General features: G+C 68.1%; 65 protein-coding genes and 1 tRNA gene (2 of these 66 only partly in view). 23 read left to right on the top strand and 43 right to left on the bottom strand.

Annotation, left to right across the window (positions count from 1 at the left end; translation table 11 throughout):
• The 4 genes in view from Ga0609869_RS04335 to Ga0609869_RS04320 are tightly spaced (at most 57 nt apart) and all read right to left on the bottom strand, a layout consistent with a single transcriptional unit that may run on beyond the window.
• Nucleotides 1-694, bottom strand: the 5' portion of a protein-coding gene (locus tag Ga0609869_RS04335; protein ID WP_125403116.1) for an OmpA family protein. It extends 242 nt beyond the left edge of the window; only the first 694 of its 936 coding nucleotides appear in the window; the start codon lies at nt 692-694; the stop codon falls past the left edge of the window.
• Nucleotides 691-1,224, bottom strand: a complete 534-nt coding sequence (locus Ga0609869_RS04330) for a peroxidase-related enzyme (RefSeq protein WP_125403142.1) — start codon at nt 1,222-1,224, stop codon at nt 691-693. Before Ga0609869_RS04330 ends, Ga0609869_RS04335 begins: the two co-directional genes overlap by 4 nt.
• Nucleotides 1,225-1,281: 57 nt before the next feature.
• Nucleotides 1,282-1,998, bottom strand: coding sequence for a GNAT family N-acetyltransferase (locus Ga0609869_RS04325; protein ID WP_125403117.1), 717 nt, complete (start codon nt 1,996-1,998; stop codon nt 1,282-1,284).
• A complete protein-coding gene (locus Ga0609869_RS04320) occupies nt 1,995-2,726 on the bottom strand; it encodes a competence/damage-inducible protein A (protein WP_125403118.1) in 732 nt (243 codons plus the stop codon). Before Ga0609869_RS04320 ends, Ga0609869_RS04325 begins: the two co-directional genes overlap by 4 nt.
• Before the next feature lie 45 nt (nt 2,727-2,771).
• Between Ga0609869_RS04320 and sfsA the strand changes: the two genes are divergently transcribed.
• The 3 genes from sfsA to Ga0609869_RS04305 all read left to right on the top strand — a co-directional run bounded on the left by sfsA (nt 2,772) and on the right by Ga0609869_RS04305 (nt 6,027).
• Nucleotides 2,772-3,488, top strand: coding sequence for a DNA/RNA nuclease SfsA (sfsA, locus tag Ga0609869_RS04315; RefSeq protein ID WP_125403119.1), 717 nt, complete (start codon nt 2,772-2,774; stop codon nt 3,486-3,488).
• Between the two features lie 64 nt (nt 3,489-3,552).
• Nucleotides 3,553-4,368, top strand: a complete 816-nt coding sequence (map, locus tag Ga0609869_RS04310) for a type I methionyl aminopeptidase (protein WP_245972076.1) — start codon at nt 3,553-3,555, stop codon at nt 4,366-4,368.
• Nucleotides 4,369-4,473: 105 nt separating this feature from the next.
• On the top strand, nt 4,474-6,027 hold the full coding sequence (locus Ga0609869_RS04305) for a dienelactone hydrolase family protein (RefSeq protein WP_125403121.1): 1,554 nt from the start codon (nt 4,474-4,476) through the stop codon (nt 6,025-6,027).
• Between the two features lie 117 nt (nt 6,028-6,144).
• Here Ga0609869_RS04305 and Ga0609869_RS04300 read toward each other — a convergent pair whose 3' ends face one another.
• Genes Ga0609869_RS04300 through Ga0609869_RS04290 form a run of 3 tightly spaced genes read right to left on the bottom strand, consistent with a single transcriptional unit; the run spans nt 6,145 to nt 8,897 of the window.
• Nucleotides 6,145-7,080: a DUF6635 family protein gene (locus tag Ga0609869_RS04300; protein ID WP_125403122.1), complete on the bottom strand. Its 936-nt coding sequence runs from the start codon at nt 7,078-7,080 to the stop codon at nt 6,145-6,147.
• A 48-nt stretch (nt 7,081-7,128) separates the two neighbouring features.
• A complete protein-coding gene (gene rsmD / locus Ga0609869_RS04295) occupies nt 7,129-7,689 on the bottom strand; it encodes a 16S rRNA (guanine(966)-N(2))-methyltransferase RsmD (protein ID WP_125403123.1) in 561 nt (186 codons plus the stop codon).
• On the bottom strand, nt 7,686-8,897 hold the full coding sequence (locus Ga0609869_RS04290) for an NAD(P)/FAD-dependent oxidoreductase (protein WP_125403124.1): 1,212 nt from the start codon (nt 8,895-8,897) through the stop codon (nt 7,686-7,688). The genes rsmD and Ga0609869_RS04290 overlap by 4 nt, the downstream gene beginning before the upstream one ends.
• A gap of 82 nt (nt 8,898-8,979) precedes the next feature.
• Between Ga0609869_RS04290 and Ga0609869_RS04285 the strand changes: the two genes are divergently transcribed.
• Nucleotides 8,980-9,465 carry a peroxiredoxin gene (locus Ga0609869_RS04285; RefSeq protein ID WP_125403125.1) on the top strand — a complete coding sequence of 162 codons (486 nt, stop codon included), beginning with the start codon at nt 8,980-8,982 and terminating at the stop codon, nt 9,463-9,465.
• Here the strand turns inward: Ga0609869_RS04285 and Ga0609869_RS04280 are convergent.
• Genes Ga0609869_RS04280 through Ga0609869_RS04265 form a run of 4 tightly spaced genes read right to left on the bottom strand, consistent with a single transcriptional unit; the run spans nt 9,462 to nt 12,214 of the window.
• Nucleotides 9,462-9,755 carry a 4a-hydroxytetrahydrobiopterin dehydratase gene (locus tag Ga0609869_RS04280; RefSeq protein WP_125403126.1) on the bottom strand — a complete coding sequence of 98 codons (294 nt, stop codon included), beginning with the start codon at nt 9,753-9,755 and terminating at the stop codon, nt 9,462-9,464. The genes Ga0609869_RS04285 and Ga0609869_RS04280 overlap by 4 nt on opposite strands.
• Entirely contained in the window at nt 9,752-10,939 is a 1,188-nt protein-coding gene (locus Ga0609869_RS04275) for a GNAT family N-acetyltransferase (protein ID WP_125403143.1), read from the bottom strand. The genes Ga0609869_RS04280 and Ga0609869_RS04275 overlap by 4 nt, the downstream gene beginning before the upstream one ends.
• A gap of 49 nt (nt 10,940-10,988) precedes the next feature.
• Nucleotides 10,989-11,753 carry a glycerophosphodiester phosphodiesterase family protein gene (locus Ga0609869_RS04270; RefSeq protein ID WP_125403127.1) on the bottom strand — a complete coding sequence of 255 codons (765 nt, stop codon included), beginning with the start codon at nt 11,751-11,753 and terminating at the stop codon, nt 10,989-10,991.
• Nucleotides 11,750-12,214, bottom strand: coding sequence for a RidA family protein (locus tag Ga0609869_RS04265; protein WP_125403128.1), 465 nt, complete (start codon nt 12,212-12,214; stop codon nt 11,750-11,752). The genes Ga0609869_RS04270 and Ga0609869_RS04265 overlap by 4 nt, the downstream gene beginning before the upstream one ends.
• A gap of 240 nt (nt 12,215-12,454) precedes the next feature.
• Between Ga0609869_RS04265 and Ga0609869_RS04260 the strand changes: the two genes are divergently transcribed.
• Both Ga0609869_RS04260 and Ga0609869_RS04255 read left to right on the top strand, forming a co-directional pair.
• Nucleotides 12,455-13,222 carry an MlaA family lipoprotein gene (locus tag Ga0609869_RS04260; RefSeq protein WP_369022836.1) on the top strand — a complete coding sequence of 256 codons (768 nt, stop codon included), beginning with the start codon at nt 12,455-12,457 and terminating at the stop codon, nt 13,220-13,222.
• On the top strand, nt 13,212-13,817 hold the full coding sequence (locus Ga0609869_RS04255; protein ID WP_125403130.1) for an MlaC/ttg2D family ABC transporter substrate-binding protein: 606 nt from the start codon (nt 13,212-13,214) through the stop codon (nt 13,815-13,817). Before Ga0609869_RS04260 ends, Ga0609869_RS04255 begins: the two co-directional genes overlap by 11 nt.
• Nucleotides 13,818-13,827: 10 nt before the next feature.
• Here Ga0609869_RS04255 and Ga0609869_RS04250 read toward each other — a convergent pair whose 3' ends face one another.
• The gene (locus Ga0609869_RS04250) at nt 13,828-14,532 is read right to left on the bottom strand and encodes an NAD-dependent deacylase (RefSeq protein WP_125403131.1); all 705 of its coding nucleotides are present in this window, start codon (nt 14,530-14,532) and stop codon (nt 13,828-13,830) included.
• A gap of 109 nt (nt 14,533-14,641) precedes the next feature.
• Between Ga0609869_RS04250 and Ga0609869_RS04245 the strand changes: the two genes are divergently transcribed.
• Entirely contained in the window at nt 14,642-15,100 is a 459-nt protein-coding gene (locus tag Ga0609869_RS04245; protein WP_211336766.1) for a low molecular weight protein-tyrosine-phosphatase, read from the top strand.
• Here the strand turns inward: Ga0609869_RS04245 and Ga0609869_RS04240 are convergent.
• From Ga0609869_RS04240 to argB, 5 genes are all read right to left on the bottom strand, one after another.
• Nucleotides 15,097-15,792: a DUF4336 domain-containing protein gene (locus Ga0609869_RS04240; RefSeq protein ID WP_170168734.1), complete on the bottom strand. Its 696-nt coding sequence runs from the start codon at nt 15,790-15,792 to the stop codon at nt 15,097-15,099. The genes Ga0609869_RS04245 and Ga0609869_RS04240 overlap by 4 nt on opposite strands.
• Nucleotides 15,793-15,837: 45 nt before the next feature.
• The gene (locus Ga0609869_RS04235) at nt 15,838-16,137 is read right to left on the bottom strand and encodes a hypothetical protein (protein WP_125403134.1); all 300 of its coding nucleotides are present in this window, start codon (nt 16,135-16,137) and stop codon (nt 15,838-15,840) included.
• Nucleotides 16,138-16,266: 129 nt separating this feature from the next.
• The gene (locus tag Ga0609869_RS04230; RefSeq protein ID WP_125403135.1) at nt 16,267-17,526 is read right to left on the bottom strand and encodes a TAXI family TRAP transporter solute-binding subunit; all 1,260 of its coding nucleotides are present in this window, start codon (nt 17,524-17,526) and stop codon (nt 16,267-16,269) included.
• 64 nt (nt 17,527-17,590) lie between these two features.
• Nucleotides 17,591-18,259 carry a PAQR family membrane homeostasis protein TrhA gene (gene trhA / locus Ga0609869_RS04225; protein ID WP_245972077.1) on the bottom strand — a complete coding sequence of 223 codons (669 nt, stop codon included), beginning with the start codon at nt 18,257-18,259 and terminating at the stop codon, nt 17,591-17,593.
• A gap of 67 nt (nt 18,260-18,326) precedes the next feature.
• Nucleotides 18,327-19,193: an acetylglutamate kinase gene (argB, locus tag Ga0609869_RS04220; RefSeq protein ID WP_125403137.1), complete on the bottom strand. Its 867-nt coding sequence runs from the start codon at nt 19,191-19,193 to the stop codon at nt 18,327-18,329.
• Nucleotides 19,194-19,304: 111 nt separating this feature from the next.
• Here argB and Ga0609869_RS04215 point away from each other — a divergent pair, with 111 nt between their 5' ends.
• Nucleotides 19,305-20,036, top strand: a complete 732-nt coding sequence (locus tag Ga0609869_RS04215; RefSeq protein ID WP_125403138.1) for an SDR family NAD(P)-dependent oxidoreductase — start codon at nt 19,305-19,307, stop codon at nt 20,034-20,036.
• 62 nt (nt 20,037-20,098) lie between these two features.
• Here the strand turns inward: Ga0609869_RS04215 and yihA are convergent, their stop codons facing one another.
• The 8 genes from yihA to rpmH form a co-directional block, all read right to left on the bottom strand.
• Nucleotides 20,099-20,752 (bottom strand): ribosome biogenesis GTP-binding protein YihA/YsxC, encoded by a 654-nt coding sequence (gene yihA, locus Ga0609869_RS04210; RefSeq protein WP_125403139.1) that lies wholly within the window; start codon nt 20,750-20,752, stop codon nt 20,099-20,101.
• Complete coding sequence (locus Ga0609869_RS04205; RefSeq protein WP_125403140.1) at nt 20,749-21,495, bottom strand: MOSC domain-containing protein; 747 nt, start codon at nt 21,493-21,495, stop codon at nt 20,749-20,751. The genes yihA and Ga0609869_RS04205 overlap by 4 nt, the downstream gene beginning before the upstream one ends.
• Nucleotides 21,492-23,318, bottom strand: a complete 1,827-nt coding sequence (gene yidC, locus Ga0609869_RS04200; protein ID WP_125403141.1) for a membrane protein insertase YidC — start codon at nt 23,316-23,318, stop codon at nt 21,492-21,494. Before yidC ends, Ga0609869_RS04205 begins: the two co-directional genes overlap by 4 nt.
• A gap of 62 nt (nt 23,319-23,380) precedes the next feature.
• Nucleotides 23,381-24,940, bottom strand: coding sequence for an EAL domain-containing protein (locus Ga0609869_RS04195; protein ID WP_369022835.1), 1,560 nt, complete (start codon nt 24,938-24,940; stop codon nt 23,381-23,383).
• A 69-nt stretch (nt 24,941-25,009) separates the two neighbouring features.
• Nucleotides 25,010-25,864: a tRNA 2-thiocytidine(32) synthetase TtcA gene (ttcA, locus tag Ga0609869_RS04190; RefSeq protein ID WP_125407391.1), complete on the bottom strand. Its 855-nt coding sequence runs from the start codon at nt 25,862-25,864 to the stop codon at nt 25,010-25,012.
• Between the two features lie 56 nt (nt 25,865-25,920).
• On the bottom strand, nt 25,921-26,175 hold the full coding sequence (yidD, locus tag Ga0609869_RS04185) for a membrane protein insertion efficiency factor YidD (protein WP_125407393.1): 255 nt from the start codon (nt 26,173-26,175) through the stop codon (nt 25,921-25,923).
• Nucleotides 26,172-26,591 (bottom strand): ribonuclease P protein component, encoded by a 420-nt coding sequence (gene rnpA / locus Ga0609869_RS04180; protein ID WP_125407396.1) that lies wholly within the window; start codon nt 26,589-26,591, stop codon nt 26,172-26,174. The genes yidD and rnpA overlap by 4 nt, the downstream gene beginning before the upstream one ends.
• Nucleotides 26,592-26,614: 23 nt before the next feature.
• Entirely contained in the window at nt 26,615-26,749 is a 135-nt protein-coding gene (rpmH, locus tag Ga0609869_RS04175) for a 50S ribosomal protein L34 (protein ID WP_074219990.1), read from the bottom strand.
• A 299-nt stretch (nt 26,750-27,048) separates the two neighbouring features.
• Between rpmH and Ga0609869_RS04170 the strand changes: the two genes are divergently transcribed.
• The 4 genes from Ga0609869_RS04170 to Ga0609869_RS04155 all read left to right on the top strand — a co-directional run bounded on the left by Ga0609869_RS04170 (nt 27,049) and on the right by Ga0609869_RS04155 (nt 30,754).
• Complete coding sequence (locus Ga0609869_RS04170) at nt 27,049-27,777, top strand: TVP38/TMEM64 family protein (protein ID WP_125407399.1); 729 nt, start codon at nt 27,049-27,051, stop codon at nt 27,775-27,777.
• A 1-nt stretch (nt 27,778) separates the two neighbouring features.
• Nucleotides 27,779-29,194, top strand: coding sequence for a dihydrolipoyl dehydrogenase family protein (locus Ga0609869_RS04165; protein ID WP_125407401.1), 1,416 nt, complete (start codon nt 27,779-27,781; stop codon nt 29,192-29,194).
• A gap of 31 nt (nt 29,195-29,225) precedes the next feature.
• Nucleotides 29,226-30,629, top strand: coding sequence for a sensor histidine kinase (locus Ga0609869_RS04160; protein ID WP_125408202.1), 1,404 nt, complete (start codon nt 29,226-29,228; stop codon nt 30,627-30,629).
• Nucleotides 30,630-30,677: 48 nt separating this feature from the next.
• Nucleotides 30,678-30,754 (top strand) — tRNA-Arg (locus Ga0609869_RS04155).
• Between the two features lie 482 nt (nt 30,755-31,236).
• Here the strand turns inward: Ga0609869_RS04155 and Ga0609869_RS04150 are convergent.
• Nucleotides 31,237-31,686: a cupin domain-containing protein gene (locus tag Ga0609869_RS04150; protein ID WP_245972364.1), complete on the bottom strand. Its 450-nt coding sequence runs from the start codon at nt 31,684-31,686 to the stop codon at nt 31,237-31,239.
• 369 nt (nt 31,687-32,055) lie between these two features.
• On the opposite strand from Ga0609869_RS04150, the gene Ga0609869_RS04145 reads away from it, so the two are divergent.
• Together Ga0609869_RS04145 and Ga0609869_RS04140 are read left to right on the top strand one after the other, a co-directional pair.
• On the top strand, nt 32,056-33,510 hold the full coding sequence (locus tag Ga0609869_RS04145; RefSeq protein ID WP_211336837.1) for a cobyric acid synthase: 1,455 nt from the start codon (nt 32,056-32,058) through the stop codon (nt 33,508-33,510).
• A 140-nt stretch (nt 33,511-33,650) separates the two neighbouring features.
• Complete coding sequence (locus Ga0609869_RS04140) at nt 33,651-34,559, top strand: hypothetical protein (RefSeq protein ID WP_211336838.1); 909 nt, start codon at nt 33,651-33,653, stop codon at nt 34,557-34,559.
• 220 nt (nt 34,560-34,779) lie between these two features.
• Here Ga0609869_RS04140 and Ga0609869_RS04135 read toward each other — a convergent pair whose 3' ends face one another.
• The 12 genes from Ga0609869_RS04135 to Ga0609869_RS04080 form a co-directional block, all read right to left on the bottom strand.
• Nucleotides 34,780-35,589 carry a division plane positioning ATPase MipZ gene (locus tag Ga0609869_RS04135; protein ID WP_125407407.1) on the bottom strand — a complete coding sequence of 270 codons (810 nt, stop codon included), beginning with the start codon at nt 35,587-35,589 and terminating at the stop codon, nt 34,780-34,782.
• Between the two features lie 98 nt (nt 35,590-35,687).
• On the bottom strand, nt 35,688-35,909 hold the full coding sequence (gene rpmE, locus Ga0609869_RS04130; protein WP_125407410.1) for a 50S ribosomal protein L31: 222 nt from the start codon (nt 35,907-35,909) through the stop codon (nt 35,688-35,690).
• Between the two features lie 11 nt (nt 35,910-35,920).
• Complete coding sequence (gene rplS, locus Ga0609869_RS04125; RefSeq protein WP_125407413.1) at nt 35,921-36,304, bottom strand: 50S ribosomal protein L19; 384 nt, start codon at nt 36,302-36,304, stop codon at nt 35,921-35,923.
• Between the two features lie 51 nt (nt 36,305-36,355).
• Entirely contained in the window at nt 36,356-37,186 is an 831-nt protein-coding gene (gene trmD / locus Ga0609869_RS04120) for a tRNA (guanosine(37)-N1)-methyltransferase TrmD (RefSeq protein ID WP_125407416.1), read from the bottom strand.
• A gap of 15 nt (nt 37,187-37,201) precedes the next feature.
• Complete coding sequence (locus Ga0609869_RS04115; RefSeq protein WP_125407418.1) at nt 37,202-37,555, bottom strand: hypothetical protein; 354 nt, start codon at nt 37,553-37,555, stop codon at nt 37,202-37,204.
• 19 nt (nt 37,556-37,574) lie between these two features.
• Complete coding sequence (gene rimM / locus Ga0609869_RS04110) at nt 37,575-38,096, bottom strand: ribosome maturation factor RimM (protein WP_125407421.1); 522 nt, start codon at nt 38,094-38,096, stop codon at nt 37,575-37,577.
• Between the two features lie 7 nt (nt 38,097-38,103).
• Complete coding sequence (locus Ga0609869_RS04105; RefSeq protein WP_170168853.1) at nt 38,104-38,247, bottom strand: hypothetical protein; 144 nt, start codon at nt 38,245-38,247, stop codon at nt 38,104-38,106.
• A gap of 15 nt (nt 38,248-38,262) precedes the next feature.
• Entirely contained in the window at nt 38,263-38,649 is a 387-nt protein-coding gene (gene rpsP, locus Ga0609869_RS04100; RefSeq protein WP_125407423.1) for a 30S ribosomal protein S16, read from the bottom strand.
• A 43-nt stretch (nt 38,650-38,692) separates the two neighbouring features.
• Nucleotides 38,693-38,989 carry a chorismate mutase gene (locus tag Ga0609869_RS04095; RefSeq protein ID WP_125407426.1) on the bottom strand — a complete coding sequence of 99 codons (297 nt, stop codon included), beginning with the start codon at nt 38,987-38,989 and terminating at the stop codon, nt 38,693-38,695.
• Nucleotides 38,982-39,578, bottom strand: a complete 597-nt coding sequence (locus Ga0609869_RS04090) for a GNAT family N-acetyltransferase (protein WP_125407428.1) — start codon at nt 39,576-39,578, stop codon at nt 38,982-38,984. Before Ga0609869_RS04090 ends, Ga0609869_RS04095 begins: the two co-directional genes overlap by 8 nt.
• A 97-nt stretch (nt 39,579-39,675) precedes the next feature.
• Nucleotides 39,676-41,178: a signal recognition particle protein gene (gene ffh / locus Ga0609869_RS04085; RefSeq protein ID WP_125407431.1), complete on the bottom strand. Its 1,503-nt coding sequence runs from the start codon at nt 41,176-41,178 to the stop codon at nt 39,676-39,678.
• Nucleotides 41,179-41,441: 263 nt separating this feature from the next.
• Nucleotides 41,442-42,035: an FMN-dependent NADH-azoreductase gene (locus tag Ga0609869_RS04080; protein ID WP_125407434.1), complete on the bottom strand. Its 594-nt coding sequence runs from the start codon at nt 42,033-42,035 to the stop codon at nt 41,442-41,444.
• Between the two features lie 106 nt (nt 42,036-42,141).
• Between Ga0609869_RS04080 and Ga0609869_RS04075 the strand changes: the two genes are divergently transcribed.
• Both Ga0609869_RS04075 and Ga0609869_RS04070 read left to right on the top strand, forming a co-directional pair.
• Nucleotides 42,142-43,017 carry a LysR family transcriptional regulator gene (locus tag Ga0609869_RS04075; protein ID WP_125407437.1) on the top strand — a complete coding sequence of 292 codons (876 nt, stop codon included), beginning with the start codon at nt 42,142-42,144 and terminating at the stop codon, nt 43,015-43,017.
• Between the two features lie 32 nt (nt 43,018-43,049).
• Complete coding sequence (locus Ga0609869_RS04070) at nt 43,050-43,901, top strand: DMT family transporter (RefSeq protein ID WP_125408208.1); 852 nt, start codon at nt 43,050-43,052, stop codon at nt 43,899-43,901.
• A 70-nt stretch (nt 43,902-43,971) separates the two neighbouring features.
• Here the strand turns inward: Ga0609869_RS04070 and Ga0609869_RS04065 are convergent, their stop codons facing one another.
• Nucleotides 43,972-44,295, bottom strand: coding sequence for an ArsR/SmtB family transcription factor (locus tag Ga0609869_RS04065; RefSeq protein WP_125407440.1), 324 nt, complete (start codon nt 44,293-44,295; stop codon nt 43,972-43,974).
• Nucleotides 44,296-44,491: 196 nt separating this feature from the next.
• Between Ga0609869_RS04065 and Ga0609869_RS04060 the strand changes: the two genes are divergently transcribed.
• The 5 genes from Ga0609869_RS04060 to Ga0609869_RS04040 all read left to right on the top strand — a co-directional run bounded on the left by Ga0609869_RS04060 (nt 44,492) and on the right by Ga0609869_RS04040 (nt 47,084).
• Entirely contained in the window at nt 44,492-44,821 is a 330-nt protein-coding gene (locus Ga0609869_RS04060) for an AtpZ/AtpI family protein (RefSeq protein WP_125407442.1), read from the top strand.
• Between the two features lie 4 nt (nt 44,822-44,825).
• Entirely contained in the window at nt 44,826-45,593 is a 768-nt protein-coding gene (locus tag Ga0609869_RS04055; RefSeq protein WP_281273301.1) for a F0F1 ATP synthase subunit A, read from the top strand.
• Between the two features lie 46 nt (nt 45,594-45,639).
• A complete protein-coding gene (locus tag Ga0609869_RS04050) occupies nt 45,640-45,876 on the top strand; it encodes a F0F1 ATP synthase subunit C (protein WP_125407445.1) in 237 nt (78 codons plus the stop codon).
• Between the two features lie 84 nt (nt 45,877-45,960).
• Complete coding sequence (locus tag Ga0609869_RS04045) at nt 45,961-46,524, top strand: F0F1 ATP synthase subunit B' (protein ID WP_125407448.1); 564 nt, start codon at nt 45,961-45,963, stop codon at nt 46,522-46,524.
• Between the two features lie 5 nt (nt 46,525-46,529).
• The gene (locus tag Ga0609869_RS04040; RefSeq protein ID WP_125407451.1) at nt 46,530-47,084 is read left to right on the top strand and encodes a F0F1 ATP synthase subunit B; all 555 of its coding nucleotides are present in this window, start codon (nt 46,530-46,532) and stop codon (nt 47,082-47,084) included.
• A gap of 248 nt (nt 47,085-47,332) precedes the next feature.
• Here the strand turns inward: Ga0609869_RS04040 and Ga0609869_RS04035 are convergent, their stop codons facing one another.
• The 3 genes from Ga0609869_RS04035 to Ga0609869_RS04025 form a co-directional block, all read right to left on the bottom strand.
• A complete protein-coding gene (locus tag Ga0609869_RS04035) occupies nt 47,333-48,103 on the bottom strand; it encodes a FadR/GntR family transcriptional regulator (RefSeq protein ID WP_125407454.1) in 771 nt (256 codons plus the stop codon).
• Between the two features lie 103 nt (nt 48,104-48,206).
• The gene (locus Ga0609869_RS04030; protein ID WP_125407457.1) at nt 48,207-48,872 is read right to left on the bottom strand and encodes a YiaD family glycine zipper/OmpA-like lipoprotein; all 666 of its coding nucleotides are present in this window, start codon (nt 48,870-48,872) and stop codon (nt 48,207-48,209) included.
• A gap of 111 nt (nt 48,873-48,983) precedes the next feature.
• Nucleotides 48,984-49,829, bottom strand: a complete 846-nt coding sequence (locus tag Ga0609869_RS04025) for a bifunctional helix-turn-helix domain-containing protein/methylated-DNA--[protein]-cysteine S-methyltransferase (protein WP_125407459.1) — start codon at nt 49,827-49,829, stop codon at nt 48,984-48,986.
• Nucleotides 49,830-49,957: 128 nt separating this feature from the next.
• On the opposite strand from Ga0609869_RS04025, the gene nth reads away from it, so the two are divergent.
• Both nth and Ga0609869_RS04015 read left to right on the top strand, forming a co-directional pair.
• A complete protein-coding gene (gene nth / locus Ga0609869_RS04020) occupies nt 49,958-50,602 on the top strand; it encodes an endonuclease III (protein WP_125407462.1) in 645 nt (214 codons plus the stop codon).
• Entirely contained in the window at nt 50,599-51,594 is a 996-nt protein-coding gene (locus Ga0609869_RS04015) for an adenosine kinase (protein WP_125407465.1), read from the top strand. The genes nth and Ga0609869_RS04015 overlap by 4 nt, the downstream gene beginning before the upstream one ends.
• A 10-nt stretch (nt 51,595-51,604) precedes the next feature.
• Here the strand turns inward: Ga0609869_RS04015 and Ga0609869_RS04010 are convergent, their stop codons facing one another.
• On the bottom strand, nt 51,605-52,013 hold the final stretch of the coding sequence (locus Ga0609869_RS04010) for a sulfotransferase family protein (protein WP_125407468.1). It continues 410 nt past the right edge of the window; the window shows 409 of its 819 coding nt (coding positions 411-819); its start codon lies beyond the right edge, outside the window; its stop codon occupies nt 51,605-51,607.

Raw genomic sequence — 52,013 nt, 5'->3', positions numbered from 1 at the left:
GATGGTCGCGCAGGTAGGCGGCGAGCGCTTCGAGCGAGGCGAAATCCTCGCCGTCGAGTTGGGAAGAACCGGTGGCAAAGCGCACGTCTTTCAGCACCGTTCGGCCGGCCTGGTCCAGTTGGTCGGACAGCGCGCCGCTTTCGGCGGGCAGGGTGGGCAGCGGCCGCTTGGTCGAGCCGCGGCTATCGGCCGGTGCGGGCTCGGCGGCGCCGATCCGGGTCATCTGGACAAAGCCGCGGGTCGAAGACCGGCTGACCATGAGGCTGACATAGTCGGGCTCGCCCGAGGCGGTGTTGCGCGCCGACAGAAAGCGGAAATCGCCTAGGTCCACATGCATCACCGGTTCGGGCAGCAACTCGACCGAATAGCGGAAATCGAACCCGCCGCATTCGGCGGCGGCGCAGTCGTAGATCACCGCATAGCCGGCCTCGATCAACGCCGCGCGCAGAGGCGCCAGGATTTGCAGGGTGGTCATCCCCTCGCCCGGCACATGCCACACCCGCGTCGTGACCTTGCCCTCGGCGCGCAGCATCGGCACCTCGCCGTCGGCGAAGGGTCCGACGGGCACCGCGTAACTGCCTGCCACGATTTGCCTTTCGGCCACCGGGGCCTCGGCGCCCGGTGGCGTGACGGCCAGTGCCCAGGGCGCGGTGGGAAAGACCACCGCCGCCGCGATCAGTGCCGCGCGTCTCATCGGGCTGCGCCGTGATACTCCGGGTTGGGCTCCATTCCCACGGCCGAGGCCACGCGGTTGGTCATGTTGAAGAACCCCACGACCGCGGCGATGTCCCAGATATCGCGCTCGGAAAAGCCTGCGTCGCGCAGCGTGGCGCGGTCGGCCTCGTCCACCCGGTGGCTGGCCTCGGTCAGCCGGGCCGCGAAATCCAGCATGGCGCGCTGGCGGGCGTCCAGCGGCGCGGCGCGGTAGTTCATCACCATCGCCTCGCCCAGCGCGGGGTCGCCCGACAGTTCGCGTACCGCCGCCCCGTGGGCGACCTGGCAATACCAGCACCGGTTGATCGACGAGACCACGACCGCGATCATCTCGCGCTCCAGCTTCGACAGCCCGCTCTCGCCCAACATCAGGTCGCTATACATCGCCGAAAACGCGTTCAACTTGTCGATGTCGAAGGCATAGGCCTTCAGCACATTGGGCACGAGGCCAAGCTTTTCCTCGCAGATGGCAAAGTATTTCTCCGTGGCCTCGGGCAGGGGCGTGGCCATGTCGAGGTCGAGGGCGGTCGGGGTTTTTCGGTTGGTCGTCACGGGTATTGCACGCTTTCAGGCCGTCAGGATGCGGTAATGGTAGTTTTCCACAACTGCCATGCCGAGGGAAGCATAGAGCGCACGGGCCGCTGCATTCTCCTCGGTCACCAACGCCGCCAGGATGCCGGCCCCGGCGTCGGCCGCCCATAGGGCGGTCGCGCGCATCAGGTTGCCGGCCACCCCCTGGCGGCGGTGGGCGGGCGCGACTTCCAGGGCATGACACAGTGCGACCGGGCCGTGACAGGCGGCAAAGGCCACCCCCGCGGCGCGGTCGTTCTGCCGGCCCAGAAGCGCGGTTTTGGGGCCCACGACCCGGCCCATCACCGCCAGCCGCGCCGGGCCGATGCCGCCCTCGGCCCAGATATCTTCCATGATCCTGAGCGGCGGCCACATGGTGAAGGCGCTGACCGGGGGCGGCGGCGCGGTGGCCAGCATGGCGACCGGTGCAGCCAGCACGACGACCGGATCGATGCGCACATAGCCCCGCGCGGCGAGGGCGTGATCGAGCGGCCGCTGGGCGCCGCGTATCTGGTAAAGCGGCGTCTGGCCCAGCGCGCGCATCGCGTCCTCGGCGCGGGCGAGGTCGGCCTCGGTGACGCGCCCTTGCACCGTTGCGGCCGATACGCGCTTGCCGCCGCCCTGTCCGTCGCGCACGGTGATCGGCCCGACCTCCTGCCGCGCGGCCGGTGGCCAGGTGGCCTCGATCGCGGCGAACCAGTCGGTTTCGGTCACGTGCGTCCCTCGGGGATCAGCGCGCAAAGCCGCCCCATGGCGGCGTCGATCTGGGCGCCGTCCTCGCCGCGGATCACGACATTCGTGCCGTAAACCCCGTCGCGCTGATACGGGTAAGAGCCGATCGAGAGCCCCGGAAACTCGTCGGCCAGCGCGCGCAGGGGGCCGGCGATATCGCCCTCGGCAAGGCCGAGGTTGAGGTTTTGCGACAACAGCGGTGCGCCGCCGGTCAGCGTCGGCAGCACGCTGGCCACCATCGCCTGAAAGACCGACGGCACGCCCGCCATGACATGCACGTTGCCGATGGTGAACCCGGGCGCGGCCGAGATCGGGTTGTCGATCAGCGCAGCGCCTTCGGGGATGCGCGCCATCCTGAGGCGCGCCTCGTTCATCTCGCGCCCCATCCGGTCGTAATACTCCTGCATGACGGCGCGGGCGTCCTCGCGCACGTCGATGGCGGCGCCAAAGGCCGCGGCGACCGCGTCGGCGGTGATGTCGTCATGCGTCGGCCCGATGCCCCCCGAGGTGAACACCAGGTCGTGGCCGGCGCTGAGCGCGCGCAGCGCCTCGACGATGCGCTCGTGAATGTCGGGCACCACGCGCACCTCGGCCAGCCTGATGCCGTGCTTGGTCAACTCGCCGGCGAGGAAGTGCATGTTCGAATCGCGCGTCCGCCCTGACAGGATCTCGTCTCCGATCACCAGCATGGCCGCTTCCGGGTTGCCCATCGTGCCCTCCTTGTCGCCCCTACCGGCCCGGTATAGGACCGCACCATGCGCTTTCAAACCCCTCTCGTTCGGGCGACGCTGGTGCGCCGCTACAAACGCTTTCTCGCCGACGCGCGGCTGGAAGACGGGCGCGAGGTCACGGCCCATTGCCCAAACCCCGGCGCGATGCTGGGGCTCAAGGCGCCCGGCACGCCGATCTGGCTGGAGCCCAACGACGACCCGCGGCGCAAGCTGAACTACGCCTGGCGGCTGGCCGAATTGCCGGGTGGACACTGGGCCGGGATCGACGCGGGCCTGCCCAACCGCGTGGTGGCCGAGGCGCTGGCCGACGGCCGCATCGCCGAGGCGGCAGGTTACGACAGCGTGCGGCCAGAGGTGAAATACGGGCAGAAAAGCCGCGTCGATTTCCTGCTGACCGGCGCAGGCCGGCCCGATTTCTACCTCGAGGTCAAGAACGTGCATCTCAGGCGCGCCGATGACTGGGCCGAGTTTCCCGACAGCGTCACCGCCCGCGGCGCGCGGCACATGGCCGACCTGGCCGCGATGGCGGGCGCGGGGCACCGGGCGGCGGTGCTCTATCTCGTCCAGCGCAGCGATTGCGCGCGCCTGCGCCTGGCCGCCGATCTCGACCCCGCCTATGCAACGGCCGCCCGCGCGGCGCGTGAGGCCGGCGTCGAGATGCTGTGCTATGGCACCGACATCTCGCCCGAGAGGGTCACGCTGGCCGATCACATGCCCGTGGACCTTGCGCCGCAGCCCTAGCCCCCCTCTGGCAAATAACCGCAATGCGCTTTATCTAACGTCAGGAAAAGCCAAGGAGCAGACGTTGGACGACAAGACGCGCGGCCGCCTGACCAAGGATGGCATCCGGATCTATGACAGGGCCGATTTCGCGGGGATGCACCAGGCCGGCCGGCTGGCCGCCGAGATCCTCGACGCGATGGCCCCTCTCGTCGTGCCCGGCCGGAGCACGGGCGAGCTTGACGAGGCGATCACCCGCATGGTCGACGAGGCGGGGGCGACCTCGGCCACGATCGGCTACAAGGGCTACCGCCATGCAAGCTGCATCTCGGTCAACCACGTGGTCTGTCACGGCATTCCCGGCGAAAAGCTTCTCAAGGACGGCGACATCCTGAATATCGACGTCACCGTGATCGTCGATGGCTGGTACGGCGACACCTCGCGGATGTACGTGGCCGGAAAGCTGTCGCGCAAGGCCGAGCGGCTGATCCAGGTCACCCACGACGCGCTGATGAAGGGGATCGAGGCGGTTCGGCCCGGCAACACGTTCGGCGATATCGGCCACGCCATCCAGAGCCATGTCGAGGCCCACCGCATGAGCGTCGTGCGCGATTTCTGCGGCCACGGGCTGGGGCGCGTGTTCCACGCGCCGCCCAACGTGTTGCATTACGGCCGTTCGGGCATGGGCCCCGCGCTGGAGGAAGGCATGTTCTTCACCATCGAGCCGATGGTGAACCTGGGCCGCCCCGAGACCAAGGTCCTGTCCGACGACTGGACGGCGGTGACCCGTGACAAGTCGCTATCGGCGCAGTTCGAACATTCGATCGGGGTGACGGCCGATGGCTGCGAGGTGTTCACCCACTCGCCGGCGGGACTGTTCCACCCGACCTACGCGACCTGACGCCGCGACGCCGCCGGTATTGGCCGCGCCGGGCCTGACCTCTGCGCGCCGCATGCTAGATGTGACGCACACGCGCAGAGGCAGAGCAGAAGGACGCCGCAGGCCATGACTCCCGAGACAGCCAACCCTCACCGCTTCGGCTGGCGTCTGACCCCTGCGCGCTGGGCCGTCGCCATCCTCGCGCTTGCCGCCATCGCGCTGTCGGTCTGGCAGCTCGAGGCCGAGCGCGCCGGTATCACGATAGAGCGCGTGCCGGGCACCGGCACCACGCCGGCCACCGTCTACCGCCTGAAGGACGCGCCGCCCGCGCCGGTCGTGCTGGTGCTGCACGGCTTTGCCGGGTCGCGGCCCTTGATGCAGGCCAGTTCGCTGATGCTGGCGCGCGCGGGTTATGCCGCGGTCGCCTTCGATTTCGAGGGGCACGGGCGCAACCCGGTGCCGATGTCGGGCGACCTTGCCAGCCCCGAGGGCACCGCGCTGTTGCTGATGGCCGAAACCCGGCGCGTCACCGACGCGGCGCTCGCCCAGCCCTGGGCCGACGGGCGGCTGGCGGTCCTCGGGCATTCCATGGGCAGCTACATCGCGGTCCGCCAGGCGCCCGAGGACGACCGCATCGCCGCAACCGTCGGCATCGCGGCGTCCGATGACGGGGTGACGGCGAATGAGCCGCGCAACCTCCTGGTGGTGAATGGCGCGTGGGAGGGGCGGCTGGTCGCCGACGCGCGCTCCGCGCTGCAGATGGCCGACCCCGCGGCGGAGCTGGGCCAGACCGTCGGCGACCCGGCCGAGGGCACGGGGCGGCGCGCCCTGCTGGCCCCGCACGTGGAACATGTGGGCGTGATCTACGCGCCCACCACCCTGCGGGAGGCCCGTGCCTGGCTCGATGCGACCTTCGGCCGGTCGAGCGACGGGCCGGTACCCCAGATGGGCGGCTGGATCGTGCTCTTGCTCGCCGGCATCGTGGCGCTGGGCTGGCCGCTGGCGCGGCTGCGCGACCGCACCCACGCGCCGCGCCCGGTGCCGCTGTCGCGCCGGCGATTCCTGGTCGCGGCCGCGCTGCCCGCGCTGGCGGTGCCGCTGATGCTGGCGCCTTTCGAGACGCGATTCCTGCCAGTGCTGGTGGCCGACTACCTGGCGGTGCATTTCGCGCTTTACGGCGCATTGGTGCTGGCCCTGCTGGCTTGGTGGGGCGAGGTGCGCTGGCCCGGCCGGGCCGAGGCGTGGCGCATCCTCGTGCTCGCGGCGCTGGTGGCCTTTTACGGCATCGGCATCTTCGGCCTGGCGATGGACCGATACGTGACCTCGTTCTACCCGATCCCGGTGCGCGGCCTGATCATCGCGGCGATGGCCGCGGGCACGATCCCCTTCATGCTGTCCGATGCGCTGATGGTCGAGGGTGGCCGCGCGCCCCTGTGGCGCAGCCTGACCGCGCGCGGCGCCTTCCTCGTCTCGCTCGGCCTCGCCGTCGCGCTGGATTTCGAGCGGCTGTTCTTCCTGCTGATCATCCTGCCGATCGTGCTGGTCTTTTTCCTGCTCTTCGGGATGATGGGCGGCTGGGTCGGCCGCGCCACGGCCCGGCCCGCGGGCGCCGGGCTGGGCTTGGGTCTTTTCCTGGCCTGGGCGCTGGGCGTGACCTTTCCGATGTTCCAGGCGGTCTGAGCCCCCGGCGCCGCGCCCCTGGCCGCGGTCCGGCATCTGGGTATTTGGGCCAAGAAGAAGATGCAGGGGCTTCTTCTTGGTGAAAATACCCATCTCTTCCGGACCAGCGGCGCTGCGCTATCCGCCGAACGCCCTGAGCGCGGCGAGCCCGGCATCGCTGAGGTCCAGCAGCCGCGCAAGGTAATGCTCGCGCGCGGCAAAGGCGCGGCGGCCTTCGCCCGTGAAGCTGTCTTCCATGGCATCGATCAGCCGGTGCAGCCGGCGCTGGTGCAGGCCGAGCGCGGTTTGGACCGGGTCGGCGATCACGCCCGCGAAGGCCGCGACAAGGGCGCCGAACGCCACCAGTCCGAGCGTCAGCGCCGCGAGGAGCCAGAGGGGCGTGGCCGTCGGGAACGCCCCGTACCAGAGCGACCCCGCCAGCCCGCCGAGCGGGAAGGCGGCGATGGCGGCCTGATGGGCCAGCACGGCCGCGAGGCCGGGCGCGAAGGAGACGACGCCGGGGGTGAGCGTCTGGAAAGCCACGGCGCCTGCGCCCATGGTGCCCAGCGCCGTGGTCATCTCGGCCACGGCCGAGCGGGTGCCGGCATAATCGTTGAGCGCGCGTGCCGCCTGGCCGGGGGCCCCGGCGTGGCGGCCGACGAGGGCGGCAAGCCGGGGCTCGGCCAGCATCGCCTCGGCCAGGGCGTCGCGCCGGCTGGTCCCGCCGGGGCCCGCCCAGGGAAGTTCCAAGAGGTCCACCACGATGGCGCGCTCGGTCGCCAGGCCGACAGCGGTGGGCAACAGGATGCGCCGGGTGGCGAGCCAGAAGGCCAGCCGGCGCGCGCCCAGGCGCCCGGCGCCCCAGGCGCCGAGGCGCGCGGCGATCAGGACTGGAGACAGCCCGACGTTGAGCGGCGCCTTGACGATGTCCCAGCCCAATGCGTGTCGGTGCAGCGTCAGCGAGCCGCGCAGCCCGAACCGGCGCCGCGAGAATTCGTCCACGCGCGCGCGTCGCGTGGCGAAATAGGCGCGGGCGGCCTCGATCAGGGCGGTATCGGCGGCGGGGTCTGTCATCGGTTCCACAAAGATGGGGTGCGTACGCGCGGGCACAAGCCGCGCGGCTCAGCAGGCGCGCAGCAGCGCGATGGTCGTGTCGCTATAGCGGCGGCTGTCGACGAGGCAGAGACCCTCGGGCGGCACGATCCCGGCGCTTTCCTCCCACACCACCAGGGCGTCCGGCGCGATCCAGCCCCCCGCGATCGCCGCGGCCAGCGCCTTTTCCCCCAGCCCCTTGCCGTAGGGCGGATCGAGGAAGACCAGGTCGAAGGGCGCGCCGGGCGCCGCGGCGAGCCGCGTTGCGTCGCGCCGGACGATCGTTGTCGCGCCCTCGGCGCGGCAGCGGGCGACGTTTTCGCCGATCATCGCGCGCGCCTTGGCCCCGGTATCGACGAAGGTGACATGCGCCGCGCCGCGCGACAGCGCCTCGAGCCCCAGCGCCCCGGTGCCGGCGAAGAGGTCGAGCACGCGCGCACCGGTGACCGGGTCGCCGTAGCGCCCGCCCAAGAGCAGGTTGAACAGGCTTTCGCGCACCCTGTCGGTGGTCGGGCGCAGATGCGCGCCGGCATCGCCCTTGCCCAGCGCGGCGAGGGTCAGGCCCCGGTGACTGCCCGCGATGATCCTCACGCCGCGATCAGCCCCTTGAGGTCGGTTGCCGGGTCGGCGATGCGCGCGGCGTCGGGCGAGCGGCCGGCCTCGATCAGGCGCTTGGCGATCATGTAGGCGCGCGGGTCGTTCATCGCGTCGACGGCCAGCAGGGTGGCGCCGGCGAAATACCAGTGGCTGACGCTGCCCGCGCGCGCGCCGGGGCGTAGGACCACCCGGTCATAGCCCGTGTTCAGCCCCGCGATCTGCAGCTTGACATCGTACTGGTCGGACCAGAACCACGGCTGGGGCAGATAGGGCGTCTCGGCGCCCAGCATGTTGGCGGCAACGGCCTCGGCCTGGTCGATGGCGTTTTGCACGCTCTCCAGCCGGATGCGCGCGCCGCGATAGGGCAGGCTGGTGCAATCGCCCGCCGCCCAGATCAGCGGGTCTGACGTGCGGCCCATGGCATCCACCGCGATACCGTTCTCGACGCGCAGCCCGGCGGTTTCGGCCAGTTCGGTCGCCGGCGTCACGCCGATGCCGACGATGACGAGATCGAGCTCCAGTTCGGTCCCGTCGCCCAGTTCGGCCCCTCTCACCCGGGTGTCGCCCAATAGCCGGGTCAGCCCGGTGCCCTCGCGCAGGTCGACCCCCCGTGCACGGTGCAGATCGCGGAAATAGGCGGCGGTCTCGGGCGCGGCGACGCGGCCGAGGATGCGCGGCGTGGCCTCGGTCAACGTGACCGACAGGCCCCGGCTGGCGGCCACCGCCGCGGCCTCGAGCCCGATATAGCCGCCGCCGACGATCAGCGCCCTTGCGCCGGGCCGAAAGGCCGGCGCCATGGCATCGACATCGGCCAGCGTGCGGACCACGTGTACCCCCGCCAACTCGCCCCCCAGGGCGCCCGACAGGCGGCGCGGCACGGCACCGGTGGTCAGCGCGAGATGGTCATAGCCGATTGCTTCGCCCCCGGCGATGATCCGCCGGTCGGCGCGGTCGATGGCGATGGCGGTGTCCGACAGGCGCAGCTCGATCCCGTTCTCGGCGTAAAAGCTTTCGGGGCGGAGGTAGAGCCGTTCCTCGGCCAGCTCGCCCAGGAGGTATTTCTTGGACAGCGGCGGGCGCTGGTAGGGCGGCACCGACTCTTCGCCGATCAGTGTCACGGTGCCGCCGAACCCCAGCGCCCTGAGTTTCGCGGCCATCGCGGCACCGGCCTGCCCGGCACCGACGATCACGATATGCGACATGCGAGGCCCCTTTGCTCTGGTCTGTCCGGTGGTGAAACCTACATGCGCCTGAGGTGAAATGGCAACGCGAACAGGGAGAGCCATGACGATTTCCAAAGGCGACCGTCTGCCGGATGTGACAATGACCCGGGTGGGGGTCGAGGGCCCCGAGACAGTGCAACTGGCCGAGGTGCTCAAGGGCCGCAAGGTGGTCGTCTTCGGCCTGCCGGGGGCGTTCACGCGGGGCTGCACGTCGGCCCACCTGCCTAGCTTTATCCGCACCGCAGACGCGTTTCGCGGCAAGGGCGTGGACGAGATCGTGTGCATCGCGGTCAACGACCCCTTCGCGCTGAACGCCTGGGCCGAAGCGACCGGGGGAAAGGCCGCGGGGATCAGCTTTCTGGGCGATTCCGAGGGCAAGCTGACCCATGCGCTGGGCATGGAGTTCAGTGCCCCGGCGATCGGCCTGATCGGCCGGTCGAACCGCTATGCCGCGCTCGTCGAGGACGGGGTGGTGACCGTGGCGCAGGTCGACGCGCCCGGCGAATGCAACCTGTCCACGGGCGAAGAGTTGCTGGCGGCGATCTAGGCCAGCGCGTCCATGCGCTTGGCCAGGTCCACGTCCTTCGCTGACAGCCCGTCCGCGTCATGGGTTGTCAGCACGACCTCGACCGTCTTGTAGACGTTCGACCACTCGGGATGGTGGTTCAGCTTTTCCGCGTGCAGCGCCGCGCGTGTCATGAAGCCGAAGGCCTCGACGAAATCCTTGAAAACGAAGGTCTTGGCGATGGCGTCGCGGCCGTCGGCCAGGCTCCAACCATTTTGCAGAAGTGGCGCGAGGTCGGTTTCGCGCTCGGCCTTGGTCAGCTTGTCGGTCATGTGTGATCCTCCATGTCGGTCTTGCGGAACGGGCCGTAGGCGGTCAGCACCTCGATTTCCTCGTCCACCGCCGCACGTTCGGCCCTGAGGTATTGCGCGATGGCCTCGCGGAAGCCGTCGTCGGCGACCCAGTGCAGCGAATGGGTCGGCACCGGCAGGTAGCCGCGGGCGAGCTTGTGGCTGCCTTGCGCGCCGGCCTCGACCGTTTCCAGTCCGTGGTCAATCGCGTAGTCGATGGCCTGATAGTAGCAGCATTCGAAATGCAGGCAGGGGTAATCCTCTGTGCAGCCCCAGTAACGGCCGTAAAGCCGCCTGCGCCCGATCATGTTCAGTGCGCCGGCAACGGGGCTGCCGCCCTGCTCGGCCATCACCAGCAGGATGTCGTCGGCCAGCGTTTCGTGGGCGATGTCGAAAAACGCGCGGGTCAGGTAGGGCGTGCCCCATTTCCGCGCGCCGGTGTCCTGGTAGAAATGCCAGAAGGCATCCCAATGGGCGGGCTCGATCGCGTCGCCGGTCAGTTGCCGGATGGTGCCGCCGAACGCCTGGGCCGTCGCGCGCTCCTTGCGGATGTTCTTGCGCTTGCGCGACGAGAGACTGGCGAGAAAGGCGTCGAAATCTGGATAGCCGGCGTTTTCCCAGTGAAATTGCTGGCTGACGCGATGAAGAAGCCCCATCTCGACGCCCGCCGCGGCCTCGTCCCCGGTGCAGAAGGTGACATGAACCGAGGAGAGCCGGTTCTCGGCGGCCAGCCGCACCGCCGCCTCGACCAGCGCCGCCTGGCCCAGCGCCTCGTGGCCGGGGCGCACCAGAAAGCGCCGCCCGGTGGCGGGGGTGAAGGGCACCGCGATCTGCAGCTTGGGGTAATAGCGCCCGCCCGCGCGCTCGTAGGCGTGGGCCCAGTTGTGGTCGAAGATATACTCGCCCTGGCTGTGGCCCTTGGCGTAAAGCGGCGCGGCGGCGATGGGGGTGCCAGCCTTGCGGGCCAGCAGATAGCGCGGCTCCCAGCCGGTGCCGGGCCCGACCGAACCGCTGTCTTCTAGGGCTTTCAGAAAGCGGTGGGTGGTAAACGGGTCTTCGGGGCGTCCGCCCTCGGCGGCCTCGGGGCAGGCGCAGGCGTCCCATTCTGCCGCCGCGACCTGCGACAGCGAGGACAGCACCTCGATTTCCACCTGTGTCTCGTTCATCCGCGCCGCGTCCGCCATGGGGTTTGAGATGGCGTGGCCCCCGGCTCGGTCAAGGCGCTGACGGCGCGTAGCCCTCGAAGGTGATGTTCTGCGCCACCTCGCGGGCCTGTGCCTCTTCGGCTTCGTCATGCACTGTCCAGCACAGCACAGCCGCGCCCTGCGCTTTCAACTCGGCCACGCGGGGGCGGGCGAGGTCGGACCAGCGGTGGCTGATGAAACAGGCCCCCGCCCGGTCGTAATCGGGAATACCGCGCAGGGTTTCGCGGGTGGCGGCAGGCAGGCCGGGCCAGTTCTCGGCCTCGAAGGCGCAGGTGGTCAGGCCGCGGGGCCGGTCCGGCGCGGCCTCGGCCAAGGCGATGACGGAGTGGGGGTTGAACGACATCAGCGCGACATCGCCATCATAGTCCCCCAGCACCTTCGCCACGGCGCGTTCCAGCGCGCCCACGTCGCGGCCCAACGCGCCGTCCTGGTCCTTTATCTCGATCAGAATGGGCACCCGGCCCGCGACCGTTTCCAACACCGCCTCCAGCGTCGGGATGCCCTCGTCGCCGCCCAAAAGCGGCAGCTCGGAAAGCTCGGCCGCGGGGCGGGCCGAGACTGCGCCCGCTGCGCCCGTCAGCCGCGCCAGGTCGGCGTCGTGAAACACCATCGGCACGCCGTCGGCCGAGGGCTGGATGTCGATCTCGATGCCATAGCCCGCCGCCACCGCCGCGCGGACAGCGGCGAGCGAGTTCTCGGGCCGCCCCGCCGCGCGGTCGTGCAGCGCGCGGTGGGCGATGGGCGCGGCAAGGAAGGCCGGCGGCAGCGCGGTCATGCGATCTCGAAGATCCCCTCGATCTCGACCGCCACACCGAAGGGCAGCGACGCGGCGCTGACCGCCGAGCGCGAATGTCGTCCGGCCTCTCCCAGCGCCTCGACCAGGAAATCGGAGGCGCCGTTGACCACCTTGGGCTGATCGCCGAAATCGGCGGTGGAATTGACGAAGCCCGTCAGCTTGACCACGCGCACCAACCGATCGAGATCGCCGCCGCAGGCCGCCTTGACCTGCGACAGCAGGCCAATGGCGCAGGTCCGCGCCGCCGCGGCGCCGGCCTCGACATCCATGTCCACGCCCAGCTTGCCGGTGATGAAGGCACCATCGGCCATCGAGATCTGGCCCGAGACGAAGACAAGGTTGCCCGTTATCACGTAGGGCACGTAGTTGGCGGCCGGCGCCGGTGCATCGGGCAGGGTGACGCCCAGTTCGGCCAGGCGTGCCTCGAATTGTCCACTCATCGCATTGCTCCTTGGGTCGGGGTTGGGCCAGACGCTACCCTTGCGCGTCCCGCGCTGAAACCGGAAAAATCCATGCTGTGCTCGAAACGCTGCGCGGCGCGGCAATGAGCGGTAGTCGCGCCTCGCCGGTGGCATTTCGCCGGGCAAAGTTGTATTCGGCAGATGACCGTGGCGCAATCTCTGGGGTTCCCGCCCGGACAGCCCTATATTGATACCCGAATGTCCGAGAAGAGCAGTTCATTGGCCCGTTCATATTTCACCCCTTCGTTGCGCCTGGCCGCCGTTGCGGCGCTCGCCCTCCTGGCCGGCTGCGCGGCGACCGACCCCACGTCCGAGTTCACCGACCCCTACGAAGCGAGCAATCGACAGGTGCACCGCTTCAACAAATCCGTCGACCGGAGTGTTCTGCGCCCCACATCGCAGACCTACGGCACGGTTTTGCCCGCGCCGGTGCGCCGGGGCGTGTCGAATTTCGCCGACAACCTCGCGCTGCCCGGCATGGTGGTGAACAACCTCTTGCAGGCCCGTCCGGGAGAGGCGCTGCAGAACTCGGGCCGTTTCCTGTTCAACAGCACCATCGGGCTGGGCGGCGTTCTCGACCCGGCCGACAGCATCCGCCTGTATGAGCGGGAGGCCGATTTCGGGGGAACCTTGCATGTCTGGGGCGTGCGCGAGGGCGCCTATGTCGAGCTGCCGCTTCTCGGCCCCTCGACCGAGCGCGACGTGGTCGGCAAGATCGTCGATTTCGCCCTCGACCCGCTGGGTCGCGCGCTTCCGGCCGGCGAGCGCGGCGTCAAGACGGGCGCGTCCTACGTCAAGCTTTTGGGCGACCGCTACGAATACGCTGACACGATCGATTCGATCCTCTACGACAGCGCCGACAGCTATGCCCAGGCCCGCGCGCTCTACCTGCAGAACCGCCGGTACGAGCTGGGCGGCGACGATGCCCAGCCCGACTATGACCGGCCCGACTACTCCGACCCCTATGAGGACCCCTATGCGCAATAACCCCAGCCGCCGCAGCGTGCTTGCCGGCCTTGCCGCCGGGGGCACCGCCCTGAGCCTTGCCGGGCCGCTCGCTGCCCTGACCACGTCCCAGGCGCGCGACCTGATCGACCAGGTCGTGGCCGATATCAATTCGGTCATAAACTCGCGCCGGTCCGAGGCGCAGATGTTTGCCGATTTCGAACGGATTTTCACCCGTTACGCCGATGTGCAGATCATTGCCCGCAGCGCGCTGGGTGTGGCCGCGCGACAGGCCAGCGCGGCGCAGATGCGCGCCTTTACCGATGCCTTCCGCGGCTATATCTCGCGCAAATACGGCAAGCGCTTCCGCGAGTTCATCGGCGGCAAGCTGGAGGTGAACGACGCGCGCCCGGTCAAGAGCTTTTACGAGGTCAAGACCACCGCCTACCTGCGGGGCGAATCGCCCTTCGACGTCACCTTTCTGGTGTCGGACAAAAGCGGCCGGAACCTGTTTTTCAACCTCTACATCGAAGGCGTCAACATGCTGGCGACCGAGCGCACCGAGATCGGCGCGATGCTCGACCGGCGGCGGGGCGACCTCGACGCGCTGATCCGCGATCTGAAAACCGCGGGCTGAGGCGCGCGCCTCAGGGCCAGCGCCCGGCCAGCATCTCGTCGACCCAGGCGGGCACGATCTCGCTGGCCTTGCCATGGCGCGCCTCGGTGAAATAGCTGCGCGTCTCGGACGGCTCGAGGTTGAGCTCCAGCGTTAGGGCGCCCGCGCGCGCCGCATCCTGCACGAAGGCGGCGGCGGGATAGACGCTGCCCGAGGTCCCGATCGACACGAAAACCTCGGCCCCGCGCAGGGCCTCCCAAATGTCGTCCATGTGGTAGGGAAACTCGCCGAACCAGACGATGTCGGGGCGGGTCGCCGGCGCGCCGCAGCCGGGGCAGGCGTCTTCGGCGTGCATCACAGGGGGCGCATCCCAGCCATGGCCACAGGCGGCGCAGGTCGCCGCGCGCAGCGTGCCATGCATGTGCAGCACGGTGCGGCTGCCGGCGCGCTCGTGCAGGTCGTCGATATTCTGGGTGACGATCAGCACCTCGCCGGGCCGTTCCGCCTCGAGCCGGGCGAGCGCGGCATGCGCCGCGTTCGGGATCGCCTCGGCGGCGTTCTTGCGCCGCGCGTTGTAGAACGTGTGCACCAGCGCGGGGTCGGCGGCAAATCCTTCGGGCGTGGCGACCTCGGCCAGGTCGTACTGGCTCCAGATGCCGCCTTCGTCGCGGAAGGTGCCAAGCCCGCTTTCGGCCGAGATGCCGGCCCCGGTCAGGATCACGATGCGTGCGCTCATGCGCCCGAGGCTAACGCCGTGCCGGGGGGCCTGCCAAGGGCCTGGCTTGCCGTGCGCTGCGCTTTGCGGTTTTCTGGGCCCGGTTCGAAACAACGGGAGACGGCCACGCGTGACCCATCGCATCCTCTTTGTCTGCCTTGGAAATATCTGCCGCTCGCCCACCGCCGAAGGGGTGTTCACGCGCCTTGCGCGCGAGGCCGGGCTCAATGTCGAGATCGAGAGCGCCGGCACCGGCGGCTGGCATCTGGGCGAGCCGCCCGACGCCCGCGCGCAGGCCGAGGCGGCGCGGCGCGGCTATGACATCGGCGCGCTGCGCGCCGCGCAGGTGCGCCCCGCCGATTTCGGCCGCTTCGATCTGATCCTCGCCATGGACCGGTCGAACCTGGCCGCGCTGGAACGGATGCGGCCGGCGGGCGACGAGACGCCGGTACATCTCTTCCTGGATTATGCCGACAGCCTGCGCGACGAGGTGCCCGACCCTTATTACGAAGGCGGGTTCGACCTGGTGTTCGAGCTGATCGAAGATGCCGCGCGCGGGCTGGTCGCCCATCTTGAGGCGCGTGGCTAGGACAGCCAGGCGAAGGCGCGCTCAAGCTCGCCGACCGCGTCTTCCTCGATGATCTTGCCATGGGCCATGATCACGCGCTCGGGGCCCCAGCCGATTACCTCGCCAATCGCCGCCGCCGCGGCGGGCTTGTCGCGCCAGGTCAGCTTGGCGTCGCGCGGTGTGCCGCCATGGGGCGCCTGAACGCCGCCGATCCAGGTGGCGAGCTTCATGAAGCGGCCCAGCTTGCCGGGCTCGAAATTCTCGATCAGGTCGGTCAGGATCAGGCTTTTGGTCGCGTCGTGAAAAAAGACGACCTCTTGCAACAGGTCGTGGCCGGGGATCAGCTTCTGGCGGATCAGCCCGGTCCAGTCTGAATGCGGCCTGTCGCTCAGCACCCTGTGCACCGGAAAATCGAGCCCGTGATGCGCCGAGCGCGCGGCGACGCCGGGCGCCGCCCAGACCACAGCATCGGGGAATCGCTTGGCCCATGCGCCGATATGCAGGTAATGAAGCGGGTTCGGCGCGATCAGCCACCGCACGGGCCCCAGCTTGTCCAGCGCCGCCAGCAAACCCTCCTCGGGGGCGATCGGCGAATGCACCCACAGCCCGCCGGACACCCGCAGCACCGTCATCCGGGTCGGGAAGGGCATTCCGTAGAATGAAACCGACGGCCCGTCCACGACCCAGATATTCGCGCCGAGCGGCTTGGGCACATTCAAGGGTGTGTAAAGCTGATCTTCCCCGCCGCTCATCACCTGTCAGCCGCAGAACGCCTCTGCGGTGGTGCCGAAACGTTTGTAGCGCTGCCAGAATGCCTCGTGGCTGGTGTTGTCGGACTGGCGCACGACCTGCGCCTGATGCGGGTCGCGGAAGAATTTTGCGGCGAACCGCTGGTCGGCGCCGGTCAGCGTCAGATTGGCGGCATCCTGAATGCAGCCGCAAAGGCTGCGCGATCCGTTGGAGCGATCCGATTGCAGGCAGGCCCGCTCGATGGGGCCGGCTTGGGCGGCGGACACAGCCAGAACGGACAACGCCGCCGCATACGCGAGTTTTTTCATGATCTCTGCCTCGATCCGTGCGGGGCGTGCGGCGGTTTGCCCGCTCTCTGCCCCTGGTTCCACAATGCCGTTCAGTATGCCCGAATCATCAAGAAATTCAATTGCGCCCGATTGTCCCGTGACGTTTTTTCAGAAGCGCTGCAATTTGCTGTCGATGCGCTGCCGCACGAGGTCGATATGCAGCCGCGCGGTATAGGCCCGGTCGCGGTAGGGCGGCGGCAGCGTCATCTCGGCCACGTCCTCGTCGATTGCTTCCAGGCGGCGTTCCAGCTCGGTTAGGGTTTCGGCCTCCGTGGCCTTGCGCGCGGCCATGTCGATGGCCCGGATCATCGGGTAATAGCGGAAAACCCGGCGCCGCATCCGCCACGAGTAGACCCCGGGCAATGCCCGGACGAGCGGCAACAGGATGAACAGGATCGGCAGCAGCAGGATGGCGAAACGGTTGACCTGGGCAACCACCCAATAGGGCAGCACGTCCTGCAGCGGGCTGGGGCCCTGCCGGATCAGCGTGGCGGCGTAGGCGTCAACCGGCAGCGCGCCCGCCTCGGCCGAGGGGAACTGGCGCGTCCGGGTGATCGCGTCGGCGGCGCCGTGGATGTCGCGCGCTGCCATTGCCAGCCGATCGGCCAGCGACGGGTGCAGCCTCTCGTCGGCCACCAGGTTGGCGACCATGCCGAGCATCCGCAGATCTTCGGGCGGCACGACCGGCGCAAATGACACGCCCGCGGCGGGCAGGGTGATGGCTTCGGCCTGCGGCATCCGGCGCGAAAGTGCCGTGATATGCTCAAGCTGCAGCAGGCCCACCCCTTCTTCGGCAAAGAGCGGGGCAAGGTACGGCGCGCTCAGCGGGGCCACGAACACCGCCAGGTCGGCCTCGCCCCGAAGCAGCGCGTCGGCGGCCTCGGCCCCGCTCAGCGGCAGGCGGCGGTTGGCGCCGGGCGCGTGGCCGGCGGCGCGTTCCAGCGCATCGAAGGCCGCGGTGGTGCCCGACCCCGGCGCGCCCGCCGCGATGGTCAGCTCCGCCCAGCGGCCGGGGTTGGCGGGCACTTCGGCGTCCCGTCGGGCAAAGACGAAAAGCGGCTCGTAGAACATCGCGCCCAACGTCTCGGTGCCCTCCGGTGCCGCAATCCCCCCCTGCAAGAGCGCCACATCCACGCGGCGTTCGCCCAGAAGGGCGGCGTTCTCGACCGAGCCGGACGTTTCGACGATTTCCATGTCGATGTCGTCGCGTGCAAGACGGGCGCGATAGCGCTCGGCGATGGCGTAATAGCCGCCGCCCGCGGCCCCGGCGGCGAAACGCACGCTTTTGGGCGGCACCAGATCGCGGCTGAGAAACCACAGCGCCACCGCCGCGAGCAGAATCGAAAGAAAGCCGATGAAAATGCGCAACTTGCTGTCCCCCCGTCCATAGTAACGGGCAAGATGCGTAAGTGTAGGATAAAGATCGCCGCGGTCAGGCCAGCGCGGCCGTGTCGATCACATGCAGCGAGACCGCGGCGAAGAAGATCACGCTGGCGACCAGAACGAACACGTGCCAGATCGTGTTGTGAAAGGGCAGCTTCTCCCAAAGGAAGAAGACCATGCCGGCGGTGTAGATCACGCCCCCGACGACCACCAGCGCCATCACCGCGCCCGAGAGCGTGGCGAAAAGGCTCCAGCCCGCGACGGCGCCAGCCCAGCCCATGGCGGGGTAAAGCGCAAGCGAGGCCCAGCGGAACCGGCCCGGTGCCAGCACCCGCATCCCCGTCCCCGCCGCCGCCGCGGCCCAAAGCCCGGCCACCAGCGCGGCGCCGTGCCCGCCCGACAACAGCGTGAAAGGCGTGTAGGTGCCCGCGATTTTCCAATAGATCGCGGAGTGGTCGAGCCGGCGCAGGATGCCTTTCCAGCCGGCGTGCGGCACCATGTGATAAAGCGCCGAGCACAGGATCATGGCCAGCAGCGCCGCGCCGTAGACCGATGTGCCGAAAATCGCCGCGCTGTCGCCGCGCATCACCACGGCCAGCACGATCAGCCCAGGCACGCCGACGGCGACGGTGGCAAGGCCGGCGACATGCACCACCGCATCGGATCGGCGCTCGGCGCGGGTATAGGGGGGGTAATCCATGGGGTCATCATAGCGCATGGCGCGGCCAGGTCCTAATCACCGTTTCGCGTGGCCGGCGCCGCGGCGCCGGCCCATATGCGCGCCGCTATTTCCGGCGGATCAGCGACCCGGCACCGTGATCGGTGAAAAGCTCCAGCAGGCAGGCATTGGGCGCCCGCCCGTCGAGGATGACCACCGCGCGCACCCCGCCCGCGATCGCCGCCAGCGCGGTTTCGGTCTTGGGGATCATGCCGCCGGCGATCACGCCGGCCTCGGTCAGTTCGGCGATGTGTTCCGGCGTCAGCTCGGTCACCACCTCGCCCGAGGCGTCCTTGACCCCGGCGACATCGGTCAGCAAGAGCAGCCGGTCTGCCTTGAGCGCGGCGGCCACCGCCCCGGCGGCGGTATCGCCGTTGACGTTGAATGTCTCGCCCGCGCGCCCCGAGCCCAGCGGCGCCACGACCGGGATCATCCCCGCCTCGAAAAGCTGGTGCAGCACGGCGGGGTTCATCTCGGCCGGCGTGCCGACGAACCCCAGCGCCGGGTCGGTCTGGTTGCAGACCATCATCCCGGCATCCTTGCCCGACAGCCCGACAGCCTTGCCGCCCTGGCTGTTGATCGCCTGCACGATGCGCTTGTTCACGCGGCCCGACAGCACCATCTCGACCACCTCGACGGTGGCGGCATCGGTCACGCGCTTGCCGTTCACGAAGGCCGATTCGACGCCCAGCTTGGCCAGCATCTCGTTGATCATCGGCCCGCCGCCATGCACGATCACCGGGTTCACCCCGACCTGGCGCATCAGCACCACGTCGCGGGCAAAGCTCTCCATTTCGGCATCGTCGCCCATCGCGTGGCCGCCGAACTTGATCACCACGATTGCGCCGGTGTAGCGCTGCAGGTAGGGAAGCGCCTCAGAGAGCGTCCGGGCGGTGGCGATCCAGTCGCGGTTCATGGCGGTCTGCTTTTTCATCTTCTCTGTCCAGAATCTGGGCCGTCTGTTAGCCCGCGGGGGCGGCGGTGCCAAGGGGCGTTGTCAGGTACGGGCGGTCGGATAGGCTGCCGAGTGGAAGGGAAATGCGCGATGGAGCAGAAGATCCTGTTGTTGACCGGGGCAAGCCGGGGCATCGGCCATGCCACGGTCAAACGGTTCTCGGCCGAGGGGTGGCGGGTGCTCACCTGTTCGCGTCAGCCTTTTGACGAACGCTGCCCCTGGCCCGGCGGCGAGGCAAACCATATAGAGATCGACCTCGCCGACGCCGAAAAGACAGTCCAGGCCATCGAAGTGGTGAAAAGCAAGCTGCCAGACGGCAGGCTGCATGCGCTGGTCAACAATGCCGGTATCTCGCCCAAGGACGAGGACGGCGCGCGGCTGAACACGCTGACGACCGATCTGCGCACATGGGGCCATGTTTTCAACGTGAATTTCTTTGCCTCGGTGGTTCTGGCCCGCGGGCTGAAGGACGAGCTGACCGCGGCCAAAGGGGCGATCGTCAACGTCACCTCTATCGCGGGCAGCCGGGTGCATCCTTTCGCCGGGGCGGCCTATGCCACCTCGAAATCGGCGCTGGCCGCGCTGACCCGCGAGATGGCCCATGATTTCGGGCCGCTGGGCGTGCGGGTCAACGCGATCGCGCCGGGCGAGGTGGAAACCTCGATCCTGTCGCCGGGAACGGAAAAGATCGTGGCGGGGCTGCCGCTGGGGCGGCTGGGCCAGCCCGAAGAGGTGGCCAGCGTCATCCATTTCCTCTGTTCGGACGAATCCACCTACGTCACCGGAACCGAGATCGAGGTGAATGCCGGGCAGCATGTCTGAGCTGCGCGAAACAATCTGTGAGGATTTTTCAGGACAATTCGAAAAGTCCTGGGCGCGGGATGTCAGCCGATCCCGGCGATGATCGACCGCAGAGTGGCGATGCCGTCGCCTTTTTCGGCCGAACTAAGCACCAGTTCGGGAAAGGCCGCCGGGTGTTTGGCGAGCGTACCGCGCACCTGGGCCAGCACCTTGTCCTGGTCCTTGCCCTTCACCTTGTCGGCCTTGGTCAGCACCACCTGGAACGGCACCGCCGAGCTGTTGAGCAGGGCTAGGATATCCTCGTCGGCCGCTTTAACCCCGTGCCGCGCGTCGATCAGCACGAAGGCGCGGCGCAGGGTCTGGCGCCCGGCGAGATAGGCCTTGAGCAGCCGTTGCCATTTCGCAACCACGGCCACCGGCGCCTCGGCGTAGCCGTAGCCGGGCAGGTCGACCATGTAATGGCTGTCACCCAATGTGAAAAAGTTGATCTCTTGCGTCCGCCCCGGCGTGTTCGACGCCCGCGCCAGCCCCTTGCGGCCGGTCAGCGCGTTGATCAGGCTCGATTTGCCCACGTTGGAGCGGCCCGCGAAACAGATCTCCGGCCGGTCGGCGGGGGGCAGGCCCTCCATCGCCACGACGCCCTTGAGAAAATCCACCGGACCGGCAAAAAGCTTGCGCCCGCGCTCTGCGGCGGCGGGCTCTGGCGGCGCGGCCAGCGGGAAGGGCAGCGTGCTCATACCGGCTCCAGCGCGTCGCCCGGCGCGACGCGCCCATCCTTGACCACCTCTGCATAGACGCCGAGATCGGTATGGCCCCAATGGCTGTCCAGCAGGCCCAGGATGTCTGTGTCGCGCCGCCCCGTCGCGGGATCGACGGTGGTGGCCATGCAGCGTCCGATGCGCTCACGCACTTCCAGTTCGGCCTCGCCCAGGTGCAGCCGGCGGCCGACCCAGTCGAATTCCTCGAATGGCGCCAGCCCTTCGACCCAGAAATTGCCCCGAAACCGCAGGGGGGAAAGCGTGCGGCCGGCGGCATCCGAAAGCGCGCGCAGCGATGCAAGGCCCAGCAGGCTGACCGAGGGGAACGCGCTGTCGGTCATGCCGCGCCCCGGCACCCGGACGATGCGGGCCGAGGCGGCGCGGTCGTCCGGCATCAGCGGCGCCACCCAATCGAGGAAGAGCGCCGCCTCGTTGTCGGGGTCGAAGGTGACGGCGGGCCGGTCGGGATGGGTCAGCGTGATGCGCCCCGCGGCCTCGTCCAGCCGCGCCGCGATGGCCATCAACCGCGGTGCCTTGGCCCCGCGCGAGAAATTGGCGCAGGGCGCCCAGCCGCGGCCATCGGTCTTGGCCGCCTCGTGCGCCACTGCCCAGGTGCGGTCCCACGGCATCGTTCGCCCGGCTTCAAGCGTCACCTCGTCCAGAGTCTCGGCGCCGTGCCCCTTGATCGGGTGGCGCCAGATCTGCGCGAGGCGGGCGGTCATCTTCCGCCCGATTTCGACGATTTCCTGAAGCTCGAAAGGATGTTGCCGAACACGTCGGGCTTGTACCCGTGGCTGCGCATGATCGCGTATTGCTGGGTAAAGGTGATCGTGTTGTTCGCAATCCAGTAGAGCACAAGGCCGCTGGCGAAGTTGCCCAGCATGAACATGAAGACCCACGGCATCCAGGCAAAGATCATCGCCTGGGTCTGGTCGGTGGGGGCCGGGTTCAGCTTTTGCTGCAGCCACATCGAGATGCCCAGCAGAATCGGCAGCACGCCCAGCGAGACGATGGCGAAGATCGAGCCCGGGTCGGGCACGCCCCAGGGCAGCAGCCCGAAGAGGTTGAGGATCGACGACGGGTCGGGCGCCGAGAGGTCCCTGATCCAGCCGACCCAGGGGGCGTGGCGCAGCTCGATCGTGACGAAGATCACCTTGTAGAGCGAGAAGAAGATCGGGATCTGCAGGAAGAGCGGCAAACAGCCCGAGGCCGGGTTCACCTTCTCTTTCTTGTAGAGCGCCATCATCTCTTGCTGCAGTTTCTGGCGGTCGTCGCCGGCGCGCTCCTTGATCTCCTCCATCTTCGGCTGAAGCTCTTTCATCTTCGCCATCGAGGTGTAGGACTTGTAGGCCAGCGGCAGCAGCAGCGCCTTGATGATGATCGTCAGCGCGATGATCGACCAGCCCATGTTGCCGATCAGCCCGTTGAGCGTGTGCAGCATCCAGAAGATCGGCTTGGTCAGAAAGAAGAACCAGCCCCAGTCGATCGAGTCGATGAAGCGGTAGATGCCCCGATCCTTCTGATAGTCCTGAATCGCCTCCCATTCCTTGGCGCCGGCGAACAGCATGGTTTCGGTCCGCGCGGCCTCGCCGGGGGCGACGGTGACCGGCGGCAGGCGCGATTCCACCTGGTAGATATCGGCGGCCTCGACATATTTGGCGACCGAGGTGAAGGGCTGACCGGGCTGGGGAATCAGCGTGGTCATCCAGTATTTGTCGGTAAAGCCGACCCAGCCGTTTTGCTCGACCTGCGCGATCTCGGCGTTGGCGGCCTCGCGGGGGACCAGTTCCATGTCGGGCATGGCCTTATAGCCGATCTCCTCCAGCTCGTCGTCGACCTGGCGCACAACGCCCTCGTGAAGGATGAAAAACCGCGTCGTCTCGGGCTGGCCATGGCGCGCGACGATGCCGTAAGGGGCCAGGCGCACCGATTCGCCGGTGGTGTTTTCCACGGACTGGATCACCGTGAAAAGGTATTCGTCGTCAACGGAAATGGTGCGGCGGAAGATCAGGCCGTTGCCGTTGTCCCAGCGCAGGGTGACAGGGCTGTCCGCGGTCAGCGTTTCGCCCGATTCCAGCGTCCAGGTCGTGTTTGCGCCGGGCACGTCCTCATAGGCCAGCTGTCCGGCCGGGGCCCAGCCGTAAAGCGCGTAATAGGGCTTGGTGCTGCCCACCGGTGCCAGCAGCTCGACATTGTCCGAGTTCGGATCGAGTGTTTCCTGGTAGTCGCTCAGCGAGAGCGTGTCGATGCGCCCGCCCAGAAGCGATATCGAACCGGCCAGGCGCGGCGTCTCGATGGCCAGGCGCGGGGCGTCGGCGGTCCTGTCGCGGGCGGGGGTGTCCGCGGGTGCGTCTGCCGTCGCGGGGGCGGCGGCGGGCGGCAGCGGTGCGACCTGCGGTGTCGCGGGTGTAGTGGTCTCGGCCACGGACTCGACCGTGCCGGTTTCCTGCACCGGTTCTTCGGGCGGGAAGAGCAGGAACCAAAGGAGGATCACCAGAAAGCTGAGCGCCGTCGCGAGAATGAGGTTCTTGTTCTGATCGTCCATGAAGGGCCGCCACCATGTCCTTTGAAACGTGAGGGTCGTTCAACAGACTGAGGCCCGCGAGGTCAAGCGGTTTTCCCGCCGCATGGTGGTGGCGCGCGCGGGGCGCCGAGCGTGCTGCGGGCCAGTTTCTCGCGATGTTTCATGGTCCAGGCCAGCATCTCGGCGAACGGCAGCGGCGGGGCGATGGCGTGGCCTTGCACGTGACCGCAGCCCAACTGCGCCAGCGCGGCGTTTTCGCCCAGCGTCTCGACGCCCTCGCCCAGGGTGTCGAGCCCCAGCCGGTCGGCAAGGCCCAGGATCGCGGCAACCATGTCCTGTCGCGGGCGGGCGGTGTCGATACCGGCGACGAAGCTGCGGTCGATCTTGATCCGCCCGATGGCAAAGCGGCCGAGCGCGGCCAGCGAGGCATGGCCGGTGCCGAAGTCGTCGAGGTCGATCGCGCAGCCCAGATCGGCCAGCGCCGCGATCGAGCGCGCGACCGCCTCGTCTCCCGGCGCGGCGATCACGCTTTCCAGGATTTCGACCGTCAAGCGGGACGGGGCGAGGTCGAACCGGTCGAGTTCCCAGGCGATGCGGTCGGCGAGGTCCGGCGCGCCCAGATCCTCGGCGGTGAAATTGACCGCCACGCGCGGCACGTCGATGCCGGCCCGGTCCCAGGCGGCGAGGGCCGAAAAGCTTTGAAATCGTATCTCTTCGGCCAGCCGCTCGGCCAGGCCTGCCTCGACCAGCGCGGGCAGGAAGTCGTCGGGGCAGAGCACCCCGCGCTCGGGGTGATGCCAGCGCGTCAGCGCCTCGACCCCGGTCAGCCTCCCGGTGTCGGTCGAGAGCTGCGGCTGGTACCACGGCCGGATTTCGCCCGCCTCCAGCGCGGCGGCGAGCGTGCGCTCGGTTTCGTGCCGGGCCGCGCCGGCGCGGTGCATCGACGGCCGGTAGGCCCGGATCGACCCCGGGCCGGCGGCGCGCGCCGCGCGCAGCGCCGCCTCGGCGGCCTCCAGCATCGCCCCGCCGCCGGGTGCTGGCGCGCGCCCCGGCAGGCAAAATCCGATGCACGCGCCCAGATGCGCGGTGCCTCCGGCCAGCGCCACGGGTTCGCGCGCTGCGCGGATTAAACGCCCGGCGATTTGCAACAGCGTTTCCAGATCGGCCCGCGTCAGCGGGTGCACCACCACCGCCAGCCCGACCAGCGGCAGGCGCGCCAGCGCGTCGGTCCCGCGCAGCGCGGCGGCCAGTCGCGCGGACACGCGGTTGACCGCATGTTCGGCGGCGGCGGGGCCGAACGTCTCGGACAGGTCGTCGAGCCCTTCCAGCGAGAGGGCAAAACAGGCAGTGCGCCCCGGGCCGTCGGGCCCGGAAAGCAGCCGGTCGAGCCGCTGCTCAGCCTCGTCGCGCAGCATCAGCCCGGTCACCGAATCGACCGCGCCGCCCGGCCGCCGCGACGCCCCCGCCCGGCCCATCGCGACCAGCCCGAGGCCCAGCATCGCAACGGCGATCAGCGCCGGCTCGCCGCCCAGCCAATACCCCGCCAGCATCGCGGCGGGCAGCAGGGCCGCCCAGCTCTGCCCGGTGAAAACCGGCCACAGGCGGGCGCGCAGGCGGCGGGATGGCGGGGCGGGGCTGGGCATCGGCGCAGGTCTCTTGGCGGCGGCGGGCACGGAGGCCCCCACACTGCGCCCCCCCGCGTGACCGGGACGTTAACGGCGCTCGCCGCCGTCTTCTGGGCCGATGTCCCGGGTCAGTCCCGCGAAATCGAACAGCTTGGGATCCAGCAGGTGGCTGGGCCGCGCATTCATCAACGCGCGGAACATCACCTGCCGCCGGCCGGGGCTGTTCTTTTCCCATCCGTCGAGGATTTGCTTGACCTGTTGGCGTTGCAGGCCGTCCTGGCTGCCGCAAAGGTCGCAGGGGATTATGGGGTAGCCCATCGCGCGGGCAAAGCGCGCGCAATCGGCCTCGGCCACATGGGCGAGCGGGCGGTAGACGAAAAGATCGCCCTCTTCGTTCACCAGCTTGGGCGGCATCGTGGCCAGCCGCCCGCCGTGGAAGAGATTCATGAAAAAGGTTTCAAGGATGTCGTCCCGGTGATGCCCGAGGACCACCGCCGAACAGCCCTCTTCGCGGGCGATGCGATAGAGATGGCCCCGGCGCAGCCGCGAGCAGAGCGCGCAATAGGTGCGGTTCTCCGGGATCTTGTCGATCACCACCGAATAGGTGTCCTGGTACTCGATACGGTGGGGCACGCCCATCCGCTGCAAGAACTCGGGCAGCACGGTCGCCGGAAAGCCCGGCTGGCCCTGGTCGAGATTGCAGGCCAGCAGGTCGACCGGCAAGAGCCCGCGCCATTTCAACTCGTAAAGCGCGGCGAGCAGGGTGAAACTGTCCTTGCCGCCCGACAGGCACACCAGCCAGCGCGCGCCGCGCTCGACCATGCCGTAGTGCTCGATCGCTTCGCGCGTGTCGCGCACGATGCGCTTGCGCAGCTTCTTGAACTCGGTGGTCGAGGGCGCGCCGAAAAACAGCGGGTGTATGTCGTCGGCATTGTCGAACATGAGGCTGGCCTTAGTCGAGTTGGCGTTCCGGCACAAGAAATCCGCGCGTCGCTCCGTTACCTTGGGCGGTCCTCTTCGCGGCTCTCGTCCGTTTCCGGCACCGGGTCGTAGCCGCATCCGCCCCATGGGTTGCAGCGCGCGATGCGACTGACCGCCAGCCAGCCGCCCTTGAGCGCACCGTGTTTTTCCAACGCCTCCAGCGCATAGGCCGAACAGGTCGGCTGGTACCGGCAGTTGAAACCCACCCAGGGGCTGAGGATCGCCCGATAGGCGCGGATCGGCAGGGCGAAAAGACGGGCGAGGGGGGTCATGCCGGCCCCCCGTGAACCTTGGCCAGCGCGTGGCGCAGATCGGCGAGCATCTTGTCAAAGGGGCGCTCGGCGGTGGCCCCGGCACGGCCGATCAGCACGTAGTCCCAGCCGGGCCGGCCCTCGGCGGGCAGCACCTGGCGGGCGATCTCGCGCAGGCGCCGCTTGGCGCGGTTGCGCGCCACGGCGTTGCCGACCTTTTTCGAGCAGGTAAAGCCGACGCGGATGCCCTGGGCCGGCTCATCGGCGCCGCGGCAGCGGGCCTGCAGCACGAACCCGGGCATCGCCTGACGCCGCGCACGGGCCGCGCGCAGGAAATCGGCCCGTTGGGTGAGGACGGTCGGGCACGACGAAACCGCCGGGATCGCGGCAGCGGTGCCCGGGCCCTCGCCCTTCGCCTCTGCCCCCGGCGGTGTCACAACCGTCAGCCTTTCGGCGCGGATCAGGCGCTCAGCTTTTTCCGGCCCCGGGCGCGGCGCGCGTTCAGGATCTTGCGCCCGGCCTTGGTGGCCATGCGCGCGCGAAAACCGTGCCGGCGCTTGCGGACGAGGTTCGAGGGTTGAAAAGTGCGTTTCATCGCGCTTCGCTCCGTCAGGTACAGCCCAAATCCTGTCGCGGATTCGAAGGCCCATGTTGTTCGAAGCCCGCCTGTTAGACGCTTGGTCGGCCGAAGTCAATTCTCGCCGGGCGCTCTTGCTGAAACATTTGTGCCCTCCGGGCGCCGCGTCCGGCCCCGGTATGTTACGAAAGCGGTGGGAATTGCCGCTATCGGGGGGTTAGGCTTCACCCCGCATCAAGGCGCCGTGAAAGGCCTGTCGCCCCAGGCAGGACAAGCGCATCTAGAAAAGAACGCCAACCGCACGGGACCCGAGCCGCATGAGCGATATGACAGATACCACCAGACCCAGCCTCGCCCGCCGCCTGCCGCTGATCGCGATCCTGATCGTGGCGGTGCTGGGCGCGCTGACGCTGCGCGACCAGCTCAGCTTCGAGACGCTGGCCGAGAACCGCGAGGCGCTGCTGGCGTTTCGCGACGCCAATTACCTGGGCACCGTGCTGGCCTTCATGGGCGTCTATATCGTCATCGTCGCCTTTTCGCTGCCCGGGGCGACGGTGGCGACGCTGGCGGGCGGGTTCCTTTTCGGCCTTTTCCCAGGCGTGCTGTTCAACGTCACCGCCGCGACGATCGGCGCCGTGGCGATCTTTCTCGCCGCGCGCTGGGGGCTGGGCGACCGGCTGGCCGCGCGGATCGAGGCCGGCGAAGGCCGCGTGAAACGCCTGCGCGAGGGTCTGAAGGAAAACGAGCTTTCTGTGCTGTTCCTGATCCGGCTGGTGCCGGCGGTGCCGTTCTTCGTGGCGAACCTGCTGCCTGCGCTGGTGGGCGTTGGGCTCGGCCGCTTCGCCTTCACCACCTTTTTCGGGATCATCCCTGGCGGCCTTGTCTACACATGGGTCGGCGCGGGGCTGGGCGAGGTCTTTGCCCGCGGCGAGACGCCCGATCTGGGCATCATCTTCGAGCCGCATATCCTGGGCCCGCTGCTGGGCCTCGCCGCGCTGGCCGCCCTGCCGATGGTGGTCAAGCTATTCCGCCGCAAGGGGGCCTGAGATGGAGCGTATCAAGACCGACCTCTGCATCATCGGCGCGGGTTCGGCCGGGCTGTCGCTGGCCGCGGGCGCAGTGCAGATGGGCGCGCGCGTTGTACTGGTCGAAGGCCACAAGATGGGCGGCGACTGCCTCAACTACGGCTGCGTGCCGTCGAAGGCGCTGATCGCCGCCGCCGCCCAGGCGCAGGCGATGCGCGAGGGCGCCGCCTACGGGGTCGCCCCGGTGGAGCCCGACATCGACTACGCCGCGGTCATGACCCATGTCGCCCGCGCCATCGCCACCATCGCCCCCCACGACAGCGTCGAGCGGTTCGAGGGGCTGGGCGTCAGGGTCATTCAGGACTGGGGCCGCTTCACCTCGGAGCGCGAACTGGAGGCGGGCGATCACCTGATCCGCGCCCGCCGATTCGTCATCGCCACAGGCTCGCGCCCCTTGGTGCCGCCGATACCGGGGCTCGACACCGTGCCCTATCTCACCAACGAGACGCTCTTCGATCTGCGCGAGCGGCCGGAGCATCTGGTCGTCATCGGCGGCGGGCCCATCGGCATGGAAATGGCGCAGGCCCACGCGCGGCTGGGCAGCAAGGTCACCGTGATCGAGGGCGCGACGGCGCTGGGCCGCGAGGACCCGGAGCTTGCCGCGCCGGTGCTGGCGCGCGCCCGCGCGGAGGGCGTCGAGATCGTCGAGGGCGCCAAGGTCACCGCCGTGGCGGGGCAGGCCGGCGCGATACGGGTCGAGACCGAGGCGGGCGCCCACGAGGGCAGCCACCTTCTGGTCGCCGTGGGCCGCACGCCGGCGCTGGACAAGCTGAACCTCGATGCCGCGGGGGTCGAGACCACCAAGGCCGGGGTCAAGGTGGGCGCCGATCTGCGCGCAACCAACCGGCGCGTCTATGCCATCGGCGACGCGGCGGGGGGGATGCAGTTTACCCATCTGGCCGGTTATCACGCCTCGGTCGTCATCCGGTCGATCCTTTTGGGCCTGCCCGCAAAGGCGCGCACAGATCATATTCCCCGCGTCACCTATACCGCGCCCGAGCTGGCCCAGATCGGGCCGACCGAGGACGAGGCGCGCGCCGAACACGGCGACAAGCTGACCGTTGTCCGCTTCGACTTTGCCGCCAACGACCGCGCCATTGCCACTGGCCAGACCGCCGGGGCCATCAAGGTGATGGTCGTCGGCGGCAAGCCCGTGGGGGCCGGCATCGTGGGCGCGGAGGCGGGCGAATTGATCGGCCTCTGGGCGCTGGCCCTTGCCAAGGGCCTGTCGATGGCCGACATCTCCGCCATGGTCGCGCCCTACCCGACACTGGGGGAGGTTAACAAGCGGGCGGCGGGTGCCTATTTTTCACCCAAACTGTTCGAAAACCCTTGGGTCAAGCGGGGGGTGCGGCTGGTGCAGCGCCTCTTGCCATAGGCCCTCGGGGCCAAAAGGCGCCCCTTTTATGTTGTTCAATTCGCTCTCCGGCCGGTTTCTGCTACTGACGATCGCCTTCGTCATGCTGGCCGAGGTGCTGATCTTCGTGCCCTCGGTGGCGCGGTTCCGCGAAGATTACCTGCTGTCGCGGCTGGAACGCGCCCAGATCGCCTCGCTTGCGCTGCTGGCCACGGAAGACATGATCGAGCCCGACCTCGAACAGGAGCTGTTGGAGAACGCGGGGGTTTTCAACGTGGTGCTGAGGCGCGACCAGGCGCGGCAACTGGTGCTGTCCTCGCCGATCCCCGAGCCGGTCTATGAAAGCTACGACCTGCGCAACGCCAGCCCGCTGGAGCTGGTGCCCGACGCGCTGATCCGGCTGGCCGACCCAACCCCCCGCATCATCCGCGTGATCGGAGAGCCGGTGCGCGGGGCAGGCCTGCTGATCGAGGTGACGATGGACACCGCGCCGCTGCGCGGTGCGATGATCGAGTACGGGCTGCGCATCCTGCTCTTGTCGGCGGTGATATCGGTGCTCACCGCGCTGTTGCTGTTTCTCGCGGTGCAGCGGCTTTTGGTCATGCCGATCAAGCGCGTGGTGCGCGCGATGCAGGTCTACGCCGAGGCGCCCGAAGACGCGAGGCGCATCATCACCCCCTCGGCGGGGGTGCGCGAGCTGAACGAGGCCGAGACGACCCTGCAAAGCCTGCAGACCGAGCTGACCGCGGCGCTGCGCCAGAAGGAACGCCTCGCCCAGCTCGGGGCCGCGGTGGCCAAGATCAGCCACGACCTGCGCAACATCCTGACCACGGCGCAGCTTTTCACCGACCGGATGGCGGCCAGCGAAGACCCCGCGGTCAAGCGTGCCGCGCCCAAGATCGTGAGGGCGATCAGCAGGGCGGTGTCGCTTTGCGAAAACACGCTGGCCTTCGGCAAGGCCGAAGAACCGCCGCCCCGGCTGGACCGGGTGGCGCTGGCGGCCATCGTCAACGACGTGGTCGACAGCGAGCGGCTGTCCGCGGGCGAGACCGATATCAGCTTTTCCGAGGACGTGCCGGCAGGGCTGACGCTGAGGGCTGATCCCGAACAGCTTCACCGTGTGCTGTCCAACCTCATCCGCAACGCGCGACAGGCGATCGCGGCCAGCGGCAAGCCGGGTGAGATCGGCATCCGCGCCGACGAGGACGAAAGCGAATGGAAGATCCTCGTCTCCGACACCGGCCCCGGCCTGCCGCCCAAGGCGCGCGAGCACCTGTTCCAGCCATTTCAGGGCGGCACGCGCAAGGGTGGCACCGGTCTGGGGCTCGCGATTGCGGCCGATCTGATCCGCGGCCATGGCGGGCGGCTGGAGCTGTTGCACACCGGTCCGGGCGGTACCGCGTTTTCCCTCCGCCTCCCCAAGGGGGCGGCGCTGGCGGAGGCCGCCGCGGAATGAAATCGCCCCTTGCAATGCCCCTCGCAGGGCGCTAAGTCAGCCACCCACGCGCTGGTAGCTCAGTTGGATAGAGTACTTGACTACGAATCAAGGGGTCGGGGGTTCGAATCCTCCCCAGCGCGCCATAAATCACCTTAGAAGTCGAATACTATCGGGGTCTTGATTGCGGCTTTGCCATTGTGTGAAGCGACACAAGGCGTCATTCGAAATGCCCCCTCTATATTCACGATTTCGCGGCGATTCGGGTCGAGGCGAGGTTTCCAAAACCAGGGGCAGCACCTGGTATTTCCGGCATCGCGTGCGGGATGATGTGCAGCGTCTGTATGACGACGGTATTGGCCGCGCGCCGCAGGAATGGCCCGGATCGATCCTGAGAAGCAGCTTTTCCGGTTCGGGGCCAATGGCCGGTCACGCCCGACAAAGATGCTGGGCGGCCCCGGCCTCTGAAAAGCGTGCGTCCTGCGCTTTCCTGCCGCTGGCACCTTGCGCGCCCAACCGTCGGAGTCCGGCCAGAAGTGGTGATGGCGCCTGAAACCCGGGATCGCGAAGGCGCAACTCCAAAGTGCCGAAACCGAACATCCCGGTCGCTGGACTTTCGTGCCCTGGCTCAGCCCTTCAACGGGTATCGATCAGGCTCTTCAAAGACATCGATGACCCGGGTCCCGGCCTTGATCAGGGCGCCATGCTCGACACCGGCCGGAATCGCGTAGCTGTCACCGGCGCGATATGTCTTGGTCTCGCCGCCGATCGTGAATTCGATTTCGCCCTCGACCACCGTGCCCCACTGCGCGCCATGCGAATGCGCTGGCAGAGTCAGGTCCTTCAGGAAGGTGAAAAAGGCCACCAAACCGGAGTCCGACTTAACGACAGCGGTCTGCACGACGTCCTCGGGAAACGGCACGTCGATGCTGGGAAATGCGGCAATGAATTCAGGATATGGCAAGATGACGCTCCGTTCTGCGCTGAACTTCTGTCCAGCGTTCGAACTTTCACATGTAGGCGCGGTTTTTTCCACACCAAAGGCGGGTTGGCTTCGGGCTGGGGCGACCTTCGGCATGGACCGCACAATCGAACCGCGGGATCAACAACCTGGGGTCTGAGAAACCGTTCGGTCTCGGGCAGGGTCACCTCGCGCGCCGGGCTGGTCTGCCGTGGCCCGTCATGACCGGTGTCGAGGGGAAGAGGGCTGCCCGCTCTGAGCGGTGATGCAGATCGGCGCGCCCTTGGTCTTGCGGCCGTTCTTTTGTTGCGGGTTCGCGGCAAATGGTGTCATTGGCGTCACGTTCACGCGGCGGCCTCGGGCCGGGCTTTCCATGCCGGGCCGCGCCGCCTGTCAATCGTTCAGAACGCGGCGGAGCGGATGCCGCGACCAGCAAGCAGGCCAAGTCGTGCAACCTTTCGTCTTTCCATGGGCCCCGGGCCGATCATGACCCGGGCGCTGATGATACAGGGCACCGGCTCGAATGTCGGAAAGTCGATGCTGGTCGCCGGGCTGTGCCGGGCGGCGCGGCGGCGCGGGCTTGCCGTTGCGCCGTTCAAGCCGCAGAACATGTCGAACAACGCAGCCGTCACCGCCGATGGCGGCGAGATCGGGCGCGCGCAGGCGTTGCAGGCGCTGGCCTGCGGGCTGGAGCCCCTGACCGACATGAACCCGGTCCTGCTGAAACCCGAGACCGACACGGGCGCACAAGTGATCGTTCAGGGCCGGGCGCGGGGCACCTGGCGGGCGCGTGAATTCACCGACAGAAAGCCCAGCCTGATGGGCCCCGTGCTCGACAGCTTCGGCCGGCTGGCGGGGGGCGTCGATCTGGTGCTTGTCGAGGGGGCCGGCAGCCCTGCCGAGATCAACCTGCGCGCGGGCGACATCGCCAACATGGGCTTTGCGCGCGCGGCGCATGTGCCGGTCGTACTGGTCGGCGATATCGACCGTGGCGGCGTGATCGCCCAGATCGTGGGCACCAAGGCGGTACTCGACCCCGCCGATGCGGCGATGATCCGGGGCTTTGCCGTCAACAAGTTCCGCGGCGACCCGCGGCTTTTCGATGATGGCTACGCGATGATTTCGCAAGCGACCGGCTGGCCCGGTTTCGGTGTCGTGCCCTGGTATGCCGAGGCCCATCGCCTGCCCGCCGAGGATGCCGTCGACCTCGATGCCGCCGCCACTTCGGAGGGGCTGGAAATCGTCTGTCCCATGCTGTCGCGCATCGCCAATTTCGACGATCTCGACCCGCTGAACCTGGAGCCCGGCGTAAGGCTGACGATGGTGCCACCCGGACGGCCACTGCCGGCGGGCGCCGATCTGGTGATCCTGCCCGGGACGAAATCGACTCGGGGCGATCTGGCGTTCCTGCGTGCCCAGGGATGGGATATCGACCTTGCCGCCCATGTGCGCCGCGGCGGGCATGTGCTGGGCCTGTGCGGCGGCTACCAGATGCTCGGGCAGCGTATCCTCGACCCCGATGGATTGGAGGGCCCGCCCGGCGAGACCGCGGGCCTCGGGCTGCTCGACCTTGAAACGGTCATGCGCCCGGACAAGACGCTGACCCGCGTCAGCGCCGTTCACGCCGCGACCGGGACGGGCTTTTCGGGCTACGAAATCCATATCGGCAAAACCGACGGGCCGGACCGCGCCCGCGCCTTCGCGCATGTCGGCGGGCGGCCGGAGGGCGCGGTGTCACCCTGTGGCCGGGTGGCGGGCAGTTACCTGCACGGGCTCTTTGCCGAGGATGGGTTCCGCCGCGCATGGCTGGCGCGGTTCGGCGTCGAAGTCGGCCCGCTGGGCTATGGCGCCGCGGTCGAGCAGACCCTCGACGGGCTGGCCGCGCATCTTGAGACGCATATGCAGCTGGACGCGCTTTTCGCTGCCGCGGGAGAGCTCTAGCCCAACGCCGATCGGGGGCGGCGGCGGTCGCCGTGGCTGTCGGTCGCTGGTCGGTGCCGCAAATCTCCCTGCTTGTGCCAAAATCGCGCCCGGATCGCGGCCTACCCCTTGCCCCAACGAAAACGGTGACAGGCGGAACAATGGCACAGCTTTTCGCAATGGCGGTTTCGAGGTCGGGAACGATGGTTCTGTCCGCGGCATTGATATTTGGTGCGGGCGCCTGGCTGCAAGGCGAGGTCGAGGCCGAGCGCGACATGCTGCGTCGGGCGCTGGCGGCGGGGCCGCCCGCGGCGACGTCTATCGAGACGTTTTCCCCGGCCGAGGAAACCGGTTTGGCCGGCGAGGTGCGGCTTGAGGCCCAACTCGACCTGTCGCTGGCCGAGCCTGTGACCCTTGCAGGAAAATCCGCCGAGGAACATGCGCTGATGGTGCCGCTGCTGGCTGCCGACGCGCCGCCGATCGAGGCGCGCTATCGCGAGGTCCTGGCCTATATGCGCACCACCGGCCTGGTGCTGCCCGAGGACGAGCTGCGCCAGCGGGCGCGGGCGGCGGCGATGCCGGCGGCGGTCGGCGTGGCGCTGATCGAGCCGGCCGAGGGCGAAGATGTCGCGGCGCTCGACCCGGCGTGGCTGGCAGCCTACGCAACGGGCAACGGGCGTTTTGGCCCCCTCGTGGTGATCAACGGAACCCTCGGTGCGGGAGAGCGGTTCCGCCCGGCGATTTCGGCCGCGTTCGATGAACAGGGCCGGAGCCTTGCCTCGGATTTCTTGCTGGTCGAACCTTACCGGGGCGGGCGCGAGGCTGCGTTGAGTGCGCGGCTGGGCGAGGCGCAGGACGTGGCCGCGGTGTTCAACCTTGCCGCAGGCGCGCTGGTGATGCTGGCGGGGCTGACCGGTTTGAGGCAACGCCGCCGCCGGGCGGCCGAGTCCATCGTCCCTGTCCCCGCCGATGTGGCCGAAAGGCCGCAGCCGGCCGCCGACGAAAAGCCGGCCGCTGCCCCCGAGGGCGTGCCTTTGTGGAAGGCACGGATGAGCGGCTCGGCCCACTGAACGCCCCAAACGATCCGAAAAACAACCCTGGCGTGCCTTGCTTTCGTCATATGCCGATCGGAAGCTGATCAGGTCAGACAGCCGAGGAGATGCGCGATGACACGCCTTGTTCGCCTAGTGACTGGAGACCCGAACCACAGCGCGGCCTTCGAGGCGCGGATGTCCGCCCTCGCAGCCCAGCGCAAAATGATCGAAAAGCTCCCGACGCCCTGCAAGGTCTTCAAAGCTCGACCGAAACGCCGGGCAGCCTGAGCGCCACCATCAGGTCGCGCAGTTCTTGCCGCGCGGCGATGTTGGAGATGTTCAGATGCGCCACGCCGACGTCGCGCAGATCGAGCAGCGTCAGCCCGCGCGGGAACAGTTCGCGGAAGATCACCCGCTCGCTGAAACCCGGCGCAACGCGAAAGCCGATCCGCTTTGAGAGGTTTTCCAGCGCCTCGCCCATCTTCTTCTTGTTATGCATCTGCTGGGCGCCCAGCCGGTTGCGCAGCACCACCCAGTCGATCGGCGGCAACCCCGCCTGTGCGCGCAACTGGCGCGCGTTCCACACCATCTCGGAATAGATCGAGGGCCCGAGGATCTTGCCGTCGGCGGGGTCGTGCCGGGCCAGCAGGTCGAAATCGATGAAGCTGTCGTTGAGCGGAGTGATCAGCGTGTCGGCCAGCGAATGCGCCACCTGGCTGAGCCTTGTATGCGAGCCGGGGCAATCGATCAGGATAAAGTCGCGGTCCTGTTCGAGGTCGGCCACGGCCATCGACAGGCGCCGGTCGTAGATATTCTCGCCCGGCTCCAGGTCGGACTGGTCGACATCGGGCAGCTCGACGTAATGCGGCATCGCCAGGTGGACGCCTTCGCGGTCGCAAAAGGCACGGCGGTTGTCGACATAACGGCCAAAGCTTTTCTGCCGCAGGTCGAGGTCGAGCACCCCCACCTCGTGGCCCATCCGGGCCAGCGCCGTCGCCACATGCATCGACACGGTCGATTTGCCCGCGCCGCCCTTTTCGTTGCCCACGACGATTATATGCGCCACGCCGGTATCCCCTTGGCGGATTCAAAAAGGCGCGCCCGCTACCGGACGCGCCCCCACTATATGTTGTGTGCTTGCCTATTGGAAGCGGAAGGGAAAGCCTAGAAGCCCAAACCTTCGTATTTCTTCTTGAACTTCGACACGCGGCCGCCGGTGTCCATCAGGCGCGATGACCCGCCGGTCCAGGCCGGGTGCACCGAAGGGTCGATGTCGAGCGACAGCTGGTCGCCCTCTTTCCCGTAGCACGATTTCATCTGAACGACGGTGCCGTCGGTCAGCTTGACGTCGATCAGGTGATAGTCGGGGTGGGTATCTTTTTTCATCGGTCCGCTCCTTACGCCTCGGCGCCGGCCTTGGGCTTGTAATTGGTGTCTTCGGCGATCCGGGCCGATTTGCCCCGGCGCGAACGCAGGTAGTAGAGCTTGGCCCGGCGCACGCGGCCGCGGCGCACCACCTCGATCGTGTCGATGTTGGTCGAGTAGAGGGGGAACACCCGCTCCACGCCTTCGCCGAACGAGATCTTGCGGACGGTAAAGCTGCCGGCGATGCCGCTGCCGTTCTTGCGGGCGATGCACACGCCCTCGAAATTCTGCACGCGGCTGCGGGTGCCCTCGGTCACCTTGTACCCGACGCGGACGGTGTCGCCCGGCTTGAAATCCGGGATGGTCTTGCCGAGGTCGGCGATCTGCTCGGCCTCGATTTGCGCGATCATGTCCATCGCTTGTCTCCAATGTCGCTCGCGATTTTCCCCGCGAAGGTGATGCAGCCCTCAGAGCTCTTGGTCTCCGTCCGGGTCCCTACCGTGCCGTTCACAGTAAGCCCGCCAGAGGTCAGGGCGGCGTTCCTTTGTCAGCCTTTCGGCCATGGCCCTCCGCCAGTCGGCGATCTTCGCGTGATGTCCCGACAGGAGAATGTCGGGGATCGCGCGGCCTTTCCAAACGGCGGGCCTAGTGTACTGGGGGTGCTCAAGCAACCCGTCGGAGAAACTCTCGTCTTCCGTGGAAACCTGATTCCCAAGCACGCGCGGTATAAGGCGGACGGCCGAATCGATCAAGGCCTGCGCGGCGATCTCGCCGCCGGTGAGGACGAAATCCCCCAAAGAGACCTCTTCGACGGCGTATTCTTCCAATACGCGCTCGTCCAGCCCCTCGAACCGGCCGCAGATCAGTGTCACGCCGTCGGCTTGTGAAAGCCTTTTGGCGGTCTCTTGCGTAAAGGGCCGCCCGCGCGGCGAGAGGTAGATCACCGGCCAGCGCGCGCGGTCGGACGGCGTGCCGGCCTGCGCTTGGTCGAGCGCCGCGCCCATCACGTCGGGGCGCAGGACCATCCCCGCACCCCCGCCCGCCGGCGTGTCGTCGACATTCTTGTGCTTGCCCTTGCCAAAGGTGCGCAGATCGACGGTTTCCAGCGACCATAGCCCCTCTTCCAGCGCCTTGCCGGTCAGCGACAGGCCCAGAACGCCCGGGAACGCCTCCGGAAACAGGGTGACGACCTTGGCCGTCCACGCGCCCTTCAGCCGCGCAGGCGCGTCCATCAGGTCGCGCGGGGTCAGGCTGGCCGAGATCGACAGCCGCCCGTGAGATCGGGGTTTGTCCGTCATGGGCGGCCTTTCGCGTCAGCCTTTCAATGCGGTGGCCACCGCCCCGGCAAAGCCGACGGCCGAGACGCCGAGCGACAGCCAGACCGGCGCGGCGAAGACCGGCCCGCCCAGCAGCCAGGCCACGCCATAGCCCGCCAGGTAGACGAGGTTCACCCAGATCAGCTGGTTGATGACGATCATCGGCAGCGCCTTGACCAATCCCTTGCCCTCGGCCGCGCGGGCGGCCCTGGCATTGGGGGCCATCACGTTGGCGATGGTGGCGAAGGCCGCGATCACGACGATCACCCAAACGGGCTGCTGCGCGGCCCCGGCGAACAGCGCGCCGGCCAGAAGGATCGCGGTAAATGCGGTGGCGAGAGAGGTGGGCATGTCAGGTCTCCGGATGGGATCAGGAATCGGACTCAGGGAACAGCCCTTCGGGCGGATCGGCAATGAGGCGCCCGGCCGCAAGATCGACGGTCGGCACGCAGGCCCCGGTAAAGGGCAACAGCACGGTGGATTTCAGCCCCGGCCCGTGGATCTCCAGAAGATCGCCCGCGCCATGGTCGTGCACGGCGCGGACATGGCCCAGGTGGGCCCCGCCGGTATCGACGACCTCCAGCCCGATCAGATCGGCGTGGTAGAACTCGTCGTCGGACAGGGCAGGCAGGGCGGCGCGGTCGGCAAAAAGGCGGGTGCCCTTCAGCGCGTCCGCCGCTTCCTTGGTGGCGATGTCCGACAGCCGCGCGGCAAAGCCGCCCTTGACCGGACGGCCCAGCGTCACCTCGAACCGGCGCGCGCCGTCCTCGGTGAAGAGCGGGCCATAGGCGGCGACGGCCTCGGGCTCGGCGCAAAAGCTTTTGAGCCGCACCTCGCCGCGCACGCCGTAGGCGCCCGCGATCGCCGCCACACAGACCCTGTCCTCGCTCATCGCCGCCTCACGGGGTTTGCCCGCTGCACAGGCCACGCGCGTCTATCCTCCCGCCAGCATCGAGGCAGCGGTCCTCGTGGAGGGCGCGTTCCAGCTTCATGCCGGCCCAGCCGCCCCCCAGAAGGGTGCAGATCGCGATCAGCCGCAGCATTGCCCGCGCGCCGGCTTATTCGGCCGCAGCCTCTTCGGCGGGGGCCGCCTCGGCCTCGGCTGCCGCGGCGGCTTTGGCTGCCTTCTCCTCGACGCGCTGCTTGGCCTTGTTGCCCGGCTCGGCCTTGTTGGGGTTGTTGCGCTCTTTCTTGTCCAGAACGCCGGCGGCCTCCAGCATGCGCGAGACGCGGTCGGTGGGCTTGGCGCCCTGGCCCAGCCAGTGCTGCACGCGCTCCATGTCCATCTTGATGCGCTCTTCGCTGTCTTTCGGCAGCAGCGGGTTGTAGGTGCCCAGCTTCTCGATGAAGCGGCCGTCGCGCGGCATGCGGCTGTCGGCCGCCACGATGCGATAGAACGGGCGCTTTTTCGAGCCGCCGCGGGCCAGTCGGATTTTCAATGCCATGGTCTATTCTCCTTCGGGTTTGGCGTTGGGCGGGCGGTGCCGCCTATTTCCGGTGTTCGATGTGGTGGTGGATGACTTCCTGGATGATGAAGGCCAGGAATTTCTTTGCGAATTCGGGGTCCAGATCGGCGCGCTCGGCCAGGTCTTCCAGCCGTGCGATCTGGCGCTCCTCGCGCGCGGGGTCCGACGGGGGCAGGTCGTACTCGGCCTTGAGTTTGCCCACCGCCTGGGTGTGCTTGAACCGCTCTCCAAGGGTATAGATCAGGATCGCGTCGAGCCGGTCGATGCTCTCGCGGTGGTGCTTGAGTATCTCGGCGGCGCGGACGGCGTCGTCAGTCATGGCGGCCTCCGCTGCCGGGGTGAACGAGGCGGCCGCGCGCGGCCCGGGCGGGGTCTGCTGCCCCGACCCGGCGCAGCGCATCGGGCGAGGGGTGGCGATAGACGATGTCGCGGCTGTCCACCGTGGCGGCGGTGTCGTCGGGCCGCGCGCCCAGCGCCTCGGCCAGCTTGACCGCGCGGATATCCTTCGGGGCGAGATAGCTGACCAGCGTGGACCAGCCCAGCGTCGCATAGCACCAGTCGCGCGCGGCCGCGACGGCCTCGACCCCGATATCCAGCACCTCGCCCCGCGGCCAGAGCAGCCAGGCGAGCTCGGGCTCGGGCCAGCCCTTGGGCTGCCACGGGCCGGCCATGCCCAGCACCTCGCCGCTGTCTCGCGCGGTCGCCGTCCACAGGCCGAAGCCGTTGATCTGCCAGTGGCCCATCTCGGCGGCAAAAAGCATCCAGGCCTCGTAAGGGTTCAGGGGCCCGCCCATGAAGCGGGCGCGGTGCGAGGTCAAGGTGGCCTCGAAGAGCTGGTAATCCTCGGCGACGGGCGCGCGCAGGATCAGCCGGGGCGTGTCCACCCGGGGGATGTCGGGACACGTCATTGCAGCGCCTCCGGCGCAGGGGCGCAGCCGCGCGCTTCGCCCGGCTCGGGCCGGCGCAGCCGGTGCCGCGCTGTGGGTATGCCTGTCGCCAAGGTCATCACTTCTTCTTGTCGCCCAGCCCGCTGAGCCCCGGCGGCAGCGCCGCGCCGCCGCCCAGCCCCGGCATCCCGCCCGGGCCGCCCATCTGCCTGGCCGCGGCCTCAAGCGCCTTGGGGTCCATCCCCGCGCCGACCATCTCGGGCATGCCACCCTTGCCGAACATGCCGCCCAGCGCCTTTTGCATCATCGCGCGGCCGCCCTTCTTGCCCAGCTTCTTCATCATGTCCGACATCTGCCGGTGCATCTTCAGAAGCTTGTTCAGCTCGCTGACTTCCAGCCCGGCGCCTTTGGCGATGCGCTTTTTCCGGCTGGCCTGCAGGATCTGCGGGTTGGCGCGTTCCTTCTTGGTCATCGACTGGATCAGCGCGATCTGGCGGCGCAGGATCGAATCGTCGAAGCCCGCCTCCTCGATCTGCTTGGACATCTTTCCCATGCCTGGCATCATGCCCATGATGCCTTCCATGCCACCCATCTTGAGCATCTGCTCAAGCTGCATCCGCAGGTCGTTCATATTGAACTGACCCTTCTGGAAGCGCTTCATCATGCGCTCGGCCTGCTCGGCCTCGATGGTGGCCTGGGCCTTTTCCACCAGCGAAACGATATCGCCCATGCCCAGGATGCGCCCGGCGATGCGTTCGGGGTGGAATTCCTCCAGCGCGTCCAGCTTTTCGCCGAGGCCCACGTATTTGATCGGCTTGCCGGTGACCGCGCGCATCGACAGCGCCGCGCCGCCGCGGCCGTCGCCGTCCATCCGGGTCAGGATCACACCCGAAATGCCGATGCGGCTGTCGAAATTCTCGGCGGTGTGCACCGCGTCCTGGCCGGTCAGCCCGTCGACGACCAGCAGCGTCTCGCGCGGGTTGGTCACGTCGCGCACGGCCTCGACCTCGGCCATCAGCTCTTCGTCGATCGAGAGCCGCCCGGCGGTGTCCAGCATGTAGACGTCGTAGCCGCCCATCGTCGCCTGCTGCTTGGCGCGGCGGGCGATGTCGACGGGGCGCTGCCCCGCCACGATGGGCAGGGTGTCCACGCCGATCTGGGTGCCGAGGATCGCCAGCTGTTCCATGGCCGCGGGACGGTTCACGTCGAGCGATGCCATCAGCACCCGCTTTCCGTTCACCTCTTTCAGCCGTTTCGCCAGCTTGCCGGTTGTCGTGGTCTTGCCGCCGCCCTGAAGGCCCACCATCAAAATCGGCGCTGGCGGGCTGTCGATCTTCAGCGCGCCGGGCTCGCCCTCGCCGGTCAGCACATTGACCAGCTCGTCATGGACGATCTTGACCACCTGCTGGCCCGGCGTGACCGATTTCGTCACCGCCTGGCCGGTGGCGGCCTCTTGCACCGACTTGACGAAATCGCGCGCCACGGGCAGCGACACGTCGGCCTCCAAGAGCGCCACGCGCACTTCGCGCAGCGCGGTCTTGACATCGTCCTCGCTGAGCGCGCCCTGCTTGGTCAGCCGGTCGAAGACGCCTGACAGGCGGTCGGAAAGACTTTCGAACATGCCCCTGGCCCTCCTTGCGACCCTTTGCACCTGCCCCCTCATGTGGGAAGGGGCGCCCCCGATGTCAGCCCGGCGCTATGCGCCAAACGCGATATGCCCCCGTGGGCGAAACCTCGCTGACGGGGGGGCGATCCCGGGACTGCCCGGGACCGGAAGGCATACACCATTCCGGATATCGCTGGGCTTTTGGCGGGTCGCGCCCGCGAAGTCAAGCGTCAAAGGCCCGCCGCGCCGGGGAGGGACGGCGCGGCGGGCGGCCGCGATCAGGCGGCGCGGGGCAGGGCCTCGACCGCCAGATGCGCCGCGGCGAGCGAGGCCTCGGAGTCGATCGCCAGACGGTCGGCGCCGACGAAGGTCACGTCGGTGAGACCAAGAAAGCGCATCACATGCGCCAGATAGCCGGTCGCATGGTCGATCTCTGACCCCATGGCGGTGCCGCCCGAGGTGACCGCGACAACCACCCGCTTGCCCGACAACAGGCCCTCGGGCCCGGCCTCGGAATAGCGGAAGGTGATGCCGGCGCGCGCCACCAGGTCGATCCAGGCCTTCAGGCTGGCGGGCACGGCGAAATTGTAGATCGGCAGGCCGATCACCACCGTGTCGGCGGCCTTCAACTCGGCGATCAGCTCGTCCGACAGGGCCAGCTCGGCGCGCTGGGCGGCGCTGCGCTCGGCCTCGGGGGTGAAATTCGCCCCGATCCAGCTTTCGGTGATCTGCGGCAGGCCGGTGGCCAGGTCGCGGGTGATGACGTCGGTGTCGCCATCGGCGAGACGCGCGACGATGCGGTCGGTCAGATCGCGCGAGACCGAGCCCGCGCGGCGCGCGGAACTGTCGATGCGGAGAAGGGTATGCGGCATGGGGAGACCTCTATGTGTCGGGTTACGCCCCGTTACTTGTACCTTGCGCGAGCGAACGCAATTGACGATATTCAACAGCGATTGTGAGGTGGCGCACAGCATGGCAATGGACAACTGGGATGAGATTCGCACCGCCTATCAGGTGGCGCGCAAGGGCACGGTCAGCGGCGCCGCCGAAGTGCTGGGCGTGCACCACGCCACCGTGATCCGTCACGTGGACGCGCTGGAAGAGAGGCTGGGCGTGAAGCTGTTCCAGCGCCATGCCCGCGGCTACACCCCCACCGAGGCGGGCCACGACCTTTTGCAGGTGGCTCAGGTCACCGACGAGCAATTCGACCAGCTCGCCGGCCGGCTGCGCGGCCAGGGCGCGGCGATGACCGGCGATCTGGTGGTGACGACGGTCGAGGCGATCGCGCCGCTCTTGATCCCTGCGCTGGCGGCGTTCCAGCACGACCACCCGGAGCTTGCGGTGCGACTGGTTTCCGATCAGCGGCTGTTCCGGCTGGAATACGGCGAGGCCCATGTCGCCGTGCGCGCGGGCAATCGCCCGGACGAGCCCGACAACGTGGTGCAGGAGCTTTACGTCCAGCGCTCGGCGCTTTTTGCCACCCGTGCCTATGTCGACGCCCACGGGCCGCTCGACCTCGAAGGCGATTTCTCGGGCCACAGGTTCGTCGGGCCCTCGGACGAAAGCCATCGCGCCTCGTTCTTTCAATGGCTGCGCCAGACCGTGCCGGCCAGCCGCATCGGGTTTCGCGCAAGCGGTATCCTCGGCACAGTGAACGCCGTCGAGGCCGGGGCCGGTATCGGGTTCGCCCCGCTCTGGTACGCGGCGGACCGGCCCGACCTGGTCGAGCTTGTCCCGTCCCGGCCCGACTGGGACGTGGCGCTTTGGCTGGTCACCCATGTCGATCTGCACCGCTCGGCCAAGGTGCAGGGCTGCACCGCCCGGCTGAAGGCGGCGGCGGCGACGTGGCCCTGAGCGGCCCCGCCACCGGCGGCGGCCACCTGGCGATGCTGGCCTTTTCGGCTCTGGTTGCGGGGTCGTTCAGTTTCGGCAGCCTGATTGCCAACGACATCGACCCGGTGGCCCTGACCGCGATCCGCTTTGCGCTGGCCGGTGCCGCGATCGGGGCCGCCGCGGCCCTGGGGCCCGGTCTGAAGGCGGCCCATTTCCGCGCGCCCTGGCGGTTTTTCCTGCTCGGCGGCGTTTTCGGGACCTACTTCGTGCTGATGTTCGAGGGGCTGAAGACCGCGCCGCCGGTCTCGACCTCCGCGGTCTTCACCCTCACGCCGGTGATGTCGGCGCTGTTCGGCTGGGTTCTGCTGCGGCAGGTGACGACCCCGCGCATGGCGCTGGCGCTGGCCGTCGGCGCGGCAGGCGCGCTGTGGGTCATCTTCCGGGCCGATCTGGGGGCGCTGCTGGCCTTCGACATCGGCCGCGGCGAGGCGGTGTTCTTTGTCGGCTGCATCGCGCATGCCGCCTATACGCCCATGGTGCGCAAGCTCAACCGAGGCGAGCCGGCGCTGGCCTTTACCTTCGGGATGATGGTGGCGGCGCTTCTGGTGCTTTCGCTTTACGGCGCCGGGGCGGTGGCCGCCACCGATTGGGGGGCGCTGCCGGGGCGCGTCTGGTGGGTGCTGCTCTACCTGGCCATCTGCGCCAGCGCGATGACTTTCGTGCTTTTACAATACGCGGCGCTGCGGCTGCCGGCGGCAAAGGTGATGGCCTATACCTACCTGACACCGACCTGGGTGATCGGATGGGAGATCGTCCTGGGCCACGGTGCCCCGCGCGGGATCGTGCTGGTCGGGGTGGCGCTGACGGTGCTGGCGCTGACCCTGTTGTTAAAGAACGACGGCTGAGGACCCGCGACGCCAGCGTCATCGGCACGACCATGGGCAATGATCTTGCCAAGGCTACCGGGCGCCCGCGTCACCCGTTCAGCTCTGCCTCTAGAAACCGCTCGAAGGCGTCGAGGTTGACCGCCTCGAACTGGCCGAAGCCCTGCATCCAGACCGACGCCTCGCGCAGGGCGTCGGGCTCCAGCTTGCACCACTTGACCCGGCCGCGCTTTTCCTGGCTGATCAGCCCTGCGCGCGAGAGGATGGCAAGATGCTTCGAGATGGCGGCCAGCGACATCTCGAACGGCTCGGCCACGTCGGTCACGGCCATGTCGTCTTCGAGCAGCATCGACAGGATCGCCCGCCGGGTCGGGTCGGCAAGGGCGGCGAAAACCTGGTCCAGATCCTGTGACATGGCCGCAGCTTTGCGATGCCGCGCGCCAACCGTCAACCGTTTGGTTGAATATGCACCCGGATGAGCCGGGCGTTCCGTCCAATACCGCGCCCGAGTAAAACATAACAATAACAGAAACTTACACCGTTTCTGAGGCGCTTGACTTGGTCGCCGCCGCTCTCTACGTTCGCCGCGACTGTCCGAGGGGCGTTCGCATATGATGGATCCGGCCGAGAAAGAGCGCCTCGCGCGTCTCGAGGCGCGGATAAAGGCTGCGAAGGCGGCGCATAAGCCGCCGAAACCCCATCGGGAAGAGCATTATTCCCAGGCGAGCCTCGCCTGGCGGATGGTGATCGAGCTTGTGGCCGGTATCGTTATCGGCTTCGGCATCGGATACGGGCTGGATGTCCTGCTGGGCACGATTCCCCTGTTTCTGGTGCTGTTCGTACTTCTGGGCCTCGCGGCCGGCATCAGGACGATGATGCGATCCGCGCAAGAGGTTCAGGCGCAACAGTCGGCCGACACGGCCGAAGGTGAAGGGGATTGAAACGGTGGCAGAAGAAGCACAAGGCGGGCTCCAGATCCATCCGATGGACCAGTTCTTGGTCGAGCCGCTGTTCGGCGACGGGCCGGTCAGCTGGTACACCCCCACCAATGTGACGCTTTGGATGGCGATATCGGTGCTGTGCGTGGTGCTGCTGCTGGTGATCGGCACCCGCGGGCGCGCCGTCGTGCCGAACCGCATCCAGTCGGTGGCCGAGCTTGCCTATGGCTTCGTCTACAAGATGGTGGAAGAGGTCGCCGGCAAGGACGCGCTGAAGTACTTCCCCTACATCATGACGCTGTTCATCTTCATCGTGTTCAGCAACTTCCTCGGGCTGCTGCCCACCGCCTTTACCACCACTTCGCACCTCGCGGTGACTGCGACGATGGCGCTGGCGGTGTTCATCAGCGTCACCGTCCTGGGGTTCGTCAAGCACGGCATGGGTTTTCTGCGGCTGTTCTGGATCGACCAGGCGCCGCTGGCGCTGCGCCCGATCCTGGCCTTCATCGAGGTGATTTCCTACTTCGTGCGCCCGGTCAGCCACTCTATCCGACTTATGGGCAACATGATGGCCGGCCATGCGGTGATCAAGGTTTTCGCGGGCTTCGCCTCGCTCATCCTGGTCTCGAGCATCGGCATCGCGGTCACGCCGCTGTCGATCCTGGCGATCACGGCGATCTACGCGCTGGAGACGCTGGTGGCCTTCATCCAGGCCTATGTCTTCGCGATCCTCACCTGTGTCTACCTGCGCGATGCGCTGCATCCGCATCACTGAATCGACACACGCATCTCTGCCACTTCCAACGTAAGGAGCAATCGACATGGAAGGCGATATCGTTCAAATGGGTGCCTATGTGGGCGCTGGTCTGGCTTGTACCGGCATGGGCGGCGCCGCCGTCGGTGTGGGCCACGTGGTCGGCAATTACATCTCGGGCGCGCTGCGCAACCCCTCGGCGGCCGCTTCGCAGACCGCCACCATGTTCATCGGTATCGCGTTCGCCGAAGCTCTGGGGATCTTCTCGTTCCTCGTCGCGCTTCTGCTGATGTTCGCCGTCTAAGCACCCGCCGAACCGATCCTTACGGCCGGGTGGGGGTGACGACACGCGCCCACCCGGTGTAAACCCGGGTTCCAGGGGGACGACATGGCAACAGAAACGAACGCTGTCGAAGAGGGGGCCGCGCACGCGGCCGATGCCGCCGGAAATGGCGGTGAGGCTGTCGGCATGCCGCAGCTCGATTTTTCGACCTTTCCGAACCAGATCTTCTGGCTCATCGTCACGCTCGTCGTGATCTACTACGTCCTGTCGCGCATCGCCCTGCCGCGCATCGGTGCGGTTCTGGCCGAACGGCGGGGAACCATCACCAACGACCTCGCCATGGCCGAGGAACTCAAGCTGCGTGCCCAGCAGGCCGAAGAGGCCTACAACAAGGCTCTGGCCGACGCCCGGGCCGAGGCGCACAAGATCATCGCCGAGGCCAAGGCCGAGATCCAGGAAGACCTGAACGCCGCCATCGCCAAGGCCGATGCCGAGATCGCGGCCAAGGCCGCGGAATCGGAAGGCCGCATCGAGGAAATTCGAGAGAGCGCGCTGGAAAACGTCACCGAGGTGGCCCGCGCCACTGCGCGCGAGATCGTCGAGGCGCTGGGTCAGAGTACCGATGCCGCCTCGGTCGAGTCCGCCGTCGCCGCGCGGCTGAAGGGGTAGCGACCATGAAACGACTTGCCATTCTCCTGTCGCTCATGGCCAGCCCGGCGCTGGCTGCAACGGGTCCCTTCTTCTCGCTCTACAACACCGACTTCGTGGTGTTGATCGCCTTCCTGATCTTCGTCGGCGTTCTCGTCGCGCTGGGCGTGCCGGGCAAGGTGGTGGCCATGCTGGACAAGCGGGCCGATCAGATCCGCGGCGAGCTGGACGAGGCCAAGGCCCTGCGCGAAGAGGCCCAGACGGTGCTGGCCTCGTACGAGCGCAAGCAGCGCGAGGTCAAGGAGCAGACCGAGGCGATCATCGCCCACGCCCGCAGCGAGGCCGAAGATGCCGCGGAGTCCGCGAAGAAGGACATCGCGGATTCGATCGCGCGGCGCCTGCAGGCCGCCGAAGAGCAGATCGCCTCGGCCGAGGCCGGCGCGCTGCGCCAGGTGCGTGATCGGGCCATCGCCGTGGCGACGGCCGCGGCCGCCGATGTGCTCTCGGGCCAGATGACCGACGCCAAGGGCAACGCGCTGATCGACGACGCGATCAAGCAGGTGGGCGCCAAGCTTCACTGAGGCGCGAGACAGACCGCTCAGCAGTAAACCCGGCCTTACCGGCCGGGTTTTCTTGTGGGACAATGTCCCATATCCGCCATGCGCCGCCAGGCGAGATGTTCGATTCTCCGCGCCAGGCGCCCCCCTCTACCCGGGACGGGCGGGGAAGCGCCGCCTCGCAGGCGCGGACACGCCGCCATCGAATGGCAGCGCTGGACGCCAGGCGAACCAACCCGATTCAGCGACGACTAACCGCCGTTTCGCGCGTCTCAGTCCTTGCCCTGGGCGTGCTGCAGCCGCAGCCGGGCAATCGCCTCGTGCCGCTCTGACAGCAGGTGGTCGCTGAGGGCCTGCTCGACATAGTCCAGATGGGCCACGACGGCGGCGCGGGCCGCGGCAGGGTCGCGGGCCTGCACCGCCTCGTTGATCGCCCGGTGCTGGTCCAGCAGCATGGCCCGCGTGGTGCGCTGGCGGAACATGATCTGGCGGTTGTAGAAAACGCCCTCGCGCAACAGGTCGAACATCGAGCGCATGACGTGCAGCATGATCACGTTATGCGCCGCCTCGATGATCGAGAGGTGGAATTCGGCATCCAGCCGTGCCTCGTCGTCGGGGTTGCGCTTGCCGTGCGCCGCCTCCATCCGGTGAAAGATCGTGTCGACCACCTCGAGGTCGGTGTCCGAGGCCAGCCGGGCGGCGCGTTCGGCCGCCAGCCCCTCGATGTCGCGCCGAAAGGCGACATAGTCGAACACCGCCTCGTCATGGGATTCGAAAAGCCGGATCAGCGCCTCGGAAAATACCGAGCCGAGCACCTCGGCGACATACATGCCCGACCCGGCCCGGCTGCTCAGCAGGCCGCGGGCCTGAAGCTCGGCCACCGCCTCGCGCAGCGAGGGGCGCGAAACGCCCATCTGTTCGGCCAGCTCCCGTTCCGACGGCAGCCTATCGCCGGGGCGCAGGATGCCGCGCAGGATCAGCAGTTCGATCTGATGCACGACCGCCTGCGAGCGTTTTCCGGTGTCGACCTTCTGAAACGGCATGCGGCGCTCCCTTTGGTCAAAAGATATGACCGCTTCGCGGGTTTCAGCAATGGAAAAGGGGCCGGGCGCGACGCCCCGGCCCCAGATCCCGGCCGATACGGGCCTAGGCAGAAGGCAGGATGACGATTTCAACCCGGCGATTCTGCGCCCGGCCCTCGGGGGTGAGGTTCGAGGCCACCGGCTGATCCTCGCCGCGCCCGTAGGCGCGCAGCCGCGCCGGAGACACGCCCGCGCCGGTCAGCACCGAGGCGACAGAGGTCGCGCGGCGCGCGGACAGATCCTGATTGTATTCCGACGCACCGGTGTTGTCGGTATGGCCGATGATGTCGACGGTGGTGTTGGGATAATCGTTCAGGCTGCCTGCCAGCACCCGCAGATCGCCTTGCAGGCCGGGATTCACCGTCGCGCTGTCGGTGGGGAACAGGATGTCCTGCGGCATGGTCACGATCAGGCGGTCGCCGGTATTGACCACCATGATGCTGTCATTGCCGAAGTCGCGGCGCAGCTCGGCCGCCTGCTTGTCCAACTGGTTGCCGATCACGCCGCCCGCCGCGGCCCCCAGCGCCGCGCCGACGACGGCGCGGCGGCCGCGCTCGTCGGAATCGTCGGCGGTGATCGCGCCCAGAACGCCGCCGACGAGGCCGCCCACCATCGCGCCTTCCTTGGTGCGCTGATAGGGGTCGTTGGTCGGAGTGTTCGGATCGGTACAGGCGGTCAGCGCCACAAGGGCGGCGGTCGTCAGAAGCAGGGAATGGCGTGCTCGGGTCATGTTGGCCTCATGGGTTCGGATCGCTTTGCCACTAGCATAGCAGATGGCGTGCCGCGCCCCCAACCCACTGCGCGCCCGGCGCGGTCGGCGATGTTCCGCGCAGGGCCCGTCTCAGGCCCTGGCATCGGCGCGGGCGGCCTCCCAGGCCAGCATGGCGCGCTTGACCGGCAGGCCCCAGTGATAGCCGCCCAGTCCCCCCGACTTGCGCAACGCGCGGTGGCAGGGGATGAGCCAGGAAATCGGGTTGCGGCCCACCGCGGTGCCCACGGCGCGGACGGCTGTGGGGTGGCCGACGGCGCGCGCGATTTCCGAATAGGTGGTGACCTGCCCCGAGGGCACGCCCAGCAACGCCTCCCACACCTTGATCTGGAACGGACCGCCGATCAGGTGCAGCCGCGCCTCGCCTTTCTGAGCGAAGGCGGCCTCGACAAGCGGCGCCAGCCGCTCGGGCGCCTCAACGACCCGCGCCTCGGGCCAGCGCGCGGTCATGTCGGCCAGGGCCGCCTCGCGGCCTGTCTCGTCGGTAAAGGCCAGCCCGCACAGCCCCTTGTCCGTGCCCATCGCCAACGCCTCGCCAAAGGGGCTGGGAAAGAACCCGTAGGCGATGGTCAGCCCCGCGCCGCGGCGGGCAAACTCGCCCGGGCTCATCGCCTCCCACCGCACGAACAGATCGTGCAGCCGGCCTGAGCCCGACAGCCCGACCGCATCGGCGGCCTCGAGCGTGGTGAACCGCTCGCGCATCAGCGCGCGCGCATGGCCCAGCGTCAGGTATTGCTGGTAGCGCTTGGGCGAGACGCCGACCCAGCGGCTGAACAGGCGCTGGAAATGGGCCGGGCTCATGTTCATCTCGGCGGCGAGGTCGTCGAGCGACAGCGCCGCGCCGCCGGCCGCGTCGATCCGCTCGATCGCGCGGCGCATGACCGCGTAGTGATAGCCGGGTTCCGTCATCTCGTTCATTGCGCGTCCTCCTTGCGCCATGCCCCGAGAATAGGCGCCGGCGCGCCCTCCGGCGACCCGAAACCTGCGCCAAAACACCTGGCCCCGCCCGCTTGCCCCCGGCCCCTATGCGGGGCATACCGGCGGGCATGGCACAGCAGATGGGCTATCATAAGATCACCGAGGTCTTTCGCCGCTTTCACGCGGCCGAGCCCGAGCCCAAGGGCGAGCTGGAGCATGTGAACGCCTACACGCTGGTGGTGGCCGTGGCGCTGTCGGCGCAGGCGACCGATGCGGGGGTGAACAAGGCCACGCGGGGGCTGTTCCAGATCGCCGACACGCCGGAAAAGATGCTGGCGCTCGGCGAGGATGGGCTGATCGAGCATATCAAGACGATCGGCCTTTACCGCAACAAGGCCAAGAACGTGATAAAGCTCAGCCGCATCCTGGTAGACGACTACGGCGGCGAGGTGCCGTCCTCGCGCGCCGCGCTGCAATCGCTGCCGGGCGTGGGGCGCAAGACCGCCAACGTGGTGCTGAACATGTGGTGGGGCCTGCCCGCGCAGGCGGTCGATACCCATATCTTCCGCTTCGGCAACCGCTCGGGCGTGGCCGCGGGCAAGACCGTCGAGGCGGTGGAGCGCGCCATCGAGGACAACGTGCCGGCCGAATACCAGCGCCACGCCCATCACTGGATGATCCTGCACGGCCGCTACACCTGCAAGGCGCGCAAGCCCATGTGCCCCACCTGCCTGATCCGCGATCTCTGCCCCTTTGAGGACAAAACCGAATGACCAAACCCTACCAAGTTGTCGGTATCGGCAACGCCCTTGTCGACGTCCTGGCCCATGCCGAAGACGGCTTTCTCGACACGCATGGCATCGAGAAGGGCATCATGCAGCTCATCGACATGCAGCGCGCGGTGCATCTTTACGGACAGATCGGCCCGGCGCAGGAAATCTCGGGCGGATCGGCCGCGAACACCATCGCGGGCATCGCGCATCTGGGCGGGCGCACGGCCTATGTCGGCAAGGTCAAGGACGACCAGCTGGGCGCGATCTTCGCCCATGATTTGCGCGCGCAGGGGGCCGAGTACGACACGCCGCCCGCGCCGAAGGAGACCGACGGGGAAACCGGGCGATGCATCGTGCTGGTCACGCCTGACGGCGAACGCTCGATGAACACCTATCTCGGGGTGACCGAGCACCTCACGCCGTCCGACATCGACGAACGTCAGGTGGCGGGCGCCGAGTGGATCTACCTCGAAGGCTACCGCTTCGACGGGCCCGAAAGCCACGAGGCCTTCGCGCGGGCCATCGGCGCGGCGAAATCGGCCGGCGGCCGCGTGTCGCTGACCCTGTCCGACCCGTTCTGCGTGGAACGCCACCGCGACGCCTTTCGCCGGATGATCCGGGCCGATGTCGACCTGCTGTTCGCGAACCGCGCCGAGATACTGTCGATGTACGAGACCGACGATTTCGACGCGGCGCTCAGCCGCGCGGCCGCCGAGATCGACATCGTCGCCTGCACCGACAGCGAGAACGGGGCGCATATCCTGTCGGGCGGGCAGCGCTGGCACGCGCCCGCCGTGCCGACGCGGGTGGTCGACGCCACCGGCGCGGGCGACCTCTTCGCCGGGGCCTTTCTCTGGGGGCTGACCCATGGCCATGAGCTGGAGACCTGCGGGCGCATGGGCTGCATCGCGGCCAGCGAGATCATCAGCCATATCGGCGCCCGCGCCGAGGCCGACCTCAAAGCGCTGTTTCGGGAACACGGGCTGACGTGACGGCGCGCGCTTAGTCGCCCAGCTTGGCGTGCACCTCGTCGAGGTCGATCTCGCCGATGGGCATCTTGTTGCCCGGGTTTTCGAAATCGTATTTGAACAGCACGAAGTCGCGTTTGTAGATCTCGTAGACGAGGTGCATCGACAGGTCGTCGAAATAGTCTTCGACCGGATGCGCGCGTTCCGGCCCGTGGCCCTGGGATTCGTTGAAGCGCGGTATCTCGTCGAGCGTGACGCCATGGGGCGTTTCGACCGCGTCGAGCACCGTCTGCATCCCCTCGTTGAATTTTTCGGTGAAGAAGATGTGGTCGTAACGCCCGCCATTGACGATGAAGGTCGAGACATGCCCAGACATGGCCGACCAATGGATGTCGGGGTCCATCGGGCGGCGCCAGCGGATGGTGTCGCGCGCGAATAGCAGG

The organism is Rhodovulum iodosum (assembly GCF_041020385.1).
Taxonomy (GTDB): domain Bacteria; phylum Pseudomonadota; class Alphaproteobacteria; order Rhodobacterales; family Rhodobacteraceae; genus Rhodovulum; species Rhodovulum iodosum.
Note: the sequence above shows the minus strand (reverse complement) of the source record. Positions and strands in the feature narration are given on the sequence as shown.

Bases quoted from the DNA above. Each gene is read 5' to 3' on its own strand.
- Ga0609869_RS04330 (WP_125403142.1), bottom strand. From the start codon at position 1,224: ATGGCCACGCCCCTGCCCGAGGCCACGGAGAAATACTTTGCCATCTGC.
- Ga0609869_RS04320 (WP_125403118.1), bottom strand. From the start codon at position 2,726: ATGGGCAACCCGGAAGCGGCCATGCTGGTGATCGGAGACGAGATCCTG.
- sfsA (WP_125403119.1), top strand. From the start codon at position 2,772: ATGCGCTTTCAAACCCCTCTCGTTCGGGCGACGCTGGTGCGCCGCTAC.
- Ga0609869_RS04305 (WP_125403121.1), top strand. From the start codon at position 4,474: ATGACTCCCGAGACAGCCAACCCTCACCGCTTCGGCTGGCGTCTGACC.
- Ga0609869_RS04300 (WP_125403122.1), bottom strand. From the start codon at position 7,080: ATGACAGACCCCGCCGCCGATACCGCCCTGATCGAGGCCGCCCGCGCC.
- Ga0609869_RS04290 (WP_125403124.1), bottom strand. From the start codon at position 8,897: ATGTCGCATATCGTGATCGTCGGTGCCGGGCAGGCCGGTGCCGCGATG.
- Ga0609869_RS04285 (WP_125403125.1), top strand. From the start codon at position 8,980: ATGACGATTTCCAAAGGCGACCGTCTGCCGGATGTGACAATGACCCGG.
- Ga0609869_RS04280 (WP_125403126.1), bottom strand. From the start codon at position 9,755: ATGACCGACAAGCTGACCAAGGCCGAGCGCGAAACCGACCTCGCGCCA.
- Ga0609869_RS04275 (WP_125403143.1), bottom strand. From the start codon at position 10,939: ATGAACGAGACACAGGTGGAAATCGAGGTGCTGTCCTCGCTGTCGCAG.
- Ga0609869_RS04270 (WP_125403127.1), bottom strand. From the start codon at position 11,753: ATGACCGCGCTGCCGCCGGCCTTCCTTGCCGCGCCCATCGCCCACCGC.
- Ga0609869_RS04265 (WP_125403128.1), bottom strand. From the start codon at position 12,214: ATGAGTGGACAATTCGAGGCACGCCTGGCCGAACTGGGCGTCACCCTG.
- Ga0609869_RS04255 (WP_125403130.1), top strand. From the start codon at position 13,212: ATGCGCAATAACCCCAGCCGCCGCAGCGTGCTTGCCGGCCTTGCCGCC.
- Ga0609869_RS04250 (WP_125403131.1), bottom strand. From the start codon at position 14,532: ATGAGCGCACGCATCGTGATCCTGACCGGGGCCGGCATCTCGGCCGAA.
- Ga0609869_RS04235 (WP_125403134.1), bottom strand. From the start codon at position 16,137: ATGAAAAAACTCGCGTATGCGGCGGCGTTGTCCGTTCTGGCTGTGTCC.
- trhA (WP_245972077.1), bottom strand. From the start codon at position 18,259: ATGCGCTATGATGACCCCATGGATTACCCCCCCTATACCCGCGCCGAG.
- argB (WP_125403137.1), bottom strand. From the start codon at position 19,193: ATGAAAAAGCAGACCGCCATGAACCGCGACTGGATCGCCACCGCCCGG.
- Ga0609869_RS04215 (WP_125403138.1), top strand. From the start codon at position 19,305: ATGGAGCAGAAGATCCTGTTGTTGACCGGGGCAAGCCGGGGCATCGGC.
- yihA (WP_125403139.1), bottom strand. From the start codon at position 20,752: ATGAGCACGCTGCCCTTCCCGCTGGCCGCGCCGCCAGAGCCCGCCGCC.
- Ga0609869_RS04205 (WP_125403140.1), bottom strand. From the start codon at position 21,495: ATGACCGCCCGCCTCGCGCAGATCTGGCGCCACCCGATCAAGGGGCAC.
- yidC (WP_125403141.1), bottom strand. From the start codon at position 23,318: ATGGACGATCAGAACAAGAACCTCATTCTCGCGACGGCGCTCAGCTTT.
- Ga0609869_RS04195 (WP_369022835.1), bottom strand. From the start codon at position 24,940: ATGCCCAGCCCCGCCCCGCCATCCCGCCGCCTGCGCGCCCGCCTGTGG.
- ttcA (WP_125407391.1), bottom strand. From the start codon at position 25,864: ATGTTCGACAATGCCGACGACATACACCCGCTGTTTTTCGGCGCGCCC.
- yidD (WP_125407393.1), bottom strand. From the start codon at position 26,175: ATGACCCCCCTCGCCCGTCTTTTCGCCCTGCCGATCCGCGCCTATCGG.
- rpmH (WP_074219990.1), bottom strand. From the start codon at position 26,749: ATGAAACGCACTTTTCAACCCTCGAACCTCGTCCGCAAGCGCCGGCAC.
- Ga0609869_RS04170 (WP_125407399.1), top strand. From the start codon at position 27,049: ATGAGCGATATGACAGATACCACCAGACCCAGCCTCGCCCGCCGCCTG.
- Ga0609869_RS04165 (WP_125407401.1), top strand. From the start codon at position 27,779: ATGGAGCGTATCAAGACCGACCTCTGCATCATCGGCGCGGGTTCGGCC.
- Ga0609869_RS04150 (WP_245972364.1), bottom strand. From the start codon at position 31,686: ATGCCGAAGGTCGCCCCAGCCCGAAGCCAACCCGCCTTTGGTGTGGAA.
- Ga0609869_RS04145 (WP_211336837.1), top strand. From the start codon at position 32,056: ATGACCCGGGCGCTGATGATACAGGGCACCGGCTCGAATGTCGGAAAG.
- Ga0609869_RS04140 (WP_211336838.1), top strand. From the start codon at position 33,651: ATGGCACAGCTTTTCGCAATGGCGGTTTCGAGGTCGGGAACGATGGTT.
- rpmE (WP_125407410.1), bottom strand. From the start codon at position 35,909: ATGAAAAAAGATACCCACCCCGACTATCACCTGATCGACGTCAAGCTG.
- rplS (WP_125407413.1), bottom strand. From the start codon at position 36,304: ATGGACATGATCGCGCAAATCGAGGCCGAGCAGATCGCCGACCTCGGC.
- trmD (WP_125407416.1), bottom strand. From the start codon at position 37,186: ATGACGGACAAACCCCGATCTCACGGGCGGCTGTCGATCTCGGCCAGC.
- Ga0609869_RS04115 (WP_125407418.1), bottom strand. From the start codon at position 37,555: ATGCCCACCTCTCTCGCCACCGCATTTACCGCGATCCTTCTGGCCGGC.
- rimM (WP_125407421.1), bottom strand. From the start codon at position 38,096: ATGAGCGAGGACAGGGTCTGTGTGGCGGCGATCGCGGGCGCCTACGGC.
- Ga0609869_RS04105 (WP_170168853.1), bottom strand. From the start codon at position 38,247: ATGCTGCGGCTGATCGCGATCTGCACCCTTCTGGGGGGCGGCTGGGCC.
- rpsP (WP_125407423.1), bottom strand. From the start codon at position 38,649: ATGGCATTGAAAATCCGACTGGCCCGCGGCGGCTCGAAAAAGCGCCCG.
- Ga0609869_RS04095 (WP_125407426.1), bottom strand. From the start codon at position 38,989: ATGACTGACGACGCCGTCCGCGCCGCCGAGATACTCAAGCACCACCGC.
- Ga0609869_RS04090 (WP_125407428.1), bottom strand. From the start codon at position 39,578: ATGACGTGTCCCGACATCCCCCGGGTGGACACGCCCCGGCTGATCCTG.
- ffh (WP_125407431.1), bottom strand. From the start codon at position 41,178: ATGTTCGAAAGTCTTTCCGACCGCCTGTCAGGCGTCTTCGACCGGCTG.
- Ga0609869_RS04080 (WP_125407434.1), bottom strand. From the start codon at position 42,035: ATGCCGCATACCCTTCTCCGCATCGACAGTTCCGCGCGCCGCGCGGGC.
- Ga0609869_RS04075 (WP_125407437.1), top strand. From the start codon at position 42,142: ATGGACAACTGGGATGAGATTCGCACCGCCTATCAGGTGGCGCGCAAG.
- Ga0609869_RS04070 (WP_125408208.1), top strand. From the start codon at position 43,050: ATGCTGGCCTTTTCGGCTCTGGTTGCGGGGTCGTTCAGTTTCGGCAGC.
- Ga0609869_RS04065 (WP_125407440.1), bottom strand. From the start codon at position 44,295: ATGTCACAGGATCTGGACCAGGTTTTCGCCGCCCTTGCCGACCCGACC.
- Ga0609869_RS04060 (WP_125407442.1), top strand. From the start codon at position 44,492: ATGATGGATCCGGCCGAGAAAGAGCGCCTCGCGCGTCTCGAGGCGCGG.
- Ga0609869_RS04050 (WP_125407445.1), top strand. From the start codon at position 45,640: ATGGAAGGCGATATCGTTCAAATGGGTGCCTATGTGGGCGCTGGTCTG.
- Ga0609869_RS04045 (WP_125407448.1), top strand. From the start codon at position 45,961: ATGGCAACAGAAACGAACGCTGTCGAAGAGGGGGCCGCGCACGCGGCC.
- Ga0609869_RS04040 (WP_125407451.1), top strand. From the start codon at position 46,530: ATGAAACGACTTGCCATTCTCCTGTCGCTCATGGCCAGCCCGGCGCTG.
- Ga0609869_RS04035 (WP_125407454.1), bottom strand. From the start codon at position 48,103: ATGCCGTTTCAGAAGGTCGACACCGGAAAACGCTCGCAGGCGGTCGTG.
- Ga0609869_RS04030 (WP_125407457.1), bottom strand. From the start codon at position 48,872: ATGACCCGAGCACGCCATTCCCTGCTTCTGACGACCGCCGCCCTTGTG.
- Ga0609869_RS04025 (WP_125407459.1), bottom strand. From the start codon at position 49,829: ATGAACGAGATGACGGAACCCGGCTATCACTACGCGGTCATGCGCCGC.
- nth (WP_125407462.1), top strand. From the start codon at position 49,958: ATGGCACAGCAGATGGGCTATCATAAGATCACCGAGGTCTTTCGCCGC.
- Ga0609869_RS04015 (WP_125407465.1), top strand. From the start codon at position 50,599: ATGACCAAACCCTACCAAGTTGTCGGTATCGGCAACGCCCTTGTCGAC.